The organism is Longimicrobium sp., assembly GCA_036389795.1.
Lineage (GTDB): Bacteria > Gemmatimonadota > Gemmatimonadetes > Longimicrobiales > Longimicrobiaceae > Longimicrobium.
Genome location: DASVWD010000108.1, coordinates 1 through 57,671, shown reverse-complemented (window position 1 = coordinate 57,671; position 57,671 = coordinate 1). Strand labels below are relative to the sequence as shown.

General features: G+C 72.3%; 27 protein-coding genes and 1 tRNA gene (1 of these 28 running past the window's edge). 15 read left to right on the top strand and 13 right to left on the bottom strand.

Translation table 11 applies throughout. The annotated features are described in order from the left end of the window. The 3 genes in view from VF746_14645 to traF are tightly spaced (at most 34 nt apart) and all read left to right on the top strand, a layout consistent with a single transcriptional unit that may run on beyond the window. Nucleotides 1-961, top strand: the 3' portion of a protein-coding gene (locus VF746_14645; GenBank protein HEX8693658.1) for a hypothetical protein. It extends 113 nt beyond the left edge of the window; the window shows 961 of its 1,074 coding nt (coding positions 114-1,074); its start codon lies beyond the left edge, outside the window; it ends in the stop codon at nucleotides 959-961. Nucleotides 962-995: 34 nt separating this feature from the next. Continuing rightward, nucleotides 996-1,640: a hypothetical protein gene (locus VF746_14640; protein ID HEX8693657.1), complete on the top strand. Its 645-nt coding sequence runs from the start codon at nucleotides 996-998 to the stop codon at nucleotides 1,638-1,640. Further along, nucleotides 1,630-2,214 (top strand): conjugative transfer signal peptidase TraF, encoded by a 585-nt coding sequence (gene traF / locus VF746_14635; protein HEX8693656.1) that lies wholly within the window; start codon nucleotides 1,630-1,632, stop codon nucleotides 2,212-2,214. Before VF746_14640 ends, traF begins: the two co-directional genes overlap by 11 nt. A 69-nt stretch (nucleotides 2,215-2,283) precedes the next feature. Here the strand turns inward: traF and VF746_14630 are convergent, their stop codons facing one another. Continuing rightward, nucleotides 2,284-3,021, bottom strand: a complete 738-nt coding sequence (locus tag VF746_14630) for a hypothetical protein (GenBank protein ID HEX8693655.1) — start codon at nucleotides 3,019-3,021, stop codon at nucleotides 2,284-2,286. A 461-nt stretch (nucleotides 3,022-3,482) separates the two neighbouring features. Here VF746_14630 and VF746_14625 point away from each other — a divergent pair, with 461 nt between their 5' ends. Beyond that, on the top strand, nucleotides 3,483-4,025 hold the full coding sequence (locus VF746_14625) for an SH3 domain-containing protein (protein ID HEX8693654.1): 543 nt from the start codon (nucleotides 3,483-3,485) through the stop codon (nucleotides 4,023-4,025). A gap of 288 nt (nucleotides 4,026-4,313) precedes the next feature. Here the strand turns inward: VF746_14625 and VF746_14620 are convergent, their stop codons facing one another. Further along, nucleotides 4,314-4,709: a hypothetical protein gene (locus tag VF746_14620; protein HEX8693653.1), complete on the bottom strand. Its 396-nt coding sequence runs from the start codon at nucleotides 4,707-4,709 to the stop codon at nucleotides 4,314-4,316. A 1,036-nt stretch (nucleotides 4,710-5,745) separates the two neighbouring features. Here VF746_14620 and VF746_14615 point away from each other — a divergent pair. Together VF746_14615 and VF746_14610 are read left to right on the top strand one after the other, a co-directional pair. After that, on the top strand, nucleotides 5,746-11,673 hold the full coding sequence (locus VF746_14615) for a hypothetical protein (protein ID HEX8693652.1): 5,928 nt from the start codon (nucleotides 5,746-5,748) through the stop codon (nucleotides 11,671-11,673). A 312-nt stretch (nucleotides 11,674-11,985) separates the two neighbouring features. Beyond that, nucleotides 11,986-12,498 (top strand): hypothetical protein, encoded by a 513-nt coding sequence (locus VF746_14610; protein HEX8693651.1) that lies wholly within the window; start codon nucleotides 11,986-11,988, stop codon nucleotides 12,496-12,498. 34 nt (nucleotides 12,499-12,532) lie between these two features. On the opposite strand, the gene VF746_14605 is transcribed toward VF746_14610, so the two are convergent. The 3 genes from VF746_14605 to VF746_14595 all read right to left on the bottom strand — a co-directional run bounded on the left by VF746_14605 (nucleotide 12,533) and on the right by VF746_14595 (nucleotide 16,270). Continuing rightward, complete coding sequence (locus tag VF746_14605; GenBank protein ID HEX8693650.1) at nucleotides 12,533-14,152, bottom strand: hypothetical protein; 1,620 nt, start codon at nucleotides 14,150-14,152, stop codon at nucleotides 12,533-12,535. A gap of 496 nt (nucleotides 14,153-14,648) precedes the next feature. Next, nucleotides 14,649-15,905 (bottom strand): CHAT domain-containing protein, encoded by a 1,257-nt coding sequence (locus tag VF746_14600; GenBank protein ID HEX8693649.1) that lies wholly within the window; start codon nucleotides 15,903-15,905, stop codon nucleotides 14,649-14,651. A gap of 158 nt (nucleotides 15,906-16,063) precedes the next feature. Then, nucleotides 16,064-16,270 carry a hypothetical protein gene (locus VF746_14595; protein HEX8693648.1) on the bottom strand — a complete coding sequence of 69 codons (207 nt, stop codon included), beginning with the start codon at nucleotides 16,268-16,270 and terminating at the stop codon, nucleotides 16,064-16,066. Nucleotides 16,271-16,861: 591 nt separating this feature from the next. On the opposite strand from VF746_14595, the gene VF746_14590 reads away from it, so the two are divergent. Then, a complete protein-coding gene (locus tag VF746_14590; protein HEX8693647.1) occupies nucleotides 16,862-20,356 on the top strand; it encodes an AAA family ATPase in 3,495 nt (1,164 codons plus the stop codon). Here the strand turns inward: VF746_14590 and VF746_14585 are convergent. The 4 genes from VF746_14585 to VF746_14570 form a co-directional block, all read right to left on the bottom strand. Continuing rightward, nucleotides 20,263-21,024 carry a hypothetical protein gene (locus VF746_14585; protein ID HEX8693646.1) on the bottom strand — a complete coding sequence of 254 codons (762 nt, stop codon included), beginning with the start codon at nucleotides 21,022-21,024 and terminating at the stop codon, nucleotides 20,263-20,265. The two genes, VF746_14590 and VF746_14585, sit on opposite strands and share 94 nt — an antisense overlap. 84 nt (nucleotides 21,025-21,108) lie before the next feature. Next, the gene (locus VF746_14580) at nucleotides 21,109-22,761 is read right to left on the bottom strand and encodes a glycosyltransferase (protein HEX8693645.1); all 1,653 of its coding nucleotides are present in this window, start codon (nucleotides 22,759-22,761) and stop codon (nucleotides 21,109-21,111) included. After that, complete coding sequence (locus tag VF746_14575) at nucleotides 22,673-23,500, bottom strand: glycosyltransferase (GenBank protein HEX8693644.1); 828 nt, start codon at nucleotides 23,498-23,500, stop codon at nucleotides 22,673-22,675. The genes VF746_14580 and VF746_14575 overlap by 89 nt, the downstream gene beginning before the upstream one ends. 265 nt (nucleotides 23,501-23,765) lie before the next feature. Then, nucleotides 23,766-23,839, bottom strand: a tRNA-Arg gene (locus VF746_14570). An 800-nt stretch (nucleotides 23,840-24,639) separates the two neighbouring features. On the opposite strand from VF746_14570, the gene VF746_14565 reads away from it, so the two are divergent. The 8 genes from VF746_14565 to VF746_14530 all read left to right on the top strand — a co-directional run bounded on the left by VF746_14565 (nucleotide 24,640) and on the right by VF746_14530 (nucleotide 50,779). Then, nucleotides 24,640-26,481: a hypothetical protein gene (locus VF746_14565; protein ID HEX8693643.1), complete on the top strand. Its 1,842-nt coding sequence runs from the start codon at nucleotides 24,640-24,642 to the stop codon at nucleotides 26,479-26,481. Between the two features lie 11 nt (nucleotides 26,482-26,492). After that, nucleotides 26,493-27,545, top strand: a complete 1,053-nt coding sequence (locus tag VF746_14560; protein HEX8693642.1) for a hypothetical protein — start codon at nucleotides 26,493-26,495, stop codon at nucleotides 27,543-27,545. A gap of 466 nt (nucleotides 27,546-28,011) precedes the next feature. Then, the gene (locus VF746_14555; protein ID HEX8693641.1) at nucleotides 28,012-28,677 is read left to right on the top strand and encodes a hypothetical protein; all 666 of its coding nucleotides are present in this window, start codon (nucleotides 28,012-28,014) and stop codon (nucleotides 28,675-28,677) included. Further along, complete coding sequence (locus tag VF746_14550; protein HEX8693640.1) at nucleotides 28,677-38,657, top strand: DUF6603 domain-containing protein; 9,981 nt, start codon at nucleotides 28,677-28,679, stop codon at nucleotides 38,655-38,657. The genes VF746_14555 and VF746_14550 overlap by 1 nt, the downstream gene beginning before the upstream one ends. A gap of 8 nt (nucleotides 38,658-38,665) precedes the next feature. Further along, on the top strand, nucleotides 38,666-40,642 hold the full coding sequence (locus tag VF746_14545; protein ID HEX8693639.1) for a hypothetical protein: 1,977 nt from the start codon (nucleotides 38,666-38,668) through the stop codon (nucleotides 40,640-40,642). Beyond that, entirely contained in the window at nucleotides 40,639-41,661 is a 1,023-nt protein-coding gene (locus VF746_14540; GenBank protein ID HEX8693638.1) for a hypothetical protein, read from the top strand. The genes VF746_14545 and VF746_14540 overlap by 4 nt, the downstream gene beginning before the upstream one ends. Further along, complete coding sequence (locus VF746_14535) at nucleotides 41,658-45,461, top strand: hypothetical protein (protein HEX8693637.1); 3,804 nt, start codon at nucleotides 41,658-41,660, stop codon at nucleotides 45,459-45,461. Before VF746_14540 ends, VF746_14535 begins: the two co-directional genes overlap by 4 nt. After that, nucleotides 45,458-50,779, top strand: coding sequence for a glycoside hydrolase domain-containing protein (locus tag VF746_14530; GenBank protein HEX8693636.1), 5,322 nt, complete (start codon nucleotides 45,458-45,460; stop codon nucleotides 50,777-50,779). Before VF746_14535 ends, VF746_14530 begins: the two co-directional genes overlap by 4 nt. A 1,769-nt stretch (nucleotides 50,780-52,548) precedes the next feature. On the opposite strand, the gene VF746_14525 is transcribed toward VF746_14530, so the two are convergent. The 4 genes from VF746_14525 to VF746_14510 form a co-directional block, all read right to left on the bottom strand. After that, a complete protein-coding gene (locus VF746_14525) occupies nucleotides 52,549-53,877 on the bottom strand; it encodes a threonine synthase (protein ID HEX8693635.1) in 1,329 nt (442 codons plus the stop codon). Nucleotides 53,878-53,974: 97 nt separating this feature from the next. Next, nucleotides 53,975-54,418, bottom strand: a complete 444-nt coding sequence (locus VF746_14520; GenBank protein HEX8693634.1) for a nuclear transport factor 2 family protein — start codon at nucleotides 54,416-54,418, stop codon at nucleotides 53,975-53,977. 50 nt (nucleotides 54,419-54,468) lie between these two features. Continuing rightward, nucleotides 54,469-56,373 (bottom strand): methyltransferase domain-containing protein, encoded by a 1,905-nt coding sequence (locus tag VF746_14515; protein ID HEX8693633.1) that lies wholly within the window; start codon nucleotides 56,371-56,373, stop codon nucleotides 54,469-54,471. A 252-nt stretch (nucleotides 56,374-56,625) separates the two neighbouring features. Further along, a partial coding sequence (locus VF746_14510) for a hypothetical protein (protein ID HEX8693632.1) occupies nucleotides 56,626-57,671 on the bottom strand: 1,046 nt, incomplete at its 5' end.

Below are 57,671 nucleotides of genomic sequence, written 5' to 3'. Positions count from 1 at the left end.
CATCTCGATGCGCCACCTCCGGGAGATGGACGCGGCCTGGCGCGCGGCGCGGGGGCTCCCGCCGCTCCCGGAGCCGGAGGGGCGCCGGATCGTCGTGCCCGCCCCAGTGTCCGGCCCGACGCGTGTCGCCGAGGTGCCAGGCGGCGGGGGCGAGGTCGGGGCGGACGCAGGTGGCCCCGGCGCGCCCCCGACTGACGCGCACAGCCCGGGCACGCCCGCGCCGGAAGCTCCGGAGGCGCCCGAGCCCTCGTCCAGCGTGTCGGCCGTGCTCGACACGGCGGCCCAGGTCGCGGCGCGCGAGACGATGCGGCTCCGGGTGGAGAGCGCCGAGGCGGACCTGGAGCGCACCTCTCAGCTCGCGGACGAGCTCTCCCGCGCGGCCGCGGCCGCCGACCCGCCCCTGGTCAGGTTCCGGGCGGCGCTCCGGAAGCTCTACGGCGAGCACGCCCACGCCGCCGAGGATGGCTTCCGCCGTCTCGTCCTGGAGCAGGGCGCCGAGCGGGCCGTCACCACGATTCGTGAGGACCCGCGGGCGCTGCTTCCTGATCCCCGTCCGCGAGAGCTGGCGGGCGGAACGGCGGCCCGCACGCTCGCGGCCGAGCAGGGAGTGCTCTGTGCGCCGCTGCTGGAGCGGCTGGACCGATGCCTGATCGCCGCGTGCGACCACGCCGGCGTGGCCCGGCCGCGGGACTACGCCGACGCGGCCGAGCACCGGCGCATGGTCCTCGACCACCTCCGCGAGCTGGCGCCGACCCAGCGTGCCGTGCTCGAGGAAGCCCGCGCAGACTACCGGCGCGCCGCGGGCCTGCTCGCGGACCCGGACCGGCTCCGGCGGGAGTGGGCCGGGCTGACGGAGCCCCAGCGCGACGCGGTGCGCGCCGCCGTGCCGAACCTGGACCGGCTCCTCGCGTCCCCGCCCGCGGCCGTCCTGCGCCGGGCCGGCCCGGGGCCGTCCCTCTGATCTCCACTGATCCCATCCCCTCACCGATCCGACCATGACGAGATCTCGGATTTCCACGCTGCTGATCGCAACCTGCTTCGCTGCCGGCGGCGCGTGCAGGGGCGGCTCCCACGAGACCGCCAGCGCCACCGCCGGCGGCTGCACCGTGCACGAACCCGGGAGCCCGGGCGAACGCGGGGTTTCCGCGTACACGGAGCACGTCACGCCCACCGCGGGCGGCGGGTTTGGGGTCGGCTCGCTCGGCGTCACGATCACGTGCGTCACGGACGGCCCGGCGCGTGACCAGGTCGTGCTCATCCTCCCGAACCTCACGCGCGGCCAGCGTCCGCTCGTCGGGCACTACCGCGTGCGTGCGCCCGGGGACTCCGCGCTGACGAAGGAGGAGGCGCTGGATCCGCGGCTGGCCTGGGCTCGGGTGAGCCGCGGGGTGGACGCGCCGATCCTCTACACGGCGAGGGCCGGGACCGTGGCCGTTACGCGTTCCGAGGACGGGCTGCTGGAGGGCGCCTATCAGCTCGCCCTCTCGGTCGCGGACAGCGCGATCGCGCTCCCGGGCGCCCGGCCCGAGGTATCGGGCGCGGTGGCCACCGACTCCACCGGCCGGCCGCCGACGGGCAACACCGTCCTGGCGGGCGCCTTCGTCGCCGCCCGCACGGAGGCGGACTGGCGTGGGCGGTAGGACGCGCGGCCCGCGCCCGCGGCGGCTGGGGCACCTGCGTCCCCGGCTGGCGGCCGTCGCGCTCGTCGCGCCGCTGGTCTTCCTCTACGGCTTCCGGCTCACCTACAACAGCACGGAAAGCCTTCCCATCGGGATCTACCAGGTGAGGGAGCTCCGCGGCGCGCCTGCCCGCGGCGACGTGGTGGGTTTCTGCCTGGAAGGAGAGTTCGCGCGCCTGGCCATGAACCGCGGCTATGTCCACCGCGAGGGGCTGGAGCTGTACGTGTACGGCACCCGGTGCGCGTCCGGCGCCGCGGTGATCGGCAAGCCCGTGGCGGGCCTGCCGGGAGACACGGTCGAGGTGCGGCGGAGCGGCGTGTGGATCAACGGCGTGCCCGTCGCGAACAGCCAGGTGATCGCGCGAGACCATGCCGACCGGGAGATGCCACACCCCCGCTGGGGGCGGCATGTCCTCGCGAGAGACGAGTACTGGCTGCAGTCCACCCACTCCGAGCGCTCGTTCGACAGCCGGTACTATGGGCCGGTGCGCCGCTCGCAGATCCTCGATCGCCGAACACCGCTCCTCGTACGATGACTACTTCGATGCGTCAAAATGAATCGAACTCGAAGGTGCGGGTCCGGGCGCGGCGGACCCGTCTGCCAGTTAACGTTGTTCGATTGGTGAGGCTTGGTTGATACTCGCATCCAAACCAGTGCGATATCGTACCGATGCTTGGCTGAATGCGCCTGTAACGTCATAGGATGTCACATCTGGCGACAGCGGTACCTGAACCTGGACCGCCGAGATACCGTTCGCCACGACGGTCACGTCCACGGTCGTCGCCGGACCTACACCGAGTCCAACAGCAGGAAGTACCCAGGAGTGGTCTAGCTGGAGGGTCTTGACCTCGGCCAGCACGCCGACCGAATCCCCGAGGAGCTGAACAGGATCCTCGGGTTCATACGACAATGTGAGCTGATACCGTCCGTCTGAGATCCGAGCTAGACGTGCCTGACCGATCGGTGGCTCTGCACGTGGAATATTGGTGAAGCGGTACGCTGCTCCGTCTTGTCGAGTGAGGACCAATAGGCTGTTTACGCTCAACGACGTGGAGTCAGAATCATGGTACAATGAATCAGATGCGGTAAGGCCGCTGATCGACACAGTGACATGGACAGCGTGGATCAGTTCGGCGCGCTGGCGCAGGCCCTCCACTTTCCGCGTCAGGCGTGACACGCTGTCGGTCAGGGCCGTAATGGTTTCTGCCTTCAGGGCACTATCCTTGCTCAGTTCGTCGTTCCGGCGGAGACAATCCTCATCCTTGCAGGCAGCGACGTTTGCCGTCAGCAGGAGGGGAAGGAAGAGGCGCCGCGCTATTTGGGGTACTCGCGTCAGTAGCACTTTAGCCTCCGGACTCTAGGATGATCACCAGAATGGGTCCGTATAGCCGCCGAACTGCAGGCGCAGTAATCGTAATGATCGTCGCTTTCTGCGGGACTGCCGCCCTAGCCCACGCGCAATGGGGGTTATTGGGCCGTGCTGGACGCGGCGGTAGCGCTGGAGCAGCCGTTGGTGCAGCACGTGGCGGTAGTGGCGCCGTTGCCGCTGGTGCTCGGGGGGGAGGGCCTACGGGTCTTGCCCGTGGTCGCGCCGGGACGGGGCACTCGGGATCTGGAGTCACAATTCCGCGCTCTCTCCGCAGCACTCTGGAGGAAATAACCACGGGAGGCCGGGCACGGCTCACGCTTGAGCCACGAGCGACGGCCAGTCATGCCTGGACCATCCGCTATCGTGGACGTGGCGTCGGACAACTGGGACGCGACGGGACGATCATCATACGGGATGCCAGAACGCTGTCCGGGATGCGCATTGCCGGGCGCATTCGAGAAGGGCGGCTGTGGGAGGTCTCGGAAAACGGGAGTCATGGCGCACCTGTGGGAGTGGTTCGCGCGGTATTAGCCCGCGACGGCGTGTTGCTGCGGGCGCAGCCGAGGGCAACCGCGAGCACGCTACAGGTCCTTGGCCGAGAGGTCATTCTGCAAGTGCGGCAGTTACGTGCGGGCTGGTTCGAGGTGACACTCCTTGATGGTACGCGTGGTTGGGTAAGGGCATCTGAGGTGTCTCCATTCGTGATTCCTCTAAACGGCCTCGCAGAGGAGGAAATCGACGAGGAGATGGAGCGCGCGTACGCGAGCGAGGAGGAAACGGAAGCGACCAGAGACGAAGAGGGTGAGGTGGAGTTCACCACGGGTGCGGTCCTCCCGGTGCGGACGGTATCGATTTCGGGCTCTATCGCGGTCCTGGAGCTCGCTAATGGTCAGCGTGTTATTTCGAATGCGTCTCTAATCAGGCGGATTCGTCGGCCGGAGCCGAATCTCTCAGTTGTGGATCCAAACCAGCCATAGGGCCATCTACCGCTAGCTGCGAGCGCCATTCTGCAATACTGGCCGGTTGAAGGGCACAGTCAAGTATATTGGGTACCATAGAACGGGTGCCTTGACGTGACGTCGGCTTCGCTCGGTGCTTGGGGTCTCGGGTGCAGCAGTTTCCGCTTCTGCTGCTTCCTCTGATGGTCAGGTCAAGAGCAGGTGGGGCACACGCCACGCGGCCGGCTCGGGCAATGTGGATCTTCGCCCCGTAATCCCCTAAGGACTAGGGCCAGCACCTCTTGGCAAGCCCCCGGCTGGCTATCCCTAGGCATCATCGCCTCCGTACTTGGAGCGGACGATGTCCCGGATGAGCCTGTCCGAAACATAGCCACCCTGGTTGGAAAGACGAGGTTCCTCCTTGCGGCTTCTCCCCTTCTGGGGCAGGTCCCGGCGGCGGATGAGTGGCTTGGACTTCCGGCCTGAATTGGGAATCCTTCCCTCGCGCAGCAGACGGCTCAGGTGGTCCACGCTGTAGCCGGACTCCTGGGAGGCGCGCTGAAGGCTCAGGAGTTCGTCCGCCGCGCGAGTGAGCGCGGCTTCGAGTTCATCCGCGCAGATATCAAGGATACGGGCCTGCGAGTCGGCGCCAAGGCGGCGCTGCTGCGCCGCGAGCGCGCGCCACTGGTCGGGAAGGTCGGCCGGGGTCGGCTGGTGTGGCATTGGGATGGTCTCAATTCAAGGGCTGTCCGGATCGCCTCCCCCGCGTGGCGTACTTTGCTGGGGGCCCGGCGCACGATCCGTTCCCCGCCCGGGATCTTCCACGCGTGCAGCAGGAACGGCAGATGGCGCCAGGTTCAGGTTTCAGCTATCTTGTTTTGCCGCAATAAGAAGTCCGTTCAGGCCGTCCACCACGCACCTCGGCCAGTAAGATCAGGCTGCCAAGGCCTGCGGGCTCCCGTTCCGGGGGGGCCTGCTCCGTGGATAGACGCTCGCTGCCTCCTCTGCGGCCCGTCCGTCCAGCCGAACAGCACACTTGCTCACCGTACTCGGCGGGATTCTCCGCTTCCGCCGTTCGTCAGGCCACCGGCCCCCTTGCGATTCATGGCGCCTTCCGTCTCGGTTCAACCAGGGAGTCGTCAGTGCTGAACGCTGCTAAGGGAGGCTGTCAGGTCGCGAAGCACTGCCTCGCGAGCGATTTCGCGGATGCTGAACCGGGAGAGCGGGACGTCTTGCTTGGGCCGGGAGTTCAAAGGCGATTGCCTTTACCTGCACGAAGTCGTGGCGGACCGGAGCTAAACCGCCGTCAGCGTCCGCCGGGTGGTGGAAGTAGATGCTGAAGCGCCGAACTTCTTTGGGTTTTCATCTGAATCCCCTGGTGTTTGGCGACTGCTTCGGGTGTGGGCACCGCGAGGGAGTTGGTCATCGACGTTGGTCGCGACGCCGATATAACGTAGAGGGACCCGGCCCCAGGCAGCGTGTTTAGTGCCGGCCAAGGCGTTAGAATATCGAGGGCGGCAGATCGCCCCGAACACGGCTCTGGCCCAACCCCTCCCTTGTTATGCCTGACATCGGCAGTCTTTTCGGCAGCATCCGCTTCGTCGGATGGCTTTCTGGCCAGATAACTCGCCTGCGGCGCGGCTCGGGGGCGACTGCGCTGTTCAATGCCGCATACAGGCGGGCAGTTACGCGTGTAGTTGAAACCGTCCCTTCAACCGAGCGGGAGGGATTGACTCGCGGCCTCACGGATCCGGCCGTGATGCACCAGATAATCGGGCGTTCCGGTGCCCGCGCACGACCGCGGGATGTGGAAAGAATCTCACGGCTACTACGAAAGCACGGCGGATTCTCCCTCAACACGGCTGCGCTCGTCGAGCAGGTCAACCGGGCGTGGAAGCGCGCGCTCATGGACGACCCGGAGGCCGCCCAGTTCATGGCCCTCGAGCGATCCGGCTTCCTTGATGACGAGCAGCAGGCAGCGGAGGCCCCCCTTTCGGCGGCGCCGGCCACCCCGCGTGACGATCTCGTTGCGATCCTAGCTGAGGATGTGGCTGGCCTTTACGCCGCACGGACGAGAGTCCTATCCGAACGGGCTGCCGAGGAGCTAGAGGCGCTGCGCACCCGTTGGATCGAGGGGAGGGGCGAGGAGGTGCTGGCCACGCTTAAAGATCGGCGAGAAGACTTTGAGCGCGGGCGGGCAGATGCGGCTCCGGTGCGTGCGCGGTTCCTCCGGTTCGAGGCTACAGTGCTGCTTGCTGAGCGTGGAGACGCGAATCAGGCAGAAGCCCTGTTGGCCGCGGCGCGGAAGCTCGACCAGGGCGGCGACGACAGCACTCAACGCGCGCTTATTGCGCTGCTCCAAGGTGCCGAAAACGAGGCGCTGGCGATACTCGGCAGTAGCCGCGGCCGGTCACAACTGAATATCGCGGCCGGGATCCACCTTTCCGCTGGTCGGCTCGAGGAGGCAACTGCGCTCCTGGATATCGCGGGTGACCCGCCCCCGAACAGCGAGACACACCGGCTACGGGCACTGCTTGCGCTCGCCAAGGGTGAGCTTGAAGCGGCGACCGAGTCTGTAGAGGCATGCCTGCGCGAGGAACCCAGGTCTTTTGAGGGGCGGTTTCTACGTGCTCGGATCAGCTATAGCGGCGCGCTCTCGCCCGCCCTGGACCACACCGTCAGGGAAATCTGGCCGTTCCCAGTGGACCCGCGCCTGATCCGGGAGGATGAGAGGGCGCGTGCGCTGCTGGAATCCGCAGCCGAGCAGTTTTCGGAGCTGACGACGCTCGCCGACGGACCGACCTCCCGGCGGGTTCAGTGCTGGGAAGCCGCCGCTCTGATGGCCCATGCCGAAAGGCACGCGGAGGGCGTCAGCCTGATGCAGGCGCTGGTCAACGAGGAGCCGGCCGAGCCCGTCCCGATACTGTGGGTGTCTGCCTACGGGCTGGAGTTTGACCGCGACAGGTCCATCAGCGCCCTGGAGGCGCTCGGTGCGATCCGCGAGCCAGCTCACACGTCCGTGCTAGCCGACCTCTACTCTTCCCGTGGTGATCATGACGCCGCGCAGGCGGTGATCCGCTCGGCGCTTAACGCGGGACAGGTCGGACCTGATGGCCTTCTCTATGTCAGGTGGGTTCAGTTGCTGGCCAGCCGCGGGAAGCTCATGGAGGCCGAGCGTTCGCTGGCCCGCGTTCCTGAGCACCGACGTTGGTCTCTCAGACTCCTGGTCTCCGGCGCGGCCGAAAGCGCCGTGCCATACCTCGAGCACCGCCAGCTCCTTAGTGAAGCGTTCGAGGCCACCCGGTATCCCGGGTATCTGTTGGATGCTGCTACCCTCGCGGCGCGCCGTGGGGACTGGGAGTGGGTCGTCGAGCGGGTAGGGCCGCACGTCGCCCACATCGATACGACGACGGTCGTCCACCTAGTGGCCAGCGGCCACATGGAGACGGGCAGCTACCGCGAGGCACTTGAAAAGCTAGTCCCCTTCCTGGCGCGTGGGCTAGCGGAGCCCGCACAGATCTCGCTCCGTGCACTTGCTGCGGGCGCTCACGCGGCGCTGGGTTATCCGCGAGAGGCTGCCCAGGAGATGGAGTGGGTGGTGGCCCGCCGCGACGACACCACCAGCAACCTCGCGCTCGCGCAGTACCGCCTCCTCAAGGCCGATCTGCACGGAGTACTGGCTGTGGCGCGTCGGCTGATCGGGCGCACGGATGTCCCGACCGAGGCACTGATCTGGCTCGCGGAACTAATGGCACACGAGGATCGCGAACTCGGCCGCGGCCTCTGGCGGCAGGCGGGCAGCGCGGCTGACCTGCCTGAAGACGCAGTCGTGAACGCGTTGATGACCGCGTTTCAGCTCGGCCTCGACGACGAGACCCGGGAGCTGACCGAGCGGATGACCGAGCTAGCGGCCGAGGGCCGTGGCGGCGTACAGAAATTCCGGATCGAAGAGTTCCAAGAAATCCAGGTCGGGCGTAATCAAGCGCTGGAGGAAGCCTTTACGAAGTATGGGGAAGGCGCACTTCCGGTCCATACACTCGCTTCAATAATCGGAGAGCCCCTCTCGCATCTGCTGCATCGTCTCCCCGAACTGAACGAGGATCGCCCGTCGCCTACCGCGCAGTTCTCGCCCCGGACCCGGCATGGCGAGCGCTCGAAGCCGCTCGAGCTTCCGGCCGGCGCTAGTCTTCGGATGGATACGTCGACGCTGGTGCTCGCCCACCATCTTGAACTGCTTTCGGACCTCGTCAACGAGTTCGGGATGATACGGCTGCCTTACCGGATCGCTCCGCTTCTCGTCGCCATGGAGAACAGGAGGAGGCATCACCAGCCCGGCCGCCTGGAGGCGTACAGGGCGATCCGGTCGTTCGTCGCGGGCGGCCGGATGCGGGTGGTCGATCCCGCAACACTGATCCCAAGTTCCGAACCGGCCTCTGGCGCGGTGGGGGCCAACTGCCTCGTTGTCTTCGCGTCAGAAGTCGATCGCCCGACAGACCCGATTCCCGAGGGTTGGAGCCGGGTGACCCTCCGCGATGTCATTCGCTCGCTGGAAGGTGTGCTGCGGGCTGATGAAGCGGTCGAGATCCTCCAACGACTGGGCGTAGAGGGGCAGGCCGCACCCGGCGCTATCGTGCCTCGTCAGGGCGGCCGACTTCACTTCACAGCAAGCACTGTCGAATTGCTCGCGGGCTCCGCAGCACTGGCGGAAGTATGCGACCGTTTCGACGTCACTGTCGAGGACACGACAGTCGCGCGATGGGCTGACAACCTGGAGGCCGCCGAGTTGGCATCACGCGACGCGGAATGGATCGCGGGCCTCCGGCTCCACCTGGCGGCAGGGTTCGAGGCCGGGACTTACCGGCTGGTCCCGGAACCCACCGGCTCCGACGACGTGCCGGACAAGGTTTCAGGGGAACTCGCGGGCCTTGCAGAGGTGCTCGCAGCGACGGACCGGGAAGGAGAAATCGCCTGCGTTGACGATCGGCACATCTCGAAGGTCGCACTGCAGCACGGGCAAGTAACGGTGGATGTGATGGACTTGCTCGCGGCGCTTCGCGCTCGCGGCCGGCTGTCAGACGATGCGTTCTTCTCGCGAGTCAACCGCCTACGGGCGGGCAACATCCGCTACCTCCCACTCACCCGCGAGGAGGTGCTCTTCCACCTGAACGCTGCAACAGTCCGGGAGTCACAGGTCATTGAGTCCAGGGGGTTGGGCGTGCTCCGCAGGTACGTGGCGGCCTGCATGCTAGATCCGAACCTTCAGCCCGTCGACCCGGCCGCCCGGGACGCCCGTGAGGGGCCTTTTGTTCTCAGTGTGACGCACGCCTGCGAGGACGCCCTCATGGATCTTTGGTCGTCCTCTGAGGTGCCGCCCGAGGACCGGGAAGCACGGGCGGAATGGCTGCGCGAGAACCTGTATATGGATCTCGGGCTCTCGCGCGCAGCGATCCTGACTGGCGATCAGCCACAGCTGGAGGTCACGGCGACGGGCCTCTCCATGCTCCTGCTGCGCGGCCTACCCCTCGTGATGCTCGACCTACAGGACGACGGAACGCGAATGACCGACTATGCCGCGTGGGTCTTTCAGCACATCGTCGAACCGCGGATCGAGGCCGAGCCCGAGTTAGGCGAGCTTATCGGGGGGATGCTCGCATCGCGGCTCACAGACCTCTCGATCCCGGCGGGGCCAGAGGTACCCGAGGAGTACTGCCGTCTTCTCGGTCAGCGCGTGTTGGCGGCGTTGCCTGAGCCGATCCGCGGTCGGATCCGGGACCGGGATCTCCTTGAGCGCGTTGGCTGGCGGTTCCTATCTGTCGTCAACGTAGAGGGGAAGGAGTTCGCACTTGACGCGTTCGCGGACGCGTCAGCGGCGGCGCTGAGGGGTGATTCCGCGACAATCGAGTCCCTCGGCGAGGAGCCGAGGGCGTTCACCTTTCGCCCATCCACCAGTCCCGGCCTGTTCGAGATCGTGGGGGACGGGGGTGTTGTGTTCCAGCCAGGTCCAAATCTGAGCATTCTGTCTAACGCTGAGGATGCCCGCCGCGCCGCGCTGGCTGCGGTGCGGCCAAGCCTCGACATGTCCGACCGACGATTCGCCCAACTCGCCGATCGAATTACGGCGTTGTCTCCGGGCGCGGCCCGGCTCGAGGCGCTCACGGAAGCAAGTGAGCATTCGATGGCGCAGGTCTTCCCGGCGATAGAGAAGGCGGTAAAGGCCGCCAGCCGTATCAAGATTGCAGACCTGCTGCCTCCGGATCCCGCCGCTGTGCTCGACCATCTGCGGATCGACCCTGACGCCAGCTACGCGTCCTTCGCCGAGGCATGGGAGTCTGCAGGCGCCGCGTGGACACGGGAACTGCCCCTCGCGGCTGCAGTGATTCGCTGTGTTTCCCTGCCGGTTCCGCCGCCCCGGGCGCTTCTCGACCGGCTGGACAACACTGACCCGGAGAGCGTGCGCAGGCTGGTGCGAGAACGCTTCCACGTCCGGCGCTCACCCGTATCAGCGATCAACTCGCTCTACCTCCTGGGCCACCTCGCGCGGCGGGAGGTCCGATATGGTCGGCTTGCGCGCCGTCTGGCGCGTGAGATCCTCTCGCCGGTGTTTCTTGAAGAGGCGGAGGCTTTCGGGCGGGTGCTCGCCTGGCTTGAGGAGGAGACGCGCGACGATGGCCGGATGGCCGGGTGGCCGGCCGCGAACCGTCTGGCGATGCTGTGGTGTCACGCCCACCGGATCTTCGTGATCTATGGGGCCCTGGGAGCGAGCGCCGAGGGACTTCAGGAGTCGTTCTCCAGGCGTAGCGGCAGACTATCCACCGCGTTCTTCGACCGCTCCTCGGCGGTGTGGGCCGACCGCGCACATCCCCGCCACTTCGATGCAGCGCGGCTCCTTCTATCAGGAGTGGCCACCGCATCAGTGGTCACCGGGCTGGAGCTCACTGAGCGGGAGCGGCAACTCGCGGCCGGGATAGCGACCGTCACCCTGGATAGCGGTAAAACGCTCCGCGTATCCCTCTACCGCGACCTCTCGGGGCTCCCCGACGGAATGGGGACCTACCTGTGGCCGGCGGAAGGAGCCTACCAAAACCTACTCGGCGCCGAGGCCGCGAACTTGATCTCCCGCGAGTCGCTGCGTGCTGGCGTCAAAGACGCCGCTCAGAAGCTGCGTGCCGAAACAGGCGCCGTCGGGGGCTGGGTAACACTCGCGGCGGTGCTCGGCGATGATGCCGCTGATCCCGACGCGTGCGAGGCCGTGCGCGCGGTCATAGCCGCCACCGATTTCGCCAAACTCATCCAAGAGGACGCTTGCGCTGGGTTCCTCGCCCTGAGTGTCGCTGCCACGCAGCTAGCGCACTATGGCTCGGCCGCGGAACGTGATGCGCTGATGCAAACGTTAACACAGATTGCCCTCGCGGAGCCGACGTCACCCGGACCCCTCAGGCCGGGGGAACATGACACCGAGATCGTCGAGGCCCTCGCGCGGCTCTCGCTGTCCGCCTCCGATCCCGAAACCGCAGTCGCTGGTCTCGCTGCGGGGCTCGACGGCGCTATCCGTGCCTGCCCCAGGCTCGCTCTTGCGGCGCTCCATGCTGTGCAACGGCTATGGTCGGAGCTGCCGTTGCACCTCGCGAGTCGCTTCACAAGACTACTTCTGTACCTGCGCGCAACCGCACCCGCCCTTCCGCGCTAACATCTTGCTGGCCGCACGTGCCCTAAGCGGTAGCCACGCCTTCCGGGGATTCGCCCGTCTTGGAATCAAAAGTTCGCTGAGGCAAAGTTGGGCGCTGTTCGAGCGCGACTCACCACCTGCAGCCCATGCGAAGAGAGCTCCCCTTCGGGCGCGGTAGTGAGCCAGCAGTTTTTGAGAACGTCTTCATCCTACGTTACGCGCTGCGCATATCTCTGCCCAAGCCCAGAACGACATCGCATGCATCGTGGTACCTTCTATGGAGAAACAGAGTCGGACGCTGACGTGCTCGCCTAGTGGAGGGCGGAGGTTCCCATGCCAGAGTTGGAACGGCTGATTCGATTCGTCCACGATGCACCCGCCGGAACGATGGTCCCGGTGGAGTCGCTGCGGGAGCTGCTGGCCGACGCGCCGGACGCGGAGAGGGAAGAGGAGCGCCGACTCACACCGGCAGAAGCCGCAGATTGGCTGCATCGCCACTTGGGTGGACGGAAGCGCACCGCCGCCGCCGTGCGCAAGGTGATGCGGACGGGGTTCCGGGGCGTGGTGCTGAAGTCGTACCCCTACGGCCGCGAGCGCCGCACCACGGAGGCCGACCTCCGGCGGTTCGTCGTGCAGATCGGGGCCATTCCGCGGCCCCCTGTACCGGAGCAGGCTGCCGCCCACGTCTCGGTCCTCGCCTCGACTCCGGCGGGAGGCGGATTCGCAACCAAGGCCCATGCCGATCCGGCGGACGAGATCGCCGCCGCGCAGGAGCGGTTTGGACGGCGGCGAACGACGGCGCTCGCCCGGCCGCCGGGCCCGCGGCGCGCTTCGGGAAGAGCATGAGGGGGGCGGCTCGGTCGAGCCGCCCCCTTGTGATTCATGCCGCCTTCCGTCTCGGTTCGATCAGGCAGTTGTCCGCCACCACCCGGAAGGGCGCTCCCCTCCGCGCCCCCTCGCGCCGCACGTACCCCCGCTCCACCAGCACGTCGCGGCAGTAGTAGAACGTTCCCACCGGAAGCCCTGACGCGACCTCCCACTGCTTGGCCGAGAGCCCCTCGGGGGGAAGCAGACTGAGCACGGCGCGGAGCTTCGGCGTCAGCTCATGGCGGATGCTGCGCGCCGCCTGCCCGAGCCGGTGGCCGTACTGCTCCGACCAGTCCGCCCAGCGGTATTCGAGCTGCGGACGCGCGGCGCGGAAGCGCGTGTGGCGGAAGTAGCGCCGCTCGATCATCTGGAACGACCCGTGCCCCATCTCCGCCTGCAGCTTGACAGCGGTCATCGGGTGGCCGAGCTCGTCCAGGGTGTAGGCGCGGTGCGAGCAGTAGGTCACGCGCAGCCGGCGGGTGCGGACCTCGCCCGCCTCGTATCCGCAATAGACGGCCACGCGGTCCAGATGCTTCCGCCAGTCGCCCAGCGGAACGGTCCCGTCGCTCCCCTGCGCCGGGAACAGGAGCGGTCCCGGGGGAGCGTTCGGCCCGCTCAGGTACTCGGCCAGGATCTCCGCAAGCTGCGGATGCAGCGGGATCACGCGCTCCCGGTACTCCGTCTTCAGCCGGTCCCTCGTGTCCTCGCTCCGGACCGACTCGTTCGGCCGGACGATGATCACACCCTTCGGGAACTCCACGTCGCCGGAGAAGCGCACGTCCACCACGCGGATACCCGCGCGCTCGCTCTCGATCATCCCGGTGAGCAGGTAGAACGCGAGCAGCGGGTAGATGGGCGGGCCCTGCCGGTCGGGCGGGTAGAGCCGCCGCGCGCCCTCCAGCAGGAGCGCGCCTTCCCACAGCTCCAGGTGCTTCGTCGGGCTCGGATCGACCGCGGGGAGGTCTGTGCGCTCGTGCACCCAGTTGGTGGTGATGCGCCCCTCGGCGACGGCGGCCTGCAGGAGCTCGCCGAGCGTGTCGAGGTAGCGGCGCTGCGTGGTCGACGTGAGCACGCCCCTGCACCCGCCCGGCTGGTCGCGCAGACGCGCCGGCGGGGTGGTGCGCAGCTCCTTCATGTACTCGCGGATGTCGGCGGGCTCCAGGTCGCGCAGCAGCACCTTTCCGCGCTTCTGCGCGAAGAAGCGCGCGGCGTGGACCAGCTTGCTCCGCTGCCCCTCCAGATGCCGCGACGTGATGCGCTTCCGGCCGGGCCGGCTGGCCTTCTCCGCCAGGTACCACCCCGCGAAGGTGGCAATCCGGTCCAGCTCGTCTTCAGTGGGCGCGGCAAGCTCGGGAGTCTCCTCCGGCACCGGCAGACCGTCCGGATGCTGGGCGCGGAGCTCGCGCAGCTCGGTGAGCCGCTGCGCGAACAGCAGGGCGGCCTGGACCGGGTCCCTGGTGGCCCCGCGCTCGCCCGGCTGGACCAGCGCCTCCAGCCTGCCCCCCCACTTCGTCCAGGCACGCGCGTCGATGTAGGCGCGCCCGTCCTTCCAGTACAACCTCGCGTGCGGCTCCTGCGCGCCGACCGCCGCCGGCGCCTGCCCTCCCGCCCTCTTGTTGGCTACCCGTGGCATCCTCTCGTTCCCCAACCGGGCAGGTACAGGTGCGCGGCATCTCACCTTTGAGGGTACCGCGAACCCGGGGGAAGCGTTCTCGTTTGTTACTGGAGTTTTGTTACTGGCTCCAGACCTGAGCTAAAAACGAAAACCCGCAGGCGGCGTAAGGTGCCGTCCTACGGGCATTTAGCTCAGGGTCGCAAACGAAAGCTCGAACCCCCGACCTCCAGATTAGGAAGCAGTAGGCCGCCGGTTCGAGTCCGGCCGGGGTCATTACGAACAAGCCGCCATCCGGGATCGGATGACGGCTGTTCTTCGTTTTCTGAAAAGGCGTCCCGGGAGAGCGTCTGCGGTGACGAGGATGGCGACCAGCCTTCTTTCATCGTCAACTGCCCTCCTGCGGTGAGGGCAACCGCGGAACGGTCGCGGCAGCGAGCGTGGAGAGCGACCTCCCATCGACCTTCTGGACGGACGGCGCCGGGAGATTTCGCCTTCCGGGCGTCACCGCCGTTCGTCAGAGCAGAATCAGGAGATCCTCGCCGCCACACCCCTCCATGTGGACCCGGGCCTTCCCCGCCTCGAAGGCGAAGGGGATGTCCTTCCCTGCCCCGATCGCCTTGTAGAACCCGGCGGAGAAGGCCAGCGCGGCCGCGTCCAGGATCCCGGCACGCGTCCCGATCACGTGCGGGACGTGGCGGCGGATGGCTTGTGCCTGCGCCTCGGACCAGCAGGCGTTCAGCACCACGCATTTCACAGTGTCCCGGAAGAGCGCGAACAGGCTGGCCAGGGCGTCGCCGGTCACCAGACAGGGGTGCCCTACCTCGTTGCGCAGAAGAATTCCCCCAGTTACACCATGTCCTGCGAAATGGACGATGGTGGGAGATTCGTCCAGCATCGCCTGCATCAGGGTGTCGCTGGTGACGGCGCCCACGTGCCGGAACTCCAGGGCGTCCCGCTCCCGCGCCATCCGGAGGTCCTGCTGGATCCTGCTGACCTCGCGCTCCAGGTCCAGCGGTGCCCGGGTGGAGTTCGCGGCCAGGAAGAGGATGCGGATGCGATCGGCGGGCGAGCGCGAGACCTGGGGTGTCGGGGCGGCAGGTCCTGCGCGGCTGGCCTCGTCCCGCGATGGGTCGTCCGGCAGGTCTCCGAGGATCGACTCCAGCCACCCCAGCCCGGGGAAGACCGTCTGGGGCACGACGATCACGGGCGGGAAGATGGAGACGGGGTTCTCGTGCGTGTGGATGCGGCGATGCTTGAGGTCGATCACCCACGATACCGTGACGGCGCCCGTGGAGGCGTGGTGCGAGATCCGCGTCTGCTTCCGGATAAAGCGCGCCGTCGACTCGGGGCACCCCTCCTCGAAGACGAAGGCAAGCAGCCCGTTCGGGTTTCGGCCGCGTGGCTTCAACCCGAACCCGCGGGAGACGCGCTGGACCGCGTCGAAGAACTCGTTCCCCAGGGAGACGATCTGGCTCTCCGTCAGCCGGTCCGCCGCGCGGAAGGCCACGAAGTCCATCGACACGGGGGACGTATGGAAGCCGATCAGCGGAAAGCTGGCGAACTCGGCATTGCGAGAGAGGTCGTGCAGCCCCTTCTCCTCGACGAGGCGAACGCGCAGGTAACTGATACAGGGCAAAGGAGGATCCGCGACAGGGAGAGGGATCGACGCACCGTTGCCTGGGAGTTGCGCGAGCGCGGACGAGTTGAGGACGACGTCGCCCCCAGCGGTGATCACGACGTCGTTGTCGCCGCTGACCTGGTCGTTCGACATGGCAGGGACCGTAGAGGAGAAAGAAGATCAGCGTAGAAGTGATAACCCCTCTGCTTCGGCGACGCCAGAAGCCCGAGGCTCGGCTCGATGCAGTTCCGGCGCAAAGTGAAGATCATTGTGCAGTCACGGTTCGGCAGGTCGGGCTCTCTGACCAATAATTAGGAGAACCGGACCCTTCTTAGCCCAACCGCCATTAGGGCGGAGCCGGCGGCGAAATGCTCCAGCAGCAGGCGGTGGAAGAAGATGTATCCGCCGCTGGCGCGCTGCAGGAACCCGAGATGGACGGCGTAATCCAGGAACGGCGAAGGCGGATGCGGCATCGTTGTCGTGACGAACGGAACCAAGCGCAGCGGGGCGTGCAGCACGAATGCCGTCGGACCAGAAGAGGGCCGGGCTGAATAGGAGGATAGCGAGCAAATGCTGGACAAAGCGCAGCAATGGCTTGCCAACCGCTGCAATGTCTTCCGTGCAAACCCTGATCAGTCAAAACCACCGGGAACTGTTTCAGATCTCCTCCCTACGCCTTCAACTTCGCGGTGCTCGTGGCACATCACTCGGGGGCCAAAACGCGAAAAAGTCGCGACCCTGAAATCGCTTCATGCAGCCCCTTCGCCTTCCACGGACGGTACCGCTATCAACGCTCTAACGGCTGTTCAATCTTTGTACTAGATCAAAGGAGATGTTGTCTTCGAGAATTCGGTGCGCCACTCGTACGCGACATCCCAGGTCCTGGAAAACACCTGTTGGGGCGCACGTCCATCTCGGGGACGCAACACCGGCGGGTGCTCGAACCCACCACCCGCGGCGGCGATTCCGAACCGCGGCCTGTCGGAGATTGACTGATATGTAGCTTTTTCCCCCGTGAGGACTTAGATTCCAGTCCAATGCGGGAACATGGTGCGTGCGCTGCGCTCCATTCCACTTCTGTTAGATAACTACTGATTATCAGCTCGCCCATGATCAATTTACTGCCCGGTTCCGAGGATGAACTTTCGGAGTGCCTCTGGGAGGAATTCGAGACCTTTGCCCTGTCCGTTCTTTGCCGCTACTACGGCATTCATGACGTCATGGTGCAAGGCAGGCAGGCGACGGGGGACGGTGGACGCGACGGCGACGCGGTGTACGTGATCGCTAAGGAACAGTCGTCAGTCAATTCCAAGCTGTGGGTGGAGATCAAGAAGCGGACTAGCGCCCATCTGGACATCGACGACGTGGGTGGCCACGTCGTGATGGCGTACGTGTCTGACGTCAACCGGCTCATCTTTGTCACGAACGGTCGTTTCACGGACCTCCTGCGGTGCGCCATCGAGGACTTTGCGTACCGTGCGGGCCTGGATTGCACGCTGATGACAGGAGCCGAGCTCTTGGATGTGGCACGCCGCACCGGTGGTGTTTCCAAGCCACAGACCCGGAGCTTGGATGATACGCCGGGCGCAGATCCCCCCGGTACGGCCGGCAATGCTGCGGTGCAAGGGGGGGATTCCATGGTCCTGGAGGTGCGGGCTTCGTTCAGCACTCGCATAGACCGCCCGCAAAGCGGGCTGGAGGAAGCCGAACTCAAGGTACAACCCGGGACCCCGCTCTACCTGATCGTCGATACCGCGGTCGTGCAATGCTGCGGTCAGCAGGAAGTGGAGCTATCCACCGCCTGCCGCACGGACGGGATGAGCATGGCGTTCCAGCCCGGCCGTCCGGCGGGGGCAGTGGGCCTCGGCGACCGGTTCCGCAGCGTACACGCGCTGTTCATCCAGCGGCCGGGGCTGTACTCCGCGGACGACTTCCTCATCCGCGCGCAACTAGGCTCCGGAGGAGCGGAGGTGCGCGTCAACGTGCTCCCTGGCGGCCGGTTGCGCGTGCTTCCGCCGCTGCTGGCCGACTGGCTTCCTCCGTCACGGCAGCCAGCCGAGGAAGAAGCCGGCCGCGCGCTCCGCCGCTTTTTATCCGGTGCCCCGTTCGAGAGCGTCGGCCTGATCGCGCCGGCCGGCACGGGAAAGACCCACCTCGTACAGCGCCTGCGGCGCCTGTGGATCAACCACGGAGTGCACGAAGTGCTCCTCGACGGCTCGCTCGAGAACCGCGACCAGGAGCTCGCCCTCGCCATCCTGCGCTGCCTGGTTCCCGTTCAGCCCGACGTCTTTCGGCTAGACGAGGTGGCCGTCGAGACGATGCTTTCCCGACTCGGAGTTCCGGCTCCGCTCGCCCGACGCGGGGCGGAACTGCTGTCTGCCGGGGCGGGGAGCGGCCTCCGCGCGAGCGTGCGTGAGTTGGGGCAGCTGCTGGCGTTGGTACTGGCAGCCCGCTCGGAGAAGCAACCCATCGCCGTCATTCTGGAAGACCTGCACAAGGTCTATGCATCGGCCCTGGCCCTGCTTCAGGAGCTACTCGACGGGCTGCGCCGGCTGGGCAAGGGCAGGGTGATGGTGGTCTTCACGTCGCGTGACGTTCCCGACACTCGGGAGCAGGGACTGGCGGCCATCTGGGAAGGTCACATTCGCGAGCTGTGCGGGGAACAGACGACGGTGGTGAAGCTCCCCTCGCTCGATCCGTCGGAGGCGGCACAGCTACTCCGCGCCAGCGTCCCCACGCTGGAGGCGCACCAGGCCGCGTCCATCATCGAGCAGGTAGGCAGGACGCCGTTCGCCCTTCGCGAAGCGCTGGCGCTGCTGCGTGAGCGCGGCGACCTAGTCTACGAGGACCTGCTAAGCCAGCACGTGCTGGTGCGCCCCGAGGGGCTGCAGGAGGCTCTCGATGCACACAGGCTCCGCGCGCCCACGCTGCACCGGCTGGAGATCTTGCGGGGGCGGCTGTCCCCCGCCGCGTGGGAACTGCTGGAAGCCGCCGCGTGCCTGGGCAAGTTTTTCGACGTGGAAGCCGCCGCCCTTTCCAGCGCGGGACTCGCGGAGGCGTACGCGGCCGTCGAGGCGTTCCAGCGGCTCGAGATCCTGACCGCACGGGGGCTGCGGGCCAGCCAGGCGTCCTTCGACCACGACCTCATCCGCCGGGGGGTGCTGGAGCAGATGGGTGCGGTACGGCAGCGGCGCATTGCCGGGCAACTTTACCAGCGCACCGGCCAGAGCGCCGCGCCGGGGCTCGCGGCGAGTCTGGCGTATCAGGCCGGGCTGGCCGAGGAATGCTACGAGCATGCCCGCGCCTTGGCGCGCGAGGTGGGACGGCGCGGGCGCGCGGCGGATGCGGCATCCGCGCTGGGCATGGCGATCACGGTGGTGGACGACAACACCGCCCAGAAGGTCGTCAACCTGTCGCCGCGGGCACGCGGAAACATCGATGACGCGGTCGCGGTGGCACCTCTCTGCACCATGGCGGGCTGGACCACTTCGCGGCGCCAGCAGGAGCTGCTCGCCCTGCTCATGGAGTACATCCAGTACCTCGCCGACGTAACCGGGAGCGGCAGTCAGCTACTGGATGCAGCGCTGACCGAGGCCGAGATGCTGGCCGTAGTTCGCCGGGACCTATTCCGCAGGGCCCAGCTGGTGGGGTACCGTGGACGGCAGGATTTCGTGGTGGACCGGTACGAATCGTCCGTGGGGTGGCACCGGCGCGCCGATGAGATGCTGCGGCAGGTACCCGACGCCCCCGTCGTTCAGGCGGAGCGGGCGGAGAACCTAATCCGCCTGGCCATTAGTCTCCGGCAGCTCACCCTGAGGGACGAGTCGCGCGCGATGCTCCGCGAGGCGCTGCGGCTGCGCTCCCGCTCCGGCTGGGCGTTGCTGCTGAAGGTGCTTGCCAACTGGGGCGCCACGTACTTCCAGAGCGATTGGACGCTCGTCCGCCGGTTCTGGGAGCGGGCGGAGCGGGTGGCCGAGCGCCGCCAGCGCCCCGACCGCTTGGTGCACAGCCTGATCGATGTGGCCCACCTGGACCTTCTAGAGGAGTGCCACGACGCGGCGCACGAGCGGCTCCTGCGGGCTGAGGCACTCGCGGAGGACCACGGCTACGAGAACTCCCTTCTGCGTGTGCACCTGAACCTGGGGTGCCTGCACATGGTGCAGGGCGAATACGCCACCGCCCGCCACCACCTGCTGAAGGCGGAGGAGCTCGGCATGGCCAACCGGGTTCCCCGCCGGTTGTGGCGGGCCCGCGCAAACCTCGCCACGCTCTATGAGGCCATGGGCGAATTCGCGCAGGCATACGCGTGGGACGCGGCCATGCTCAGCACGTTTGAGCTCCTTCCCGACGCGCCGGGAATGACAGAGCGCGAGCGGCAGGCAAGCCTCGGCAATTCGCGGAAGGGGCTGGCCCTCGCCAACCTCGTCATGCGGAGCGACGAATCCCCCGTCCACGCGCAACTGGTCGAGTCGCTCGGCGACCTCGCCCGGCAGGTAGGCACGGACGTCGCTCACCGCGTACGCTGCGGCGTGGAGCTTCCCGGCCTCCGGGACCGCCATTGCAAAGAGATCGCGTCACGCCGGCGCTTCATTATCACCGAGTAGACGCGCAGCCCCCGATCACAACCGCCCCGACTGTAGCCCTTGCCTGGCCTGCGCGGCCTCCCCCGCTGCGCATGTGCAGTTTCGGCAAGGAACCACGCCTCCAAGGCCACGCAGCTCAGCAGGGTGCTTCCCGTGATCGCCGTGCTCGCGCTTCTCGACACCGCGGACCCGAGCCCCGCCTTCAGGAAATACAGGCCCAAGATGGTGGCCAGGTAAGATACGCCCATCAGCAGTAATACGACCGCGATATACGGATACGTCATGTGCCTGCCCTCGCGCTTTAGATTCCTCTCCCATTCCATCGTACCCGGAGCACCGGTGGCCGCATTCACCTTCTCCTCTACGACCGCCGCCCACTGACTTGCGCGGATGGTGCGCCGGTACTCGCCGAACCAGATCAGCAGGCCTGCTTTTGCGCACTGGGGAACCACGACGATGGCCACACCGGCTCCCAAGAGATCCGGAACGTGGCTCGCCAGCAGGCTGCCTACGATGACTGACAGCGCCGCGAACGTGAAGTTCATGACGGAGATCCGGTTGGTGATCGCGGTGAGCGATTCCTGGCGCAGCCACTGGTACTCGGTGAGGAGAGCCTGAAGTCGGCCGGCCTGATCCACTTCGCAACGCGGAGTGCGTGAAACCGGGCTGGGGGTGGGGTGCTCTTCCATGATCGCCTCATAAAGCCGGTGAAGTCGAAGCCCGGATCGTTGGTTCGCCAATCCGCCCGTTAGGGGCGGTTCGCTGGTTCAGCTCTACGCCAGGAGCCATTCCGTCGCGAAGTCCGCGAGGAAGGACTTGGCCTTGTCCAGCGCCAGCCCGTCTCCATCCGCATATGCCACCATTGACCGGTAGATGATCTCCGCGCAGAGCCAGCAGCATGCGAGGTAGAGGCTCTCTTCGTCCCTGCACATCGCGCGCAGGCGGCGGATGGCAGGGCGAGACAAAGGCCGCTCCGCCCCCGTATAGCACACGGTGGCGATCCAGTACGCCTCGTCCAGCGGTCCCACGGCGTAGAGGCTGTGCTCGAAGTCGCAGGCGCGGATGATTCCGTCCGCGTGGAGATAGTGCTCGGGCTTGGGATCACCCTGCGCCAGCCGGGGTAGGCGCCGGCTGAGGGGACGCTGCAGGAGCAGCCCGGTTAGTGCGCGCACCCGCGAGGCCAGCGGACCGGGCGCGCACCACACACGGTCCTCCACCATCTGCCGGATCCGCAGCAGCTCCACCTGTGGATGGATGCGGGTAAACGCCCTGAACCCGCCGGTCACAGGCTCGTTGAGCCCCACCGCGAACTCGTCGAATCTCCGCAGCGCGTCACGCTCGTTCCCCTCCAAGGCGTCGAGCCGTGCGTTGTATTCGGCCAGGATCGCGTCATCCTCCAGCGGACGGAACGCGCGGCACTGCTCCGCCAGCCGCGCCACCGCCGCGTCGCTTTCCGGGCCCGGTGGCAACGGCTCCGCGTCTATCCATCGTGTAACCACGACGTGTGCGCCGTCTTCCGTTCCCCACGCCACGACCTCCGGCGCCGACGGGTTGTCGTGGTTGTAGACCGTGCGATTCCACGCCACGGATGCCGGGCGCTCGGTGGGAAACGGTGCTCTAGGCAGCAGACCGGCCAGCAGCGACGCACGGTCGCGGAACACCTTTACGTGCACGCGCGCTCCCTGCGCGGAAGCCGCGAAGACGGAGTGCTGCCCGTCGGTGACGGGCTGGACGTCCTCGATCGCGGTTCCCAAGAGGGACGAAGAGGCGGCCACGTACGCATCTAAATCCGCAAAGCGCAGCGGGTCTCCCTCCGCGAGTGCGGGAGGCGGGGGAGCCGTCCCGCCGTACAGCGCCCGCACCCGCGCGTACGCCGCCTCCTGGGAGTAGCGAATGCGCGCGAACCGCGCGGCGTTCCGGCCCAAGAGCGCTGCCCGCGCCGGGCAGCGCAGGTATGCCGCCAGGGTGGCGGCGAGGGCGGCGGAGTCATCCACCGGCACTAGTGTTCCCGTGACGCCGTGCACGATCACGTCCGGGAGTCCGCCGGCGCGAGACGCGACCACCGCGCACCCGCACATCATCGCCTCCACCGCCACGATCCCGAACTCTTCGCGCCACGAGGGCAGCACCGTCACCGTCGCGCGGCTGTAGAGTTCGGGGAGTGCCGCGTTCTGAACGCGCCCCCACAGGACCAGCGTTCCTGCTCGCCGCCGCAGGGCCAAGGCCGGATGGCTGTCGACCATGGCCGACACCGCCGCGACCTCCCGCTCGCTCCCCCCCACCAGCCACACCTGATTGTCGGGTACGGCCGCGTAGCCGTTCAACTGCTCCAGCGCATCAAGGAGCGTCGTGATCCCCTTGCGTGAATCGCCCGGCCGCCCGACGAACAAAATCGTCGGGAGGCTCCGGCCTTCGATAAAAGACATTCGGATCTACTCCGTACGGGATGATCGAGGGCGTGCGGGGAGGGACCTCGGGATACAGCCGCTCAAAGGCCCGCCATTCGTCCGGGCAGACCGCCACCAGGTGGTGTGCCTCGCGGAACACCCGCAGCTCGCATTCGTCCCGCAGCGCATCGGCTGCTTCCGCGGGCTCGCCCGTTTCGCGTTTGACCCTTCCCAGGGAGAGAATGGAGTGCACGTGCACCAGCCTGTGCTCGCCCGCAATTCGCCGCGAAACCTCGCCAGCGATCCAGTAGTGGCTGTGAAGGACAGGCTTGCAGGAGAAAGCGTCTCGCAGCGTGCAGGCGCATGACTCGTAAATCTCTTCGAGGAGGAGTCCGGTTGCCGCGGGTGAGATCTCTTCCGTGGGGCCTACGGGGAGCCGGTGGATGCTGCAGCGGCTGCCGATCGCTTCATGCACCGGCTTGGAAGGGCTGTTGAGCCGGGTCACATAGGTCACGCGGTCGCCCATCCGAACCAGGTACCGCCCCAGGTCGAAGAGAAACAGGTGACCGCCGCCGAATCGATCGTGCCCCGGAGGATCGAAAGGGTCCGCGACAAAACAGGCAATTATGACATCCATGCAATTTGCTGAGGAATGATAATCAGTAGTTATCCGACCTTCGACACCTCGGTTCTTCGTTGTTACAGGCGCGTTGGCTCGCCAGAAGCTTTCTGAAGACGAAAAGCCCGCCGACGGCATAAAGTGCCGTCTGGCGGGCATTTCCGGATTTCCTGGCGGAGGCTCGGAACTTGGCCGAGATGCTTAGGAAACGCCGTCGGCCCGTTACGTCGGGTCACGGAGGTAGGAAAAAACCTAGCATTTCTGCGGATTTTCCGCAACCCGAAGTTACTGGATACGACCGCGTGTTACTGGTTTTGTTACTCGTTTTGTTACTGGCTCGCACCCGATCGAGCTATCTGGAGATTCTTCTTGCGCAGTAATGGCAGCGGCCGCTGCCCCGATCCGGGGCGGCGGCCGTTGCGCATGGGCCCGGCCGGACTCGAACCGGCGGCCTACTGCTTAGGAGGCAGTCGCTCTATCCACCTGAGCTACGGGCCCACTGCAATGGGTCCCAAATGTAGTACAATCTGCGATTCTTTTCCACACCCGGCAGATCTGGCCAGCGGGATCGGCCCGGCACTTCTGGCGGAGAAAGCGGCATGGTTGCAGGAGCCCGCTATCTGGTCGTCGAACGCCCCGCGACGTTCCGCATCGGCCGAGTCGGCACGTCCGCCGTCAGGAGGCCCTTCCCTTCTCCATACCGATTCACCGTAATTCGCTGAGTGCCCGCCGCTCTTCCCGTAGCTGCGGCTCTTTCCCGGAGGAGCCACCCTCCGTGAAGAGCGTCGTCTCGCCAGTCGTCTTTGACAGGAGGTCGGCGGTGGTACAGTCATTAGTGGCGAAGCACTGCTGGCGTGGTGTCGGGGTGCCAGCGCGCCAGAGCGGTTCAGATGAGAGGGGGGTATTGCCGGCGCTGTAGGTTCGATCGCCGAGCGCTACAGCACGACCGTCGTGGTGGTTGCCGAGACACCGGAGCCCACGAACGGGGTTCCTGCAGCCTTGGGACTCCAAGTGCAGCCAGGTAGGATGCCGGGGTGCGCCAATCTTGCCACAACAGTATGCCAAGCCTGCCACACTCGGACGGTCGACAGGACTGCGGCGCTCGCGCGGCGCAGTGCACAAATGCTTTCACCACGGCTTGATACGCGCACCGGGATAAACCGGGCGGATACCGGCGTAAGCCTTGCATTGCCGAGCAGCGGGGCGATCGCCCCGCCGTCCATCCCTCCTTCCGGCACGCCCCCGCCGGGTCAGCTCCTTCTCCATTCAGCGATTCGTCCCTTCATGCGGAGGCGTTCATGCCGGGCCCTCTCGTCCACCTCATCGTACAGCAGCGCCTCGCCGGGACGCTGGGAAAGCTTGGCCCGCCCGCCCAGCCGCTCGCCAAGCTGCTGGCGGACGATCCGTGCAGCCGCTACGCAGCGTTCGGAAGTGTCGGTCCGGACTTTCTCTTCTTCTCGCTCAAGGAATACGGAACGCCGCTGGACGAGCTGGTGAACTTCACGTTCGAGGCGTACGACGCGCTGGAACCGCTCCGGGACTTCTACGCGCTCTACGTGGAGCCCGTGGAGCAGGCGCTGGAAAGCGCGGTCACCACGCTGGACCAGGCCATGTTCCGGGGCCTGATCGCCGACCTCAAGGCCACCGTGGACCTGATCCGCGCCACCGCGGTGGCCAAGGTGTCGACACAGGTGACCGGCAAGGTGGACCTGTTCATGCCCTTCTTTCCCAAGATCCAGCAGGGCGCGCCCGAGGACAAGTGGTACTACTTCGACTTCCTGCACTACCGCCGCACGGGCCGCTTCGCGTCGACCATGTGGAAGCTGGCGGGCGGCGACCCGGACCTGCGGCGCTACGTGCTGGGATACGTGAGCCACATCGGCACCGACGTGGTGGGACACCCCTTCGTGAACGCCGTCACCGGCGGCCCGTACCGGACCCACTGGCACCGGCACAAGCTGGTGGAGAACTGGATGGACGCGTGGTCCCGGCGGCACTACTCGGACTTGGCGGGGGTCAAGGCGTGCCTGAAGCTGGGGAGCGGCGACGCGTACGCCCCACACGCCATCAGCGGGAGCTACTACTACCGCCTGGTGGAGTTCGAGGACAGCCGGCTGCCCCAGAAGCTGCGGGAGCTGTTCGCCAAGGCGCTGCAGAGCACCTACGGCGACATGCCGCACCCGGAGATGCTGAACGGGGCCGACGTCGACGCGGCGTACCGGCTGTGGCTGGCGTGGTTCCGCCGCTCCACGAGCGTGGGGAGCGCCGTAAAGCCGGTGCCGGTGGACCCGCCGGGGACCGCCGCCGGCGCGCTCTTCAACAGCTACGTCGCCGGGTCTCCTCCCTACCCCGGTGGCGGGGGGGCCCCGGCCGCCGGACCGGGATGGCAGAACATCCTGCAGGCGCTGGTAGACTTTGCCACGTGGGTCGGCCAGGTGATGTCGTACACCCTGGACTGGGCGTGGGCCAACGCCGCCGGTATCCTGGCGCTGCCGCACGTGGAGGCGATGCAGACGCTGAAGTGGCTGCTGTACCAGGTGCGCAAGGGCGCCTGGGAGGTGTACGACGGGCTGCGCTTCGCCCTGGTGCTGGGCGGGTACCTGTTTCCCGAGCCGGAGGACCTGGACCGGGAGCCGTGGGGGAAGGCGCTGCTGACCCCCGCGCACGCGCACCTCTCCGGGGGCGCGGCCGCCGACGCCATGCTGTACCCGCGGGCCCAGGAGGTCCACGAGCTGGCGGGGACCACCGAGCACCACCTTGTCTACCCGGCCACCGGCCAGGAGCTGCTGCGCGCGGAGCCCGCGCCGGCGCTGTTCGACAACCTCCTTCCCGACGCATTCATCAGCCATCCGTGGGTACCCGACCAGCTCGCGGCCGGCCTGCTCGCGGCCACGGAGCCCTACGGGGGCCCCGCGGCGACGCATTCCATCGACGAGGCCACCGAGGGCACCCCCCAGCTGGGGAACGCCCTGGACTTCTCCGCGCGCCTGGCGGCGGACCACATCGCCAGCCTGCCCAACTTCAACCTGGACGGCGATCGCGGATACGGCTGGAAGACCTGGCGGGCGGACCCGATCGCGGACGACCCCGCGGTGGCCGAGCCGGGCCCGCAGGTCGACCCCGTCTACATCGACGCGTAACGGAGCGAGCCATGTCCAGCGACGCCGGTACCGACCTTCCCCGCGACCCGCGGCCGCCATTCGTCGGACGCACCTGGCTGTACATCCGCGACCACCCCGGCTACGCCGGCGACGAGCCGCTCCCGGCCGGGGTTCCGGGGTGGATGAGCCCCGACGTCCTGGTGCAGAAGCCGGACGGCACGCTGGGCTGCGAAGCCGTGGCGGACCAGCAGAACAAGGTGCACGTGACGGTGAACAACGGCGGCGGGGTGGACGCCCGCGACGTCTACGTCGAGGTGTTCATCTCCGCGCCCTCCACTGCATTTACACCGGCGGCCACCACGCGGGTGGCGGACGGGTACCTCACCGTTCCGGGCTACTCCCGCGCCACCATCGTCTTTCCCTGGACGCCCACCGGGGCGCAGGCCGGGCACCGGTGCCTGGCCGCGCGCGCGTGCCTCCTTCACCCCCCCGACTCGTACCGCGACTGCACGGTGTTCGACGTGGCGGGCGACCGGCACGTGGCGCAGCGCAACCTGCACATCCTGGCCGCCCCGTCCCCGGCCGCCGAGCTGAGCTTTCCGTTCCAGGTGGGCAACCCCGGCCCCACCGCGATCGCGACCCGGGTGGTGGCGCGCGAGGTGCGCACGCCCGAGCGGACCGCGGCGCTACGGCAGGCCCTGGGCACCCCTTTCGTGCAGTTCGCCGGGGCGCCCCTGGGCGGGATCACCCTCGCGCCGGCGGAGCCAGCGGAACCCGGGACCGTACGGCCGGCCGCGGCGTTCGCCAGGGCCGCCCCGTCCGCAGAAAGGAAGGAAGGGGGTGGAGGCGCCGCCGGCGCGCGCAGGGTCGTCGCGTTCGTCGCGGCCGTGCTGCGGCGGCTGGGCCTGCGCCACCGGGCAACCGTACCCGCGCCGCCGGCCGCGCTCTCTCTGGTGGTAGAGCCAGGCAAGGGGTTCGCGGCCGTGCTGCGCGTGGCCGGCACGCCCGCCGCGCGCCCGGGAGAGGCGCACGCGATCGAAGTGGTGCAGTTCGACGCGCGCGAGCGGGTGATCGGCGGACTTACCATCGTCCTGCGGCACTGAGGCCGGAATCCGATCCAGCCTCACGCCGGGCCGGAAGATTCGGCGGCGAAGAGCTTCTCGCGCGGTTCCATCTAAGCCCTGATGCACGCAGGCCGCGGCATGGCGCGCCGGCCGATGCGGCGGCGGACGGGCCGAAAATCGAAACTCTGGCGCTCAGCTTGTGGCGCCGTATCTTGCGAGCTGGAATCTTCGGCCGTTTTTGTTGCGTCCCTTCAATGCGGAGTCACACCGTGCCCACACCTCTCCCCCGCTGCCGCCTCCCGAGGCCCCTGAGCATGGCGGCGACGCAGCGATAACACCCGCCCGCGTCCCGCTCGTCCTTCCCTGCCCAATGCACACCTGCCGCAGGCCCGCGAACGAAAGCGGGCCGCGCTCGGGGCACGGACCTCTGCACTCCCCAGGCCTCGGTACCGGGCGGCCAATTCTGGCGCACGCCGTACCGGCGAAAAGAGCAGGCGCAGTGCGAATGCTCGGAACCCACACCCACCCGGAGGGCGACGAAGCCCCCGCACGCCGCCGCCACGGGGGCCTGCACGAACTGCTGCGTGCCCTGCTCCGCCTGCTGTTCGGCCACCACCGCCGCCGGCACCGGCTTCCCCCGCCCCACGCCGGGCCGCTGGGGCCGGGCGCCGCCGCGCCGCCGGTCACCCTGGAGCCGGCCGAAGCGCACGCCCGCTTCCGCGACGCCTTCGTCGAAGCGGCGGGCGCGGGGGGCGCGGGCGGCGGGGACGTGGTCTGGGCGGAGGGCGACGACGAGCTGCTGGTGCACGCCGGCCGGGTGCGGGTCGTGTTCCGGGAAGGGTTCGCGCTGGTGGGGATCCCCGTCCACACCGGGCAGACGGGCGAGGTGGAGGTGGTGGTGCCGTTCGCGCTGGGGAGCGCGGGCGAGCCGCTGGGGCTGACCGCGGCCACCGAGCCGACGCCGCGCGGACCGGCGGCGCTGGTGGAGGTGTGGGGCGACCCCCTCATCGCCACCGCCTGGGGGGCGCTGCTGCGGGTGGCAGGCGCCGTGGCCGCGGGCGCGGGGGTGGACGACCGCAACCAGCCGCTGCACCCAGGGGCGCTGGCCGCCGGCAAGGAGGGGCTGACGGTGACGCCGCAGGCACGCCACGCCTTCGACCGGGAGCCCTGATGCCCGTCACGATAGAGGGACCGCTGGCGGACTTCGCCACGGCGCTCGGAATCATGGCTGGCGGGGAGCTCAACGCCGCCTGGTTCGCCGACCCGGGAAAATACGCCGGCGCCATGCTGCGCGAACCCGAACAGCGCGATGCGCTGCTGCGCGCGGCGAACGAGCTGCTGGAGCGGGGCGCGCCGGCGCTGGACGACGAGGCGGGGCGCCGCTGGATCCGGGTGCTGGAGCGGGACGCCGTGACCCTGGCCGTGGTGATCACCGGCGGCACCGGCGCCACGGAAATCGGCATCGGCGCGCGGGTGCAGGCGACCGGGCCCGACGCGCGGGTGGTGGCGTACGTTCCCCTGCTGCGCGTGCCGTCCAGCGGCCCCGTCGTGACCGCGTTCGATCCCACCGGTGGCGCCAGCCGCATCCTCGCGGAGGCGGAGGTCGTCTTCAACCCCGCGGCCCCCGCGCCGGGCGAGGCCGCGCTGGCCGGCCTGCGGCTCTCCGCCAGCGTGGGAACCACGGGCGCCGCTCCGCGCCTGGACGTCACGCTGCTGGGGCTGCAGCTCCCGGGGCAGGACGCGCCAGCGGACGTGAGCCTGGGAGGGGATGATCCGGAGGAGCTCGCCGGCCAGGCGCTCCGCCTGCTGCTGGGGATGCTCCGGGAGGCGGCCTCGGGCGCCTCGAGCGAGCTCGCGGAGATCCTGTCGCTGCTGGGGATCAGCGCCGATCCCCACATTCCACCGCTCCCCGTGGCGCAACTGTTCACCGACGGGCTGCCAGCGTGGCGGGGGTGGCTGGACGCGCTGCTGGCGGACGACGCCGCCGTCGGCGCCTGGCTCGCCCACCTGGCGCAGCTCGCCGGGAACGGCGCGGCGGTCGTGGGGGCCGCCGCGCCGGGGCTGCCGCACCGGGTGGAGTGGGCGCTCGCCGGCGGCGCGAAGCTGGCGGCAGCGCTCCGCGTCTTCCGCACGCCGGCCGGGGCACCGGCCGCCGAGCTGGGGCTGCAGGCCTCGCTCTCGACGCCGGGGACGGCCAGCACGCCGCCGGGGGCGCTGGAGGCCAGTGCCACGCTGGTGCGCGTCACCCTGGGCGCCACGCCCGCCATCGCCGGCCTTCCCCGGCTGGAGGTGGCGGGTCGGATCGGGCCGGCCCAGGCGGCCACCCCGGCCGACCGGCTGCTGGACGTGGCCACCCCCGTGCTGCAGGTGGGCTCGCTGCGGGCGGGGATCGGGATGGGCGAGGACCGCCGCGCGGGGTTCGTCCTGGCCGCGCACGACGTGGTGATCGGCACGCATCCCTACCCCGTGCTGGACCTGACCAACCCGCAGACGCTGGCCGACGTGGCCGGCTCGGCGGTGGACGACCTGGCGACGGCGGTGCTGGACCGGCTGGGGCCGGCCGGCCCCGCCGTGCGCGTGCTGCTGGGCCTTTCTCCGCCGCCGGGCGCGGGGGCCTGGCCCGTGGCGCTCACGCCCCTTCCCGCGCTGCTGGCCGACCCCGTGGCCGCGCTGCTGGACTACCACGCGCGTGTCCTGGCCGAGCACCGTTCCGGCTACGCCGCCGTCCTGGAGCCGCTGCGCGCGCTGCTGGCCGGCCCCGGCCCGGCCGTGCCGGTCACCGGCACGGGCGACGAGGACACCCCCTGGCGGCTGGAGCTGGCGGCGGGCGCCGCGCTGGTGGCGTGGACCGCCGGCACCACGCTGGAGCTGGGGGTGGTCATCGAACGCTCCGTGGTGGACCTGGGCGGCGGATGCCCCACGGCCGACCTGCGGATCGTGGCCCGCCTGGCCAGCCTCTCGCTCTCGGGCGGCGGGGGGCACGCCTTCCCCGGCGCGCTGGCCCGCCTCACCTTCGGCGCGCGCGGCGGGGTGCCGCTGCGCATCGGCGTGCCGGACGCGGCGATCGTCGCCGACCGCGCGGGGGTGGAGCTGCGCTGGACGCCGCAGGACGGAGTGCGCGCCGCGCTGTCTGCGCCGGGGCTGGCCGCGGTGGTGGACGGCGAGCCGGTGCCGTTCGCCCTTCCCACCCTGGCGGCGGACGGCACGCTGGCGGGCGAGGTGCCCTGGCGCGCGCTGGAGCTGCTCTTGGGCCACGTGCTGGGCCTGCTGGGAGACCCCTGGGCCGACCGGCTGGCGCGCCTGTCGGGGTGGGCCCCCGGCGGCGGCACGGCAGCCGTCCGGCTGCCGCTGGAATCGCTGGTGGAGGACCCCGCGGCCGCCCTGCGCGCCTGGGCCGCGGCGCTGGTGGAGGCGGGCGAGGTGGCCGAGCTGGCCCGCGCGCTGGCGCTGGCCGTGACCGGCCCCGCCCTGCCCGGCGTGTCCGCGGGCACCTTCCGCGGCCGGGGCGACGCCGCCTCTCCCTTCGCCGTGGCGCTGTCCGGCGCGGCGGCGGCCGCCGCCCGGCGCGTGGAGGTGCTGCTCTGGGCCCGGTCGCCGGACGGATCCCTCCTCTCCTGGGCCCCGGCGGGGGAAACCGGGGGAGGCGCCGCGGGGGTGGCCGCCGCGCTGCAGGCCGCCGCGGCCGCCGGGAGCCGCGCCCTGGCGGACGCGCTGCTGGACCGGGGCGGCGTGGCGGCCGGGCTCGCCGCCCTGGCCGCCCGCTGGGCCGACACCGACGGGCTGGTGCGCGCCGCCGACGCCGTGCTCCCCGGGGCCGCCGTGCACGAGGTGGCGGGCGCCGCGCACGGGGTGCTCCGCGAGGTGGACCTGGCCGCCCTCACCGGGGTGGCGCCGGGCCCGGGGGCGGTGGTGGCGCTGGGCCCGCTGGGCGGCGACGCCTGGCCGGGGATCGACGCGGACCACGTGCTGGACCTGCGCGCCCCCGGCCTGGTCCCCGAGGCGTTCGACATGGCGGGGCCGGCGGGGGAGGACGGGCCCTGGCTGGTGCTCCTTCCCGGCCGCGCGGACGCCGCGGCGGCGCCCGGCGACGACGGCGCGGCGCTGCAGGCCGCCCGGCTTGCGCGGGTGGTGAGCGCCGTCTCCACGCGCCTGGCGGGAAGCGAGCCCGTCGCCGTGATCGGCTACGGCGCCGCCGGGCACGCCGCGGCGGCCGTGGCGGGGGTGCCGGGGGTCACGCACCTGGTGACGGTGGGGACGCCGCACGGCGGGGTGGGGCTGGACGTGCTGGAGCAGCAGCCGGTCGCCGGCGCGCTGCGGCTGCTGGCCGGGCTGCTGCCCCCCGCCGGCCCCGACGACGCGCTGACGGAGGACGAGGCGCGGGGGCGAGGGCTGCTGGACGCGCTGGCCGGCCCGTACGAGGCCGCCACCAGCCCCCTGGCCGACCTGGCGCCCCCCTCCGCCGCGCCGGTGGTGCCGGCCGGGGTGGAGGCGCACTGCGTCCGCGGGCGCTGCGACGCCGCGTCGGTCTCCGCCGCCGTCGCGGCGCTGGGGGCGCGGGTGCTGGAAGATGCGGCCGTGGCGGCGGCGGGGGGCACGCCGGGGGAGGCGGAGGGCGCCGCGCCGCTGGGGGTGGGGCTGAACGTCGCCATCGATCCCCCCGCGTCCTCCGGAGAGCTGCACGTGACGGTGGAGCTGGCGCTGACGGCGCAGCTGCTCTCGGCGTCGGCGCGGCCGGCGGTGCGGGCGCGGGTGGGGATCGGGCGGGCGGGGGGATGGCTGGCGGGGGGGCCGGACCCGGCGCGGCCGGCCGGGGTCGCGCGCCACCCCTCGCTGCGGCGCGCCGAGGTGGAGGTGGAGCTGGGGGCGGACGGCGCGGCCTCCGCGCGGCTGATCTTCCACGAGGCCAGCGCTCTGGGCGTGTCGCGCACCCGCTGGGTGGTGGCGTACGGCGGCGGGGGCGATCCCCTGCTCCCGGAGGCCGCGGTGCTGGTGGGGCGGCTGGCCGCGGCGCTGGGCCCCCTCCCCGCCTCGGGGACGGTGCTGGAGCTGGCGCGGCTGCTGGACGCGCTGGGGCTGGTGGAGCCGGCGGGCGGCGCGGTGCCCGGCGCGCTCTTCGGCCTGTCCGTGGACGGGGTGCGGCGGCTGCTGGTGGACCCCGCGGGCCTCTTTGCCGACGCCGTGTCGCCCGCGGGCGCGCCGGCGGTGGCGGCGGCGCTGGCGGCGCTCCTGGGCGCACCTGCCCCCGCGGCGGCCGCCCCGGCGGTGGTGGTGGCGCAGCTGGACGGCGTCACCCTGCGCGCGGACCTGGCGGCCCGCACGCTCCGGGCGGAGGCGGCGGCGCTGGCGACGGACGCGGGCGCCACCGTGGCCGCGCTGGTGGAGCTGCGCGCGGACGGTACCCTGGCCGTGCAGGGGTCGGCGGCGTTCGGCGCCCCCGGTGGGCCCAACGGGCGGCCGGTGCTGGAGGTGAGCGGCCCGCCGCTGCAGGCGCGGGTGCGCTGGGAGGGCGCCGGGGGCGTGCTGGGGCAGCCCGTGCAGCTGGCGCCGGTGCCGGACGAGGCCGCGGTCGCCCGGCTGCTGGTGGCGGCGGTCCCCGCGTACGTCCTGTGGGCGGGGATCACCTTCGTGCGCACGCTGCAGCCGGGGGCGGTGGCGCTGATCGACCCCGTGCTGCGGGCGCTGGGCCTGCTGACCGGCACCGGCCCCGCCACGCGGGTGGTGATCCCCCTGGCGCTGCTGGACGACCCGGCGGGGTGGCTGGCGCACGCGCTGGCGCCGGGAGGCGGCGGCACGGATCTCCAGCGGCTGCGCGACGTGCTTGACGCGGTGGCGGTGCTGCTGGGCATCCCGCAGCCCGGGCCGGGCGCGTGGACGCTGCCGTACGGGCTGGAGCTCGCCGCCGACGTCCAGGCGGGGCGGGCGGCCCTGGGGCTCCGCCTGGACGAGCCGGTGGCGGGGACGGGGCTGCGCGTGGCCGGCCGGCTGGGCGTGGCCCTGGGCGGCCCGGGCGTGGCGGCCACCCCCACGGCGGAGCTCACCCTGGGCGTCCTGGATGCCCTGGCGCTGGCCGACTCCGGCCGCGTGACGCTCACCGTGGGCCCGGCGGGGGCGGAAGGGCGGCTGATCCTTCCCTCCAGCCTCGACCTGCGCCTCTTCCCCGACGGGCCGGGGCTGGCGGACGCGGGCGCCGCGGCGGCGGCGGCGGTCACCTACGCGCTGCCGCTGGTGCTGGACGCCGTGGCCGGGCTGACGCCCCCGCACCGCGCGGCCGGGGTGGGCGCGGCGCTGGCGGCGCTGGGGGACGCCCTGGCGCTGCGCAGCGGCGGGAACTTCGTCGCCGCCGAGCTCGCGGCGCTCGCGGCGAATCCGGGCGCCGAGCTGGCGACGCGCCTGCAGCAGGCGCTGCAGCCGGCTCTCACCGCCCTCGCCGCTCTCCTTCAACCCTCACTGCCGGCGGGTTACTCCCTCGCGGTCGTCGGAAGCGATCTGGTCTTCCAGCACACGGTGGGCGTCACCATCGAGCTGCACCTGACGGTGCCGACCGGTGGGAGCCAGGGGGTGAAGCTGACCGGAACCGTGGGCGGGATCCATCCGTTCACCGGCGCCACCATCGACGGCACGCTGAAGGTCGATCCGGGCGGGCTGGCGGAGGCGCGCGTCGCCTTCGCCGTGGACCCGGCGAACGGGATCGCCCTCGGCCCCGTCACCCTGGCGCCGCTGGCCATGGTCGTCATCGGGAACAACCCGGCGGGGGGCGCTCGGGTGGCGGTGGGGCTCGCCGACACCACCGGCAGCGTGAGTGGCGTGCTGCACCTGAACCCGCAGTCGTTCGGCCTGGAAGCCTCGGACGGTCCGTTGCCCGCAGCGCTCGCGCGTATCCTCCTTCCCCTGGTGATGGACCTGGTGCTGCAGATCCAGGAGGTCATCGCCCTGCTGAACGTCCACGTCTTCGACGGGGGCGGCGGCGCGGGGACGGGCCCCACGATCCGCGAGCTCCTGGACCGCGTCGCTTTCTCGAGCGACGGCCTGGGGGGCTTCACCTTCGACGCCGGCATCCTGGACACGGACCAGCTCCTGGATCGGCTGCTGCGGCTGGCCGCCAACGTGGCGGGCCAGGCGCCGGCGCTCTCCGTCCCGCCGCTGACGGTGGAGATCTCCCAGCGCCCCGACGGCACCGGCGGCGCCGATGTCGTCTACGGGGTCGCGCTCTCCCTCCGCCCCGGTGAGCGCCTCACGCTGGCGGACGGCAACGTGAGGCTGGACCTGGAGGTCGACGCCTCGTGGATCAGCGGCGCGCCCGCGGACGAGGGGATCGTGGTGGAGCTGCTGCGCGTCCCCGCGAACGGAGTGCCGACGCTCTCCTTCGCCCTCTCCGTCCGCGGGGTGGGCATCCGCCTGGGGAAGGCCGACGGGCCGTTGCTGGACAGCTTCGTGGACATCGACACGGTGGCGCTGCACGCGCTGGCCACGGTGACCCCCACCACCGGGGTGACGGCCGTGGGCGGCCAGCTGGAGCTGGGAAACCTGGCGATCCCGCTGGGCTCGTCGGGGGGGAGCAACCGGGTGGCCGCGGGAATCCTGCGTGACAGCGCCAGCGGCGGCCAGAAGCCGGAGCCCCGCTTCAGCCCCGCGCTGGCGGTGCAGAGCCATGGCGGGCGCGCCGCGGAGTTCGACCTGCGCGCCGGCCCGGGCGACGGGCCGTGGTGGATCAGCCTGCAGCGCGGGTTCGGGCCCGTCTACATCGAGCAGGTGGGGTTCGGCGTGACCCGCCAAAGCCAGACGGTGGTGGCGGCCCGCGTGGTGGTGGACGGCCGCGTCTCCTTCCTGGGGCTCACCATCGCGGTGGACGACCTGTCCGTCGGCGCGCGCTGGCCGCGGTCGCCGGGAGATCCGCCGCTCTACAAGCGCGACGCCTGGGAGGTGGGGCTGGCGGGGCTGGGCGTGTCGGCCGAGGTCAGCGGGGTGAGCATCTCCGGGGCGCTGCGCCGGTCGCCGGGCGAGCTCCCCGACTACCTGGGGATGATCAGCCTGCGCTTCAGCGTGTACGCCATCACCGCGTACGGCGGCTACGCGGTGGTGTCGGAAGGAGGCCAGGAGTACACCTCGCTCTTCATCTTCGGCGCGCTGAACGCGCCGCTGGGGGGGCCGCCGGCGTTCTTCGTCACGGGGATCGGGGCGGGCGTGGGGATCAACCGCCAGCTGCTGATCCCGCAGAACATGGCCGAGTTCCCCCAGTACCCGCTGCTCAAGGCGCTGGACCGCACCTCGCCCATGGCCGACCCCGGCACGGCGCTCGACATGCTGCGCAAATACTTTCCCTCGCGGCGGGGCGCCTTCTGGTTCGCGGCCGGGATCTCGTTCAACTCGTTCTCGCTGGTGGACGGCATCGCGGTGATCGCGGTGGCCATCGGCGACGGGCTGGACATCAGCCTGCTGGGGCTGGCCCGCGCGGCGCTCCCCAACGCCGCGGCGCCGCTGGTGCAGGTGGAGCTGGCGCTGGTGGCGCGCTTCTCCACCCGCGACCAGGTGCTGTGGATCCAGGCGCAGCTCACCGACAACTCGTTCCTCCTTACCCGCGACTGCCGGCTGACGGGCGGGTTCGCCTACGTGATGTGGTTCGGCGGCGAGCGCAAGGGCGAGTTCGTGCTCACGCTGGGCGGCTACCACCCCTCGTTCCGCCGCGAAGGATATCCGGTGGTCCCCAAGCTGGGCTTCGTGTGGGGGGTGAGCGACGCGCTGGTGATCAAGGGGGAGAGCTACTTCGCGCTCACCTCCGACGCGCTGATGGCGGGCACCCGCTTCGAGGCGTCGCTCTCCGCGGGCCCGCTGTGGGCGTACCTGCGGCTGGGGGCGGACGGCATCGTCTACTTCGACCCCTTCCGCTTCCAGGTGACGGCGTACGCCGAGCTGGGGGCGGGGATCACCATCGAAGTCGACCTGGGGTTCCTGGGCACCATCAGCAAGACCTTCTCGGTGCACCTGCACGCCGACGTGCTGCTGGAGGGCCCCGAGTTCCGCGGCCGCGCCACCATCGACCTGGACGTGGCCAGCGCCACCATCTCCTTCGGCGACTGGTCCGACCACTCCACCCCGGTGCTGGGGTGGCCCGCCTTCGAGGCCAAGTACGTGCGCCCGGGCGGCGCGGCGGTGCTCACGGCCGTCCCCGGGCGCGGCACCCTGCCGCCCAGCCCCGCCGGCAACCGCAAGGCGCCCACCGGCGGGCCCGCGGACCCGTTCCTGGTGCTCCCCGAGTTCGTGCTGACCCTCACCTCGACGGCGGCCAGCTCCCAGGTGAACGCGGGCGGCGTGCTCCCCCTCCCCGGCCTCGTGCTGCTTGCCATCGGGCCCATGCACCTGGGCGAGGTGACCTCCACCCTCAGGGTGTCGCTGCGCGCGCCGGACGGTACCGACCTGGTGGGGCGGCTGGCGCCCGCCGCCACGCTGGGGCGGTTCCCCCGCGGGGTGTGGGCCGCGCAGCCGCAGGGCGAGCCCCGCCCCGTGCCCACCGGCGAGACGGTGGAGGCGGTGAACGGCGTCACGCTGACGGCGGAAGCCAACGTGTCGGTGGGGACGGTGCCGGTGGACTACCACCGGGTGGAGGTGGGGAAGCGCCACCCGCTCCCCTTCCTGGCCGAGCGCGGCGTGCGCCACGAGCGCGCGGCGGACGTGAGCGCGGCGGCCCAGCTCGTGGCGCTGGCCCCCGCCGCGGCGGACGACGTGCTGCAGGCGGCGAACGCGTGGATGACGCGGGGAGCCAACGGCGCCGCGTTCTCCCCGCTGGCGGCCGCGGCCTGGCTGGGGGGCCGCGCCGCCCCGCCCCAGCTGGTGCCGCTCACCTTCCGCATGGCGGCCGACCCGCCGCCGCCGGTGGCGGTCCCCCCCGCCCCGCCCGCGCCCCCGCGCCCGCCGCTGGACACCCGCGCCCACCCGCCGCGCGTGCAGGCGCTGCTCACGCTGCAGGCCGCGCGGGGCGAGACGCCGCGCGCGCGCACCTCGGTGGGGCTGGCGGCGGGCGCCGTCCCCGGATCGGCGTCCGTTCCGGGACCGTCCGCCAGGCTCGCGGCGGCCGCCGGGCCCCCGCGCATCGCGCCGCCGCGGCTGGCGGAGGTGACGGCCCGGCTGGACCCGCGCCTTGCCGCGCGGCTGGTGATCGCCGCGCCGCCGGCGGCGCGCGCGGCCGAGACCGTGGTCGCGGCCGGCCGCGTGCCCGCCACGGCCCGGGCCGGGGGCGGGGGCGAGATGCGCCGCGGCCCCGGCCAGGCGCCCCGCCGCGCGGACCGCCTGGAGGCGCTGGGCAGGGCGCTGGCGGAGGGCGGGGCGGACCTGGCCGGCGGCGAGCTGGCCGTGCTCGCCGCCCCCAACGGCGAGCGCGACGTCCGGACCGAACGCCCGTCGCTGGCGATCGAGGGCGACCTCCCCGTGCGTGTGGTGGCGATGGACACCGCGGGCGCGGTGACGCTGGACGCGACGCTGACGCGCGGGACCGTGGAGCTCCCCCCGCGCACGGACCGGGTGGCGCTGGTGGGCGGCGCGGCCGGGGGCGGGGCCCCCGGCTGGCACTCCGGCGCCCGGCTGGCCCAGGTGGGCGCGGGGACGGCGCTCGGCGCCGGCTGCACCGTGCGCACCGGGGGGATCTCCACCCTGCGTGGCGGCGTCCCCGTCTCCGCGGGGCTGGTGGTGGCCGCGGACGCCGTCCTCGGCTACGCGGTGGTGACCACGCGCCTCCCCGCGGGAGTGAACTCCGTCGCCGTCGTCCTCGAGGGCGGCGGCGGCGCCGAAGGCGCGCGGGGCGACGCGCTCGACCTGGGGCTGGAGGGCGCCCGGACGGCCGTGGACGCGGCCGGCGCGCCGCTGCCGCCCACGACCATCGTGGCCGGCGGCCGGGCCATCAGCGTCTACGCCATCGTCCCCGACGGCCCGGGGGTGCCCGTGGAGGTGACGGTGGCGGCGGGCGAGCACCTGCACCTGGGCGGCGTGGTCGGCGGGCGCGCCGGCGCCGCGGCGCTGGCCGACGCCCTGGCCCGCCGCGACGCGGCCGCCGTGCTCGGCACGCTGGTGGACGTTCCCGCCGGGCGGGCCTGGGTGCGCTGGGTCCCGCAGCGAACGCCGGACGTCCCGCAGTCCGATCGTCCTTCTCCTCCCAACCGGTGACCCCGGCCATGCCCACGCCCGGAACCTTCACCCTGCACAGCCGCGCCCTCCCCGACCTCCCGGCGGGGCCGTACACGCTGCACGCCGAGCAGGACGTAGCCGCCCCCGGCGCCGCCCCGCACACGCTGGACGTGCACCTGGAGGTCACCGCGCCCCGCTTCGCGCTTCCGCGGGACCAGGTGCTGTCGACCTTTCCCCCCAACCAGGCGCAGGGGGCGTTCAGCTCGATCCTCCCGCAGATCGTCATCAGGGACCGCACCGGTCCCTGGCAGCGCGAGCTGGACGGCCGCCTGGCACCCGGCACCCTGCCGCGCGAGCTCCCCTGGCTGGCGCTGGTGGTGCTGGCGGACGGCGAGTGCGAGTTCCGCGCGTCGCGCCCCGTGGCCGAGTGCGTCACGCCGGGAGTGGTGCTGGAGGGACGCAACGACGTGATGGTGGGCGACGCCATCGTGGTCACGCGGCGCGTGGTGGACCAGGTGTTCCCCACCCGCGAGGAGCTGCCCCTGCTGGCGCACGTGCGCAACGTGGACCTGGCCGATACGGAGCTTGCCCTGGGCGACGACGATGGGTGGCTGGCGGTGGTCCTGGCCAACCGGCTTCCTCAGCCGGACGCGCGCTACGGTGCCTATCTGATCTCGCTGGAAGGGCAGTACGAGGTGCTGCTGGAGCGCGCGGAGACGGAGCCGGTGCCGGCGCGCGCCTTCGCCACCGCCTTCGTATACGCCGACGCTCCGCGCCTCGCCGACACCTTCTCCTACCAGGCCGCCTCCTTCGTCGACGGCTCCGCCGCGGCGGTCGTCGCGCCGCCGCCGCCGGGCGCCCCGCCCGCGTCGGAGAGCGCCGGGCCGGCGGCGGGCCGGCCGTCGTTCCGCGCCTCGGGCGCGCACACGGCGGCGGACGCCTGGTCGGGCGCGGCGTCGCACCGGCTGGGCGCGGGCCCCCGCGGGGCGGAGCGGTTCGCCCCCCCGCGGAGCACGGCGCACCTGGTGGGCGCGCTGCACGCGGTGGACCTGGAGCTCTTCGACCCCGGCGCCCGCCAGTACACCTTTCCCGTGCTGGCCCACTGGCAGTTCACCTGCGCCGGCGAGGGCGACTTCCAGTCGCTCATGCAGGGGCTGGACGTGGGGATGCTGGGCACCCTGCCCAAGCCGCCCGACCCCCCGCAGCCGGGGGAGAAGCCGCCGCCTCCTCCCTCCCGCCCGCCGCCGGTGGTGCTGGACACGGGGCACGTGGCGCTGGAGCACGTGAGCCGGCTGGGCGAGCCGGGGACCGTCTGGTACCGCGGCCCGCTGGTCCCCCGGCCGGTGGACCGCGAGATGCCCGCCGGGGGGGTGCTGCCCCTGCTGCACGCCAGCGACCAGGCCCGCCGGGTGGGGCCCGACGGGCGCGAGAACCTGTCGCTGGCCACGGCCTTCGAGATCGGCCGCCTGCTGGCGCTGGCGGAGCCCGGCGTGGTGGCGGCGCTCCTGAACTGGCGCAAGGAGGGGTTCGAGCGGGCGCGCCGCACCGCCCTGCTGGAGGCGGAGCCGGAGCTGCTCCTGGCCGGCGTGCACGGCCTGGCCGCGGGGCTCGCCTCGCGCGCGGGGCACGCGCTCATCGCCGGGCTGGGCGCGGGCGGCGCGGCCCGCATGGGCGCCGTGCGCCCGCCGGTGGACCCCGGCCGCCCCGTGCCGGGGGTGGACGATGCCGACCTGGCGCAGCTGCTGGCGACGGGGCTGGGCGTCCCCCTGGCGACGGTCCGCGAGGCCATCGACCCCGGCGCCGTGCGGGCGGCCGCCCCCCTCGCCGTACCGCTGGTCCAGCAGCCGACGGGGCTGGAGGCGCTGGCCGGCCGCGCCGCCACCTCGTTCGCGCACCTGCGCCGCGCCGCCACCGGCGCCGTGGCCGCCGTCGCCCTGGACGCGCAGGCGGCCGGGGCCGTCCTCCCCGGCCCCGCCGCCGCGCAGGACGCTGTCCCCGACCTCGACCCAGGAGCCCCCCGATGAGCCCGGTGCGCGCCGCCCTCCTCGACAACCCGCTGGTGCTCTCGGCCACCGTCCGGGCCGTGTCGCTGCAGCGGGCGGAAGCCGAGGCGGCCCCCGCGGGCGGCCTTCTCCCGGACTCGGTGCGCCACTGGCTCGCGCGCCTCCGGCTGCTGGAGGGCGTCCCGTTCGCCCATCTGGTCCCCGACGCCGAGCTCCTTCCCCTGGAGTCCATCCGCTTCTTCTACCTGGACCGGGAGTGGGCGGACGCGCTGGTGCAGGGCGCGCTCTCCGTGGGCACCGTCACCACCCTGGACCGGGAGCAGATGCAGGCGATGCACGCCGAGATCCGCGCGGAGGTGGACGCGGAGGAGCGGCGGGTGCGCGTGGTGGGGGGCGATTCGCCCGGCCTCGCCCGCGCCGAGGCGGTCACCGGCTTCCTCCTCCGCTCGCGCGCGGTCTCGGGATGGCCCGCGCTGCACGTGCGCGCCTACCGCGACGAGGTCGGGCCCGACGACGCGAAGGTACCGGAGAACGGCCTCCGCCTGCTGAGCCTAAAGCGGCTGGCGCCCGCCGTCCTCTTCTGCCTCTTCGACGGGATCCCCGCGGTGGTGCACGTAGAGGAGCCGCGGCAGGGGATCCAGTTCGGCGTGGACCTGACCGTGGGGGCCACGGGGACGTCGGGGGCCACGGTGCCGCTGCGCGACGTGACCACCGCCACCCGCCTGGACGCCATGCAGCCGCCCCCCGCGGGGCCGAAGGCGGTGGAGGTCCCCTTCCGCCGCGGCGCGCCGGGGGTGATCGACGTCAAGACGCTCACGGCGCGCATCGCCGCCCAGCCGGCCACGAAGGTCAACGCCTTCGAGGCGGCGGGGGTGCAGAGCGCCGAGCTGGCCATGCAGATGCTGCAGTTCCCCTTCCGGCAGGTGTTCGGCGACACCCGCCCCGGCGCCGGCGGCCCCGCGCCGGTGTTCGGCGACCTTTTCCGGCCCAGCGTGCGCATCGAGGCGGTGCGCGCGTGGCACCTGGGAGACGGCGAATGAGCGACGCATTCCCTGGACGGCTCGCGGAGGCGGTCTTCTCGCCCGGCTACGCCACCCTGGTACGCGCCGGGGTGGACCGGGCCGCGTTCGACAGCTGGGACGCGCGCCTGGCCCGCGACCCCCGGCTGCTGGTGCCCATCGACGTGCAGGCGCTGGTGGTGCCCCGGGGGTCGGTGGGCCAGGCGGTGCCCACCGCCACCTTCGTCCCCGTGGCGGATCCGGACGACGGGCTCGCGGCCGCGCTCCCGGTGGCGCCGGAGCCCTTCGGCGACCCGGAAGCGCGCCCCGAAGGCGTGTACCTGCACTGGGCCGGTCCCGACGGCCTGACGCGCGGCGACGCCGGCAACGCCCGCGGGGGGACGGCGCCCGCGGGGAACGCCCTGTCGCCCCTGCCCCTTCCCGACCGCTGGGTGGTCGTGCGGATGGTGCACGGCCAGCCCTCCGTGCGCGCCTGGGTGGTGCTGGCGGACCGCGGCGAGCGCCACCCCCTGGCGGGATGGACGGAGCCCGGCCCCCTCCCCGCGGGGACGCTGCGGGGCGCCTCGGGCCGACGGGTGATCCCCCGGGAGCGGCTGACGGCGGTGGCGGGGGGCGATCCGGCCTGGGCGGCCACCTACGACGCGGTGGTGGACCGCTTCGCCTTTCACGACGACCTGGCGGACCTGGCCGGGGCCCGGGCGATCCCCGACCTGTCGTACCTGGTGGCCGGGTGGTGGTCGGACCCCGCGCTGGACCCGCTGCGCGACTGCGTCTCGGTAGGCGCCTACCAGGCGCGCGCGCGCTGGCTGGGGTGGCTGGCGCCGGAGCCCGAGGGGCTGGCGGAGGGCGCGCAGGCGGGGGCGGCGCAGCAGGTGAAGCGGCAGTCGGTGGGGCTGGCCTCGCCCCCGCCGTCGTACACCGGCCGCACCGCCTTCTCGCCCGCGCACGCGGGGGCCGCGGCGGAGGTCACCTTCGCGCGCGCGGAGCTGCTGGACGACCACGCCGCGTTGCGCCTGGCGGAGGGCCCCGCGATGCCGCGGCTGACGCTGCTGCACGGCTCGGTGGTGGGGGTGGCCCCGGGGGGCGGGCCGGACCTGGCCCCGGACGCGGCGCGGATCGAGGTGGCCGTGGGGCCCACGGGCTTCGCCGCGCTCAGCGCCCTGCTGGCCGAAGGCCCCGCCGCGCGGTGGGTGTCGTCGGAGCGGGTGCTGGCCGCCTTCGCCTCGGGGCTGCTGAGCGGCATCGACGGCCCGGGAGGGCAGGCCGCTGTGGACGAGGACCGCCACGCGGGGGGCTTCGTGGGCTTCGGCGCCGGCGCGCGCGCGCGGCCGGACCGGGTGGCGGAGGGCGACGTGATGGCGGGCGACCGCCCCCCTCCGCCCCCCGCGGCCCCGCCGCCCCCGCCGGCGGCGGGGGGGCCGGCCGAGCGCGCGGGGGCGCCCCGGGCGCGGCTGGTGCGCCGGGAGGCGTACCGGGTGCGCGAGCTGTCGCAGGCCCGGCGGCTGGACGGCGCGCCGATCGGCGCCGCCGCCGCGCCGCGCTCGTTCCGCGACGTGGCCGTCCCCGCGCCCCGCGTCTTCGTCCCGGCGGACCTGGCCGTGGTGCTGCGCGGGGCCGCCCGCTCGTTCCGCCACGGCGGGGACGGGCGCTTCACCCCCGACGGGCGGCTGGCCTGCCGGCTCCCCGCCCAGGTGGTGCGCGGCTACCCGGGGCTGCTGGACGGCCGGGAGCTCCCCGCCGGGCTGCGGACGGTGGGCTCCGGCGCCGTCCCGGAAGAGGTGGACCTGCTCCTGCGCGAGACGGCCCTCACCGACCCCTACCGCTGGGGCGAGGTGGCGGCGTGGGGGAGCACCGCCACCGGCCTTCCGCGGGAGGCGGTGTCGGCCCGGATGCGCGCGGAGACCGCCCTGCGCGTGGCGGCGCCCCGCTCGCGCGGGCTGCGCGCGGAGCTGGACGGCGAAGCGGGCGACGTCATCCGCCGTGCCTCGCTGGCGGAAGGGCACGAGGTGTCGCCGGTGGGCGTCACCCGCTGGGCGCAGCCGTGGATCCCCCTCTGGTGCGACTGGGAGCTGGAGCTGCGGGTGGACGACGCCCTGGGCCGGTGGACGCTGGGGCCGGTGGACCTGGAGCCCCGGGGCGGGGACGGCCCCGACGCCGCCGCCACCCGCGTGGTGCGGGGCCGCTCGCCCCTGGCCGGCGCCGCGGCGCGGGCGCTGGCGGGGCAGATCCGGCGCTGGCTGGCCGACGAGGACGCCCGCGACCAGGCGGGGCAGGGCCAGGTCTCCGACCGCCGCGAGGCGGAGCTGGCCGAGGCCGCCGCCGCGGCCGAGGGGCTGGACGTGCTCTCCGCCACCCTGGGCGGCGTCCGCGAGACGCTCCTGGGGCTGGACCCCGACGAGGCGTCGCAGCGCTCCATCCACCCCGACGGCACCCCACGGGGCGGCCCGCTGGCCCGCGGGCTCCCGCTGCTGCTGGCCGGCGGCGGCGCGGCGCTCACCCGCCTGCGGGTGGTGGACGCCTTCGGCCGGTGGCGCGACATCCCGCCGCAGCGGCTGGCCGCCGCCGAGGTGGCGACGGCGATCGCGCACCCGGCGGGGGCGCCCCGGATCACCCTCCCTCCCCGGCTGCAGCGCCCCGCCCGCCTGGCCTTCCGCTTCGTGGACCCCCGCACCCCCGACGGCGACCCCGCCGTGGAGGCGCGGGTGGACCAGCAGCACCCCGACCAGGCGGTGAGCCCCGTGGCCGGGTGGCTCCTTCCCGACCACGTGGACGAAGCGCTGGAGTTCTTCGACGCCGCCGGCGCCCCGCTGGGGCAGCTGATGCACGACGAGCTCACCGGCGCCGTGGTGTGGGAGGGCGCGCCGGGGCGCCCGGGCCCCGTGGGCGGCCCCCCCGACCCCGGCAGCGATCCCGGCGCCCGGCACCTGGCCCGGCTCGCCGCCGCCACCGTGGCCGCAGACGCCGCCGCCCGCAACGGCCCGGCCGGCCCGCCGGCCGAGAGCGCCCTCGCCGCGCTGCTTCGGGCGATCGACACCACCCTGTGGACGGTGGACCCCCTGGGATCCGTGGGCACCGGCGCCGTGGCCGGGCTGGTGGGGCGGCCGATCGCCGTGGTGCCGGCGACGCTGCGGCTGGAGGTGCAGGACGACCTCGACCTGCTGACGTTCGCCGACGCGGACGCGCGCGCCGCCCGCGCCCGGGCGTACGCGGAGCTGGCGTCGCGGGCCATCGCCGTGCGCCTGGGCGAGCTCACCCGCGCCGACGACGGGCTGCTGGCATACGTGGTGGACGACGACTACGCCCGCCTCTGCCCCGTCGCGCCGGACGTGCGCAGCCAGGCACGGACCGGGGGCAGGCAGCAGGGGCAGCTGGGCCCGTTCGGCCCCGGCTCCGCCGCCGCGCCCGGGGTGACCCCCATCGTCCATCCCTACCTCTCCGGCCCCACGGAGGTCACGGCGCGCCCCGGCCAGCTCGTGCGCCTGACCCTGCTGATGAGCCCCGGGGGAAAGGTGCACGCCACCTGCGGCGTCCTTCCCCGCAAGGCGCTGGCGCTGGCCCGCGACTGGTTCCACGACGCGCTGGTGCGCCTGTCGCCCTCGTTCCGGGTGGGGCCCGTGCTGGTGGACCCCACCGCCGTGAGGCTGCCGATGGTCACCGGGCTGGGCGAGCGGCAGGCCTTCACCCGCCGCGACACGCCGCTCACCTGGCGCGACGACCCGATCTCCGCCGCCACCCAGACGGCGTACCTCCCGGAGCAGCCCTCCACCCTGCAGGAGGGGTGGATCCGGGTGGAGCCGCGCGCGGCGGAGGGCGCGCCGTGACGGCCCCGGTCCGGGTGCCCACGGGCACGCCGGTGCGCGCCCCCGCGCCGCACCCGGCGAACCCGGCCGCCGGCCAGTGGACGGCCGTGGGCCCGGCGGCGGTGGTGCGGGGGGCGGCGGCGGGGCGGCCGCGGGTGGCCGGCCGCGTCCGCGCGCTGGCGGTGAGCCCCGACGGGCAGCGGGCGTACGCCGGGGCGGCCGGGGGCGGCGTGTGGTACAGCGGCGACGGCGGCGCGCACTGGACGGCGCTGGACTTCTACGCCTCCACCCTGGACGGGGCTGGCGCGCTGCACCCCGCCGACGCGCTGACGGTGGGCGCCCTGGCGGTGCGCTGGGGCGCCACGGCGGCGGCCGACGTGGTGTACGTGGGCCCCGGCGAGCGCCCCCCGCGGGCGGGGGCGCCCGCCGGCACCGTGCAGGGGGTGGGGATCCGGGTGGCCACGGGCCCCGCCGCGGCCGCCGCCGCCACCGGGGCCGCCGCCGCCGATCCCTGGCGGCTGGAGGCCACGGACCTGCGCGGGGTGGCCGTCCACGCCCTGGCGCCGGACCGGGTGGCCGCCGGGGTGGCGTGGGCCGCCACCAGCCGCGGCCTCTACCGCCGCCCCGCGGCGGGTGCGGGGCCGTGGACGAAGGTCGATCCCGGCCTGGGCAAAGGGGAGATCGCCGACGTGGTGGTGGTGCCGGGACTGGGCACCGAGCCGGAGCGGGTGTACGCCGCCTCCGCCACCGGCGCGCTGGCCCGCAGCGCGGACGGGGGGGCGCACTGGGTGGCGGTTCCCCTCCCCGCCTTTCCCGCGGCGGAGGTGGCGGCCGGGATCCCTGTCACGCGGATGCGGCTGGCCGCGGGAAACGTCCCCGGCCACGCGGTGGTCTGGGTGCTGGCGGACGGGCCGCGGCTCTGGCGAGTGGACGGCGACGCCGCGGAGCGGGTCTCGGGGCTGCCGCGCACCCTCTTCGACACCCCCGCGGGGGAGAGCCCGTCCGGGATGGCGCTGGCGGTGCACCCCACCACCGATCCCGCCCACCAGGACGTGGTGGCGGTGGGCGGCCACGCCTTCGCCTTTCCCGCCGGGCGGCCCCAGGCGGCGCTGTTCACCGGCAAGGTGGCGGGCGCCCCGGGGGCGCTGGCCTTTCCGCGCGCCGCCGTGGCCTACGGGCTCCCGCCCGCGGAGTGGGTCGGCGCCGGGGTGCCGGCCGGCGTGCAGGAGCTGGCGTGGGCGCCCGCCGGCGGTACCGCGCACCTGTGGGCCGCCGGGAGCGGCGGGGTCTTCCGCTCCCCGGCGGACGGGGCGCGGGGAAGCTTCCGCGAGCGGAACACGGGGCTGGCCGCCGCCGACGCCGTCGCGCTGGCGCAGGCGGCCGGCTCCGACGCGCTCCTCCTCCTCTCCACCCGGGACGGGGGCGTGCTGCGGCAGCGCGCGGAGGAGACGTGGGAGGCGGTGGAGGCAGGGGCCGCCGGCGGAGTGGCCGTGGACCCCGCCGACCCCCGCCGCGTCTACGCGCAGGCCGGCGCGGGCCGCTGGCTGCAGTCGGGGGACGGCGGGCGCACCTTCGCCGGGCTGGGTTTCCAGTCCGGCGCCCCGGCGGGGCTCCCGGCCGCGGACGCCGCGCGCTGGGCGGAGGCCCTCCGCGACGAGCGTGATCGCTCCGCCGCCGTGGGGAACATGGCGCTGCTGGCCGTCCCCGGCGCGCGGGGAACGCAGCGCGCGCTGGGAACGGACCGGGTGTGGTACGCGGACGACGCGCTGCTCCGCGCGGCCGCCGCCTCGCCCCGCTCCGGGTGGATCACCCTCCCCGCCGCCACGGATCCGTTCGACCCCGCCCGACCGGACGTGCCCGCCCACGCGCAGGACAGGCTGGACTCCGCCGTCCTGGCCACCTGCTGGGGGAGCGCGGACCGCCTGTACGTCCTGACGCGCGGCTGCGTCTACCTCTTCGAGCGCACCTCTGCCGGGGCGTGGCTCCCGCCGCAGAAGCTCTACGACCAGGCGGCGGTGCGCCGCAGCCGCAAGAGCAAGCTGCTCCCGGGGCAGATCCCGGACGACCTGCCGCTGACCGCACTGGCGGTGCACCGGGCCTCCAGCGGGACGGGGACCCTGTACGCCGGCACGGCGGGCCCCGACAGCGCGCAGCACCTGTGGTGGTTCGACGGCGCCGGCGCCTGGCTCCCCGCGGGGCTCACGGCCGACACGCCGGTCCACGCGATCCTGGCGGACCCCGCGAGTCCCGACACCGTGTACGTGGGGACGGATGCCGGGGTGTGGCGCGGCACCGGCACCTTTCCCGCCGGCGGCGCGCCATCGTGGACGTGGGTGCACGATTCGGCCAGCCTTCCCGAGGCCCCCTGCGTGGACCTGGCGATGTACGCGCCGGGGGGCGGCGCGCAGCGGCGGCTGCGCGCGGCGCTCGCCGGCCGCGGGGTGTGGGAGATGGCCCCCGGGGCGCCCGCGCAGGGCCCGCGGGTCTACCTGCGCTCGCACCCGTACGACACGCGGTGGACAACCGTGCCGGAGGGCGGCGCGCGGGACCCGCTCTCCCCCACAGGCGCGCAGTTCCCCCTGGACGCCTCGCCGGACCTGCGCGTCCGCCGCGCGCCCGCCGCGCCCCCGCCGCGCCCGGTGGCGCTCCCGCTGACCGCCGCGAGCGACCCGTACGACCTGTGGCTGATGCAGTCCGCCCTCCGCGCGGCGGGCGAGGAGCTGGACCCGGAGGCGCCGTGGTCCCCCGCGGCCGCCGCCGCGCGCGACCGCCGCCGCGACGCCCTCCTCACCCCCGCCGCCACCCCCCTGCAGGCGTGGAACGCTATCCTCGCCGGGCATCCCCTCCCCTTCGACCGCACCCCGCCGGACTTCGCCGACCTGGCGGCGCACCTGCGCGACGAGCCGGACCGCTGGCCCAAGGGGTCGCACACCTCGTCGGTGGCGGACACGGCGGCGCGGGTGCACGTGACGGTGCACAGCCGGCACTGGCATCCGGTGGACTTCGGCCGGACCTCCGTCGCCCTGCTGCGCACCCCCTGGTCGCGCCGCCACAGCCTGGCGGGGACGGCGCCGCTCCCCGCCGGCTGGGCCGCGGCGCTCCTGGCGGACCGCACGGCGCCCGCCGCGTCGCGCGGGGCGTGGCTGGCGGGCTCGGCGTGGGCGTACGCGGACCCGGCCGCCCCCTTCCGCCCGGTGGACGAGCCGTTCGATCCCCACAACCCGCAGGTGGTGGAGTTCGACGTGTCGCTGGCCGGCGCTTCGTGGGAGAAGCCGGGGTGGCTCCTGCTGGCGGTGGTCCTGGCGGACGACGACCCGCTGACGGCGACGGAGACGGACGTGGCGCGGCTGGTGCGCACCGACTACCGCGTGGCCGCCCGCTCCGTGCGCCGCGCCCTGGTGCTGGCGGAGCCGATGACGCTCTACGCCGGGATGGATACGTCCCAATACCCGGGCCAGGCTGTGATGGACAATGCCTGGCGTGCTTCGAACCTCCTGTGGACGGGATTGTACTTAGATTCACCCGCGCCCGTCCCCGGGGAGGCCGCGACCACCAGGCCGCGAAACGGCCACAACCGGTTGGGCGGCATTGGAACTCACCCGCTCGGGGGCTGGATGACAGCCTGGCCCGAGATCCATTCTTCCTGGGGCATTCTGCCTATCTATTGGGGCCAGCAGGATCCCGCGAACCCCAACGACGGTCCTGTGGACGTACGGCTTTTCGTCGCCGAAGGTAACGCTGTGGACGCTGCGGCCAAGGCCACCACAGCCGGCATTCCTGCGGGCGCGGTCCTCTATGTCGATTGGGAGGTGGGAGGCAACCCGAGTGTCCAAGGACTTGCGTACTGTGACCAGCTCTTTCACCTAATCGCCGAGCGAGGGTACAGGCCCGGTGTCTATTGCCATCCTCCGTCCTCGCTCCAGTTCCGGCAGAACTGTCCGGGGTTGTTCGTGTGGAATGTGAACATCAACCCCTCCAATGAGGCTCGGATCCGGATCTCGGGCGGCCAACTCCTGGTGCGCACACCGGCAATGGACGCGCGAGGAGAACGGTCCACCGACCGCGATGCGCTCGCACGGCAATGGTCCGACACCACCCCGCCGCCTGCAGGCAATCCGGTCCCCGGCTTTCCGGGGATCGACTGTAACGTCGCCGTCGTCGCCGACCCCGCCTTTCCCGAGCGGCGTTGCCAGCCCGCGCGCATCCACGGGGGCCGGGTCGCCGCAGTGCCGGCGGCGGCTGGGGCGTGCGCCATCTACGCCGTGCGCCGGGGGCTCCCCCTCCGCGTGACGTGGGCGCCGGGCGCCGCGGCGCGCGACGCCGACCCGGTCCCGGCCGGCACCCCCTACGCGTGGAACCCGTTCTCCACCCTCGCCGCGCTCGGCGTCCCGGGGCCGACGGCCGCGCCCGATCCCACCCACTTCCTGCTGGCCCTCGCCTTTGCGGAGGCGGAGGGCGAGGACGCCTGGCGGCTGCAGGCGCTGCGGCTCCCCCCGGGCGGTGCGTGGGCGCACCAGACCGTCCCGGGCGCCGGCTTCGCCATCGATCCACTCCCCGGCGTGGCGGCAGTCACCCGCGGGGACGAGTCGGTCGACACGTTCGTGGTGGACGACGACGCGGGGCGGCTCGCCGTGGCGCGCTGGGACCCGCAGGCGCGCGACTGGTCTCCGCTTACGGACATCGCCGGCGCGGACGTGCGCAGGTCCAACCGGCACGCCGCCGTCAGCCGCGCCGCCGGTATCGCCGACGTCTTCTGGGTCGGTGCCGACGGCCTCGTCCGCGCCGCGTCCTCCGCGGCAGGCGCCCCCGGCACGTGGAGCGCGCCCGTGCAGGTCGGCGCGCCGGCGGTCCGGGTGCACCCGTTCGCCAACCTGGCCGCCGTCAGCCGTGACGCGGACCGCGTGGACGTGCTCTTCGTCGGCAGGCAGGACGGGACCACGGAGTGGCGCCTGCACGACGTCTTCTGGACGAACCCCGGCGGCTGGGGTGCGCCGCCCCACGCGCAGGTGGCCGGCGGCGCGACGGTGGACCTGGAGCCGCTGGCGGGGATCGCGGCGTGCAACCGCGATGCGGACCACGTGGACGCGTTCGTCGTCGGGGAGAACGGGGCGCTGTTCACCACCGCGCTCACCCGTGCGACCGGCGCGTGGTCGGCGCTGCGCCAGATCGGGGGGGCGCCGGCGTCGCGGCTGGCGTCGGTGGACGCGGCGTGCCACCACGGCCCTAACGACGTACAGGTGGTCGTCACCGGCCGGGACGGCAACGTGTACGCCACGCGGTGGAACGCCGGCACCGCCGACTACGGCCCCCTCGAGCGCGTAGGACCGCTGGATCTCTGAAGCTCCTGACGCTTCGAACTGTGCCTCAAGACATCGCGGACGGCCAGGTCCCACTGCGATGTTTCGGCTCGCAAGCACTCGCCACCGGCGCCGCGACCTCCTCCCGCACTCGCGCATCACCTCTCCCGACCTCGGCTCGCTCTGGACTCGGCGAAACTCGCGCGCCGCGCGCAGCCGGTTGCTGACGACAAGGGAAGACGCGAGGAGGAACGGCTGTCCGCAGTCCCTGGCGCGAGGAATCTCCTCACGCGTACATCGATTGGGCTTGAACAGCGTGTCACCGTTGGCCGCCCGGAACTCCGGGTCGATGAGGTAGTTGATCTTGTCCACGAGCAGCGGCGCGCTCCCCTTCACGAAGAGCACCTGCTTGGAGGGCGGCAACCGCAGCACCTCGTCGGCCACTAGGAGACGCCTTCCCTTCTCGGAGACCGATTCGCCATAGTTGGTCGAGTGCCCGCTGCTCTTCCCGTAGCTGCGTCCCTTGCCGAAAGACCAACTTTGGTGAAGAGCGCGGTCTCGCCCGTCATTCTCGATAGCAGGTCGGCGGTGGTCCAGTCGTTCGTGCCGAAGCACTGCTTGACGTCGCGGTTGGCGAAGATGGTCTCCCAGCCTCCAGCCGGCCTCCCCACTTCGCCCAGGCACGCGCGTCGCTGTAGGTGTGCCCGTCCTTCCAGTATAGCCTCACCTGCGGCTCCTGTGCGCCGACCGCCGCCGGCGCCTGCCCTCCCGCCCTCTTATTGGCTACCCGTGACATCTTCTGATTCCCCGGCGAGGCAGGTACAGGTCCGCGGCTCCTCATTTGAGGGTACCGCGCACCCCGGGGGAGCGTTCTGCGTTTTGCGATTGGAGTCTTGTTACTGGCTCCAGACCTGAGCTAAAAACGAAAACCCGCAGGCGGCGTAAGGTACCGTCCTACGGGCATTTAGCTCAGTGTCGCAAACGAAAGCTCGAACCCTCGACCTCCAGATTAGGAGGCAGTCGCTCTATCCACCTGAGCTACGGGGGCGAGTAAACCCGTCAGAGTGGAAACGGTGCTCGCTGGGAGACTCCGTGCCGGTGTTCGAGGCACAGCCAGGTGGGTCATCCGCCGCCGCCGATCGGCGGCGAGAAGCGCGAGGACCTCGAGGAGGATCCGGCCGCCCCCGCGTGGATACGCCTGCTGCTGCTCGGCAACTCCACCGCCCATGGGAGCGGCTGCCTGGAGCACACCCTGAAGCCGATACGACGTGAGGGCCGGATCGGGGGAGAGCGATCAGGGCGCGCGACTCCCCTCTCATACCACCTTCCGAACCGACTGTGCATTCCCATGCCACACGAGGTCATCTGAGGGAGCGTCCGCGTGGAATTCGCCCCCGCCAAGGGTTGGACGCGACGAAGGATCTACTCCGCGCGTCTGGTGCAGTGCGCAGAAGCGGCCTCGCTCCGGGGGGAGTAGATCCTTCGGTCGCCGCCAGGCATCGTTGCCGAGGCAGGTTCGGTGCAGCGGCTCCCTGAATAGAAACTACCTGGCTCGTGCGCTGTGACGGGCTTCGGTGCTCGCCGCGGGTAGCCCCCCTCCCCGGCCCTCCCCCCGCTGGGGTGGGAGGGAGAACTACAACCCCGTTTCATCCTCCCGGGGTCGCGCGTAGCGCGGTGGAAGACTCAGGATGACATCTCGTTTGCATCATCGATGTCACCCTCCTTCAGGAATGACGTCTCGTTTGCATGATCGATTGTAGAACCTGGCATCACGCTCCGCCAAGCGGAGGCGGCCGAGTGCTCGCCGTGTCTTACCCTACCATGGGCGCGTCCTGCTCCACCCCCGCGGGCCGGGGCGGCGCGGCAGCCTGGTCCCGGTAATCGGAATACTCCGACACCACGCGAGCGGGCACCGGCGACGTCCACGGCCGGTACTTCATCGCGCCCGCCGTGTTGAACAGCACCACCTGGTCCCGGGGGCCGATCCAGGCGGTTTCCGCGAGACGCCGCAGCGCCGCCAGCGTGGCCGCACCCTCCGGCGACGACGAGATCCCGAGCGAGCCGAAGCTCGCCTGCGCCGATGCGATCTCTTCGCGGGTCACGGCCAGCGCCGTCCCGTTGCTGTCTCGCACGATCCCGGCGACCAGCGCGCCGTCCGGGGGGCTGGGCACCCGGAGCCCGGTGGGCGCCGTCCGGACCGGCCCGCCGCCCGCGCCGCCCTCGTCGTCGCCGCGGATCGCCGACACCAGCGGCGCGCAGCCCTCCTCCTGCACGCACACGAACCGGGGCACGTCTCCGCTGACCCACCCCAGCGCCTTCATCTCCCGGAACGCCTTCCACATCCCGATGATCCCCGACCCGCCGCCGGTGGGGTAGACGATCACGTCGGGGAGCCTCCACCCGAGCTGCTCGGCCAACTCCAGCCCCATCGTCTTCTTCCCCTCCACCCGCCCCGGCTCGCGCAGCGTGCCGACGTTGAACCACCCCTGCTCGTCCCGTCCCTCATCGATCAACCTCCCGGCGTCCTGGATCAGCCCGCGGATCAGGCAGACCTCGGCCCCGTAGCCCCGGCACTCGTCCACGATCAGCCCGGGCGTGTCTTCCGGGAGGAACACGTGGGCCGAGATCCCCGCGCGCGCCGCGTAGGCCGCGAGCGCGCTCCCCGCGTTGCCGTTGGAGCCGATCGCGGCCTTGCCCACGCCGTGCTCCACGAGCAGCGACACCGCCACGGAAAACCCCCGCGCCTTGAAGGTGCCGGTGGGGTTCTGCTCCTCGCGCTTCACGTACACCGCGCCCACCCCCAGCGCCCCCCGCAGCGCCGGCAGGGGCACCAGCGGCGTGCACCCTTCGCCCAGCGAGACGATCGACTCGTCGCGCTGCACGGGAAGAAGCTCCCGGAAGCGCCAGAGCGAGCCGGGGCGCGAGGGGAGGACGTCCGGCCTGAGCGTGCGCGCCACGCGGTCCAGGTCGTACTCCACCAGGAGCGACCCGCCGCACGGGCAGCGCCCCGCGTGGCGGAACTCCGCCTCCCCGCCGCAGCGGCTGCACCTGAGCCAGAACCGCGCCGTGCCCGTGGTCTTCGCTCGGGCCCGGTTCGGAACCGAGAGAACGGTGCGCCGCCTCCTCCGCGACAGTCGCATCGGAAGCTCCTCGTTTGAAGTGGATGAGGGGGCGCGGAACGCCGCGCCCCGCCCCGCGTTCGGGGGGAGATCCGGGGCCGGATCGCCCCGGCTGCGGCTACGGCTTCTGCTCCCAGAGCGCGTCGATGATGACCCAGCGGCCGTTCCAGCGCACCACGTGCAGGTAGTCGACCCAGCCGCGCATGGTCGCGCGGACGCTGGCGGCGTTGCCGAAAATGTCGAGGATGCGCACGTCGGCCTGGCGCTCGGCGGCGGGGGTGCGGGTCCCGCCGCCGCGGCGCGTGATCTCCACCAGCTCGGCGGCGGTCATCCTGTCCAGCGTGCTGCGGCCCTGCGCGTCCGACTCCACCATCCGCTTGGCCAGCTCGGGGTGCAGCGCGCGCTCCATCCGGGCGGCGTCGCCGGCGTACCACGCCTCGGCGTAGTCCAGCGCCACCTGCCGGATCGCCGCCGAGTCGGCGGCCGTCGCCGCCGCCTGCGCGTGGGCCACGCCGGGCGCGGCGGCGCACAGCAGCAGGGCCGCTGCGAGATGACATCTCATGTTCTCTTCTCCAGTTCGGGGGGATGTGTCGGGTGAGGGAGCGTCCCTGCTCAGCCGAGCGCGCCGGTGGCGCGCTGGTGGCGCTCCCAGGCCAGCCACGACTGCTGGTCCGCCGCCGAGAGCCCCCAGCGGGAGCCTCCCTCGCCGAACCACGAGCGGGTGGCCTCGGGCGGCCCGCCGGCGCGCCGCTGGAGGTCGTCGGGGCTGGCGCGCAGCGCCCTTCCGAGCGCCTCGATCAGCGCGGCGTCGCTCTCGGAGAAGCGCGGGCCGTGGCCGGGGTGCGGCTTGTACGCCCGGGCGACCACGGCGCGGCGGGGGATGAAGGCGAAGTCGCGCTCGAACACCGCCGTCTCGCCGAGCTCGGGGTAGGCGAGCACCCGGTGGATCAGCGCCTCCAGGTCGTCCAGCCGGTGCGCGAAGCTCTCGCTCATCCCGTACATCCCCATGATGTAGCGCAGCGCCAGGTCGCGGGCGCCCAGCTCGTCGTCGGGCTCGGCGGTGAAGATGAAAGGGTCGTTGATCTCGAACAGCTCCACGCCGCGGAAGCCGGCACGGAAGAGGTGCACGGCCATCTCCACGGGGCCGATGTGGGGCATGTCGTGCCCCGTCTTGCTGTACGGGTCGACCACGTCGTGGAACCAGTTGCCCACGGGGCCGCGGTCCAGGAAGTCGTGCACCACCATGCAGCCGCCCGGCTTGAGGATGGCGTGGCTCTCCCGGAGCGCGGCGTAGATGTCGGGGATGTGGTGGGTGCCGTACGCGCAGAGCACGCCGTCGAGCGAGTCCGCCCGGAAGGTGCGCGACAGCCGGAGCGCGTCCTCGCGGGTGGGCATCCCCCACAGCCCGGCGCGGTAGAACATGTGGCGCGACACGTCGTTGGTGATCATCACCGGGGCCTGCCGCCGGCCGCGCGCCCGGAGCATGGGCTCCAGCGCCCCGGCCGCGCCCGCTGCGCCGTCGCCCGCGGGGCGGCCGCGCAGCCACTCCACCAGGTCGGCGCCGGAGAGCGCGAGCGGCCCGGAGACCCGCGCCCGCCCGTCGGCCATCCCCACCAGGCGCCCGGCGCAGGGGGAGGCGGGCGCGTCGGGCGCGTGCACCGCCACGATCACGGCGTCGGGATCGGCCAGGGCGGTGCGCCGCAGGAGGTCGGCCAGGGGGGCGGGAAGGTGGGCCGGGTCGCCGTCCGCGCCGAGCTCCGCCCCGGGGAGCACCACCACCTGCCGCTGCGCGAGCTGGCGCTTCGCTTCCAGAAGCCGCCAGACGTATCCTTCTCCGCCCAGCACGTCCAGGTAGACGCGCGGCCCCGGCTCGAACGCCCCGAGGAGGGAGAGGAGCGACTGGACGCCGAGCGCGCGGCACGCCGGGAAGGCGCGCATCCCCGCCGTGTAGTCGCGGCCCCGCCCCTCGGTGTCGAAGTCGCCGCCGGGCAGGTCGCGCCAGATCCCGGCGTAGCGCTGGTCGGCGCCGACCACCGCGGCGCCCTCGGGGATCCGGTCGGCGATCCGCCGGCGCCACTCGGCCTCGAGCTCTTCCAGGGAGAGGGCCTCGATGGCGGCCAGCTCCCCGGCGTCCCAGAGCGGGGCCAGCCCCAGGCGGAGGTCGGCCGCGCTCAGCCCGGCCAGCTCGCGCGGCGGCACCGCCGCCCGGAGGAGCTTCCAGGTGGGGGAGCTGGCGCCCGGCCCCACGATCAGGTCGTTCAGCGCCCGCACGTACTGCCTGAGCGCCGCCCGGTCGCGCCCCGCGCCCCGGGGGAGCGTCGCGATCGGGAGGCCCGCGCCGGCGGCCAGCAGCCGCGCGTCGGCCGAGAGCGGCTCGGCGGGGGCCGGGCCCCTCCCGGGGGCCGGCCCGAGGTCGACCAGCGAGAACCCCACCTCTTCCCACCCGGTGGGGTCGGCGGGCGCTTCGAGCGTCGCGGTCCCCGCCCCGAACCCGGCTTCCAGCGTGACGTCGGTCATGGCAAACCCTCTTTCGTTGAAGGATCCGGCGTGGTGCGCGGATGCGCTCCCGCGCGAACACCCGCGCGGATCGTGGACGGACGGACGGCAGCCACGGCCCGGCAGGACCGGGCGGCAGCCGCTGAACTTCGTATCTTCACGGATCGTCCCTGACGGCCCGCGGAGACGGAGGTGCGGAGAGGTGCTGAAGCGAGCCTGAGAGCCGGGGCCGCCGGCGTCATCGGGTCTCGGGACGATGCCGCTGCGTCTCGCTCAGAGGCGGACGATGGTGGTGCGGACCAGGCGCGACGAGGTCACCACCCAGGGCGGGAGGCGGCGCGCCACCTGGGGCGCCGCGCCGGCGTGGGCGGGTTCGTCGATCACGGTCAGGAGAGCCTCGACCGGCGCGGCCCCCCGCACCTCGAAGCCGGCCTCCCAGGGCCGGCCCTGCCCGGGGATGATCCGCACCCGGTAGCTGTCCAGACCGGGGGGGAGCGCCGGGAGCGCGCCGGAGAGCGACCAGCCGGCCAGGCGCTCGCGCGGCAGCGTCAGCACCAGCCGCCGGTAGCCGCCGCCCGCCACGCTGAGCCGCACGGCGCGCGTGCCGCGCGCGGGGTCGAGCGGCGAGGCGGACACCCGGGCGGCCGGGAACGGCAGCGCGGGCGGCGCCACCGCGGCCCGGTAGACCCGCGGCTCCCCGGCGGGCCGCAGCGCGAGCGGCGCGCCCCGCAGCAAGGGGCCCAGGTCGGCCGCGTCGCCCGCCGCCACGGTGAGCGTGCCCGTGCCGTCGGGCTCGTGGCTCTCCACCAGCGCGAGCCGCCGGGGCCGCTCGGGGGTGTAGGGCGAGGCCAGCGCCAGCCCCACGGTGGCCGCGAGGCCCACGACGCCGAGGAGCGCGGCGGCCGCCCCCAGCGGCCGCGCCCGCTCCACCAGCGCCAGCGCCAGCGTGGCGACGGCCAGCACCGGGGCCGCCACCAGCACGGCGATCAGCGGGTCCTGCGGCGACGGCGCCCCCGTGCGCCCGGCGAGCGGGACGAAGAACCCCACCAGGAGCACCCCCGTCTCCGCGGTCACCAGCGCCCCCGGCACCAGCGCCGGGAGGAGCCACGCCCCGCTCCGGCGCGGGAGGGCGGCCGCCGGGAAGAGGGCGGCGGCGGCCGGGAGCACCCACCAGAGCGCCAGGTACGCCGCGCCCACCCCCGCCAGGGTGAGCCCCAGCAGCACCACGCTCCAGAGCACGAGCGCCCCCGCCCACCTCGCCGGCGTGCCGTCCGGCGCGGCGCCCTCCCGCCGCTCGCGGCGGCGCAGCCAGAGCGCGC

Excerpts from the sequence above, each read along its gene's own strand:
- VF746_14600 (HEX8693649.1), bottom strand. The coding sequence starts at position 15,905 with ATGTCGAACGACCAGGTCAGCGGCGACAACGACGTCGTGATCACCGCT.
- VF746_14540 (HEX8693638.1), top strand. The coding sequence starts at position 40,639 with ATGAGCCCGGTGCGCGCCGCCCTCCTCGACAACCCGCTGGTGCTCTCG.
- VF746_14610 (HEX8693651.1), top strand. The coding sequence starts at position 11,986 with ATGCCAGAGTTGGAACGGCTGATTCGATTCGTCCACGATGCACCCGCC.
- VF746_14565 (HEX8693643.1), top strand. The coding sequence starts at position 24,640 with ATGCCGGGCCCTCTCGTCCACCTCATCGTACAGCAGCGCCTCGCCGGG.
- VF746_14625 (HEX8693654.1), top strand. The coding sequence starts at position 3,483 with ATGCGCATTGCCGGGCGCATTCGAGAAGGGCGGCTGTGGGAGGTCTCG.
- VF746_14545 (HEX8693639.1), top strand. The coding sequence starts at position 38,666 with ATGCCCACGCCCGGAACCTTCACCCTGCACAGCCGCGCCCTCCCCGAC.
- VF746_14525 (HEX8693635.1), bottom strand. The coding sequence starts at position 53,877 with ATGCGACTGTCGCGGAGGAGGCGGCGCACCGTTCTCTCGGTTCCGAAC.
- VF746_14520 (HEX8693634.1), bottom strand. The coding sequence starts at position 54,418 with ATGAGATGTCATCTCGCAGCGGCCCTGCTGCTGTGCGCCGCCGCGCCC.
- VF746_14575 (HEX8693644.1), bottom strand. The coding sequence starts at position 23,500 with ATGCCCGCCAGACGGCACTTTATGCCGTCGGCGGGCTTTTCGTCTTCA.
- VF746_14560 (HEX8693642.1), top strand. The coding sequence starts at position 26,493 with ATGTCCAGCGACGCCGGTACCGACCTTCCCCGCGACCCGCGGCCGCCA.
- VF746_14605 (HEX8693650.1), bottom strand. The coding sequence starts at position 14,152 with ATGCCACGGGTAGCCAACAAGAGGGCGGGAGGGCAGGCGCCGGCGGCG.
- VF746_14640 (HEX8693657.1), top strand. The coding sequence starts at position 996 with ATGACGAGATCTCGGATTTCCACGCTGCTGATCGCAACCTGCTTCGCT.
- VF746_14620 (HEX8693653.1), bottom strand. The coding sequence starts at position 4,709 with ATGCCACACCAGCCGACCCCGGCCGACCTTCCCGACCAGTGGCGCGCG.
- VF746_14615 (HEX8693652.1), top strand. The coding sequence starts at position 5,746 with ATGCACCAGATAATCGGGCGTTCCGGTGCCCGCGCACGACCGCGGGAT.
- VF746_14580 (HEX8693645.1), bottom strand. The coding sequence starts at position 22,761 with ATGTCTTTTATCGAAGGCCGGAGCCTCCCGACGATTTTGTTCGTCGGG.
- VF746_14555 (HEX8693641.1), top strand. The coding sequence starts at position 28,012 with ATGCTCGGAACCCACACCCACCCGGAGGGCGACGAAGCCCCCGCACGC.
- VF746_14515 (HEX8693633.1), bottom strand. The coding sequence starts at position 56,373 with ATGACCGACGTCACGCTGGAAGCCGGGTTCGGGGCGGGGACCGCGACG.
- VF746_14550 (HEX8693640.1), top strand. The coding sequence starts at position 28,677 with ATGCCCGTCACGATAGAGGGACCGCTGGCGGACTTCGCCACGGCGCTC.
- VF746_14535 (HEX8693637.1), top strand. The coding sequence starts at position 41,658 with ATGAGCGACGCATTCCCTGGACGGCTCGCGGAGGCGGTCTTCTCGCCC.
- VF746_14585 (HEX8693646.1), bottom strand. The coding sequence starts at position 21,024 with ATGGAAGAGCACCCCACCCCCAGCCCGGTTTCACGCACTCCGCGTTGC.
- VF746_14590 (HEX8693647.1), top strand. The coding sequence starts at position 16,862 with ATGATCAATTTACTGCCCGGTTCCGAGGATGAACTTTCGGAGTGCCTC.